Below are 57,186 nucleotides of genomic sequence, written 5' to 3' on the forward strand. Positions count from 1 at the left end.
CATGAATACAACGACGAGCGGCCGCACAGCACGCTGGGCAATCGGACGCCGAAGCAGTTTGCTGATGGCTTATTAACCGCAGACTCCAGTTCAGTTCCGTACTAATTTGGGTAGCAGGTCAGGTACACGCTAGCCCAACTATTGGAATACGTGTACCAAATAGTGTACCTAAAAGCCGGGATGTCCATAGGAAACTCTAGGCCCCGCTGGACACATCACAGAGCCTATCATAGGAGAAAACTGGAATTTTAGAAGTGCCTGGAACGAACTGGATAGCAAACTATTTTCCGATGCAGAAACGGCCGAAAATGACGCCCAGCAGGTCGTCGGAGGAGAAGGCGCCGGTGATGCTGGAGAGCTGGGCCTGGGCCAGGCGGAGCTCTTCGGCGAACAGGTCCAGCGACTGGTCGCTGACGGCGGCGTGCTCGCCGGCCAGGGCCAGGTGCTTGCCGGCCGACTTGAGCGCGATCAGGTGCCGCTCGCGCGCCAGGTAGAGCGATTCGCCGGTCTGCTGCCAGCCGGCGATGCGCAGCAGCTCGGCGCGCAGCAGGTCGATGCCGATGTGCTCGTGCGCCGACAGGTAGACGTGGGTGGCGTCTTCCATTGCGTCCACGCCGGGCTTGTGGCCGGACAGGTCGATCTTGTTCCAGATGCGCAGCACCGGCACGCCGGCCGGGAAGTTGGCGACGATGGCTTCATCGGCGCGCGAGGGGCCGTGGTCGGCGTCCAGCAGGTGCAGGATGACGTCGGCCTTTTCCACTTCGCCCCAGGTGCGCTCGATGCCGATGCGCTCGACCACGTCCACGTCCTCGTCCTTGCGGCGGATGCCGGCGGTGTCGATGATGTTGAGCGGGATGCCTTCGATCTGGATGGTTTCGCTGACCTTGTCGCGCGTGGTGCCGGCGATGGGCGTGACGATGGCCACGTCCGAGCCGGCCAGCGCGTTCAGCAGCGAGGATTTGCCGACGTTCGGCTGCCCCACCAGCACCACGTTCAGGCCTTCGCGCAGCAGCGCGCCCTGCGCGGCCTGGCGGAACACGGTGTCCAGCGCTTCCACGATGCCGCTCAGCTGGCCGCGCGCGTCGGATTTTTCCAGGAAGTCGATTTCTTCTTCCGGGAAGTCCAGCGTGGCTTCGACCAGCATGCGCAGGTTCGTCACGCGCTCGACCAAGGCGTGGATGGTCTTGGAGAACGCGCCGGACAGCGACTGCGAGGCGGACTTGGCGGCCGCTTCGGTGGAGGCGTCGATCAGGTCGGCCACGGCTTCGGCTTGCGCCAGGTCCAGCTTGTCGTTCAGGTAGGCGCGGCGGGTGAATTCGCCCGGCTCGGCCAGGCGCAGGCCGAAGGCCTGGCCCGCTTCCAGCACGCGCGCCAGCAGCATTTGCAGCACCACGGGGCCGCCGTGGCCCTGCAGCTCGAGCACATCCTCGCCGGTGTAGGAGTTCGGTCCCTTGAAGTGGATGGCGATGCCCTGGTCGATGACGGTGCCGTCGGCCTGCTTGAAGGGGATGTAGGTGGCGTGGCGCGGCTGCAACGTGGCGGCGCCGAACAGGGCTTCGATCAAGCCTTTCAGGTTCTTGCCGGAGGCGCGTACCACGCCGATGCCGCCGCGGCCGGGGGCGGTGGCGATGGCGGCGATGGGGGAAGTGTCGAGTTTCATGGGGCTATTCTATTAAAAAAGGCCCGTGCAGGGCACGGGCCTTTGGTACAGCTTGCACAACCGGCCGGATTACTTGGCTTCGGCGGGCGCGTATTTCTTCGTGATGACCCACTGCTGGCCGATGGACAGCACGTTGTTCACTACCCAGTACAGCACCAGGCCGGACGGGAAGAAGAAGAACATGACCGAGAAGGCCAGTGGCATCCACAGCATCATTTTCGCTTGCATCGGGTCGGCTGGAGCCGGGTTCAGCTTGGTGGTGATGTACATGGAGATCGCGTACAGCACCGGCAGGATGAACCATGGGTCCGGCTGGGTCAGGTCGGTGATCCAGCCCACCCACGGCGCGCCGCGCATTTCAACCGAGGCGTTCAGCACCCAGTACAGGGCGATGAAGACCGGCATCTGCACCAGGATCGGCAGGCAGCCGCCCAGCGGATTGATTTTTTCGGTCTTGTACAGCTCCATCATGGCCTGGTTCATCTTCTGCGGATCGCCCTTGTGGCGTTCGCGGATGGCGGTCATCTTCGGCGTGACCACCTTCATGCGCGCCATGCTGCGGTAGCCGGCGGCCGACAGCGGGAAGAACAGCAGCTTGATCAGGATGGTGAAGACGATGATGGTCCAGCCCCAGTTGTGCAGGATGGCGTACAGCTGCTCCATGACCCAGTACATCGGCTTGGCCAGGATGGTCAGCATGCCGTAGTCTTTCACCAGGTCCAGGCCCGGCGCGACTTTTTCCAGCGCCTTCTCGTCCTGCGGACCGGAGTACAGCTTGGCGTTGTTGGAGATGGTGGCGCCCGGCGCCAGCGTGCCCAGCGGCTGCAGCACGCCGATGGCGTAGGTGTTGTGCGCGATCTTCTTGGTGAAGATGTCGCGCGCCAGCTTGTCCTGCGGCACGAAGGCGGAGACGAAGAAGTGCTGCGAAATGGCGACCCAGCCGCTGTCGGCTTTCTCGGCGTGGCCCACGTCCAGCTTCACGTTCGGGTTTTCCTTCTGCTTGGCGTCGTGCTTTTCGATGCCTTCGAAGGTCAGCTTCTTGTACTTGTCGGCCGGGGTGTACATGGTGGGGCCGGTGAAGCTGCTGTTGAACCAGGTGTCGCCTTCAGGGGCGTTGCCGTCATGTACCAGCTGCAGGTACAGCTGCGGCTCCACCGGCGCGGCGCCGGTGTTGGTGACGTCGTGGCGCAGGTCGATGGTGTAGTCGCCGCGCTTGAAGGTGAACGTTTTCACCAGCTTGACGCCGCCCTGCTCCGCTTCCAGCACCAGTTGCACCTGGTTGCCTTCGGCCAACGCGCGCACGCCCGGCTTGGCGGTGAAGCCGGTGGTGTGGTTAGGCAGGCCGGCTGCGCCAACCAGGCCGGTCTGCGCCAGGTAGGTGTTCTTGTCGCCCTTCTGGAACAATACCTGGTTCTTCTTGGCGTCGATCTTGTCGTGGTGCTTGAGCAGTTCCAGGCGCACCAGCTCGCCACCCAGGGTGTCGATGTCGGCTTTCACCACGTCGGTGGTGATGGTGATGATTTCGCGCTTGAACGGCGCGGCGTCGGCGGCGCCGGGCGTGCCAGGTGCGGCTGCGGCGGCGATGGCGGTGGCAGCGGCGGTGGCGGCGGCCGGCACGCCGGACTTGGCGGCGGCTGCGGTGGCCGCAGGCGGCGTCGGCGAGAACATCGACGGCTTGCCGGTCGAGACCATCCAGTTATTCCACAGGATGACCAGCGAGACGGCGAACACGATCCACAAAATGGTACGTTTATTGATATCCATTACGGTATTTATCAGGTGTGGTTGCAACCGCAAGCGGTCGAGGAATTCTTGGCTGGGACGGGATCGAGCCCGCCCGCATTCCAGGGATGGCAGCGGCACACGCGGCGCGCCGCCAGCCAGCTGCCGCGCCCGGCGCCGTGGACGCGGATGGCTTCCAGGGCGTAGTTCGAGCAGCTGGGATAGAAACGGCAGCGCGGCCCCAGCATGGGGCTGATGGCCAGCTGGTAAAAGCGCAGCAGCAGGGTGAGCAGCTTGCTGGCCGCCGTGTTCATCAGCTTGATCATTTTGCGGGCCGCGGCTTGTTTTGCGACGCGAACAGGCGCGTGAGCTCCTGCCGCAGTTCCGCCTTGAGCTTGGCCGTGGTGGCCGGGCCGTCCTTGCTGTTGACCGGGCGGGACAGGCGCACCACGCAGTCGATAGGAGGCAGGCCGGTCACGCGGAACAGTTCGCGGGTGACGCGTTTGATGGTGTTGCGCGTGACGGCGCGCGGCGCAAAACGCTTGGCCACCACGACGCCCAGCCGCGCATGCGGCAACTGGTTGGGTCGGGTGTACAGGACGAAGTGCGCGCTTTTTTGCGCGGGGCGCAAACGAAAAACGGATGAAAATTCATCCGTTTTAACGATGCGCCGAGCGCGTGCGAAGTCGTGTGAACCTTCGCCTGTCGAGCCGTTTGAAGGACAGCTTTCCACGCGATCAGCTAACAAGCGTGTGGCTTATACAGCCAGACGCTTGCGGCCCTTGCCGCGGCGTGCGTTCAGAACTGCGCGGCCGCCACGGGTAGCCATACGTGCGCGGAAGCCGTGGGTACGCTTACGGCGTACGACGGAAGGTTGGTAAGTACGTTTCATGTTGGTCTCGCTGAAAAAGCAAAAAAATACGGAATCGAGGCGCTAGGCTTCGTCAATTATTGGTGCCAATGACATTTCGCGCACTTATGCCGTCCGGCACAAGCTGGGTCCATCTCATCGCCCGCTTCAATCCACGCTTACTCCATATTGTGGTTTAAACACGGCATACGGGCGGGGAACCCTGAATTATCGGCATTTCGGTCCCCGTTGTCAACATGCGGTCAACATGCGGCCGACATATCGACCACTCTTTCGCCGCCGCGCCGCGCCGCCGAGTTGCAAATTTTCGCGTCGTGCCTGTGGATAACTTTCGACTTCGCGGGTAGAATAGCGCGTTACGCGTGGCGATTCGAACGCTCGTGCGCACCCTTACAGATAGAAGATTCATGGATAATTTCTGGCAGACCTGTTCCGCTCAACTGGAGCTGGAGCTGACGCCGCAACAATTCAGTGCCTGGATTAAGCCGCTGGTGCCCCTCGACTACGAGGATGGCAAGCTGCGCGTTGCTGCGCCCAACCGCTTCAAGCTCGATTGGGTGAAGTCCCAGTTCGCCAGCCGCATCACCGCCCTCGCCTGCCAGTACTGGGAAGCGCCGACCGAAGTGCAGTTCGTGCTGGACCCGCGCCTGAACGCGGCGAAGAAGCCGGTGGCCTCGAGCGCCGGCATCATCCACAGCAGCGCGCCGTCGGTGCCGGACATGAGCGCCCAGCGCGCCAGCGACCAGGCCGCCGTGAGCCCGGGCTCGCCCGAGTACAACATCGGCAATTCGCCGCGCCGCGAGCAAAGCCGCGTCAACACCGACCTGACCTTCGACAGTTTTGTTACCGGTAAGGCCAACCAGCTGGCGCGCGCCGCCGCCATCCAGGTGGCCAACAACCCGGGCGTTTCCTACAATCCGCTGTTCTTCTACGGCGGCGTAGGCCTGGGCAAGACCCACTTGATCCACGCCATCGGCAACCAGGTGATGGCCGACCAGCCGGGCGCGCGCATCCGCTACATCCACGCGGAACAGTACGTTCGCGACGTAGTGACCGCTTACCAACGCAAGGGTTTCGACGACTTCAAGCATTACTACCACTCGCTGGACATGCTGCTGATCGATGATATTCAGTTCTTTGGCGGCAAGAGCCGTACCCAAGAGGAATTCTTCTACGCGTTTGAAGCGCTGATCGCGGCCAAGAAGCAGATCATCATCACCTCGGATACCTATCCGAAAGAGATTACCGGCATGGACGACCGCCTGATCTCGCGCTTCGACTCCGGCCTGACGGTGGCGATCGAGCCGCCGGAGCTGGAAATGCGGGTGGCGATCCTGCTGAAAAAGGCCAAGCAGGAAGGTGTGACCTTCTCCGACGACGTGGCCTTCTTCGTGGCCAAGCACCTGCGCTCCAACGTGCGCGAGCTGGAAGGCGCGCTGCGCAAGATCCTGGCGTACTCGCGTTTCCACGGCAAGGACATCACGATCGACATCGTGAAGGAAGCGCTGAAAGACTTGCTGTCGGTGCAGAACCGCCAGATTTCGGTGGAAAACATCCAGAAAACGGTGGCGGACTTCTTCAACATCAAGGTGGCGGACATGTATTCCAAGCGACGCCCCGCGAACATCGCCCGCCCGCGCCAGATTGCAATGTACCTGGCCAAGGAACTGACGCAGAAGAGTTTGCCTGAAATCGGCGAGCTGTTCGGCGGCCGCGACCACACCACCGTGCTGCACGCGGTGCGCAAGATCGCCCTGGACCGCACCAAGAATCCCGAGTGCAACCACGAGTTGCACGTGCTGGAGCAGACCCTGAAAGGTTGAACCAAACCGGGGCCCGGGCCCCGGTTTGAAAACCGCGGGTTTGCCCTTATCATGGGCAAGCTCAGCAACAAATTTGTTGATATAAACGTATCGTTACTTTACATATTGAGGATAAATATGCAATTGGTCAAAACCACCCGAGATACGCTACTTCGGCCACTGCAGATCGTGAGCGGTATTGTCGAGCGTCGGCACACTATGCCGATTCTGGCCAATATCCTCATCCGCAAAGATGGCGAAAGCGTCTCCTTCCTGTCGACCGACACGGAAGTACAGATCACGACCAACGCCGCCATCGGTTCCGGCAGCGACGTGACCGGCACCACCGTGGCCGCCCGCAAGCTGCTGGACATCCTGCGCGCGCTGCCGGAATCCGGCGACGTGACCATGACCCTGCTGAACAAGCGCCTGACCGTGCAAACCGGCAAGTCGCGCTTTGCCCTGCAAACCCTGGCCGCCGAAGAATTCCCGACCGTGCAGGAAGCCGAAAGCTACAACGCGTCCTTCACGCTGCCGCAAAAAACGCTGAAGCACCTGTTCAACATGGTGCACTTCTCGATGGCGCAGCAGGACATCCGCTACTACCTGAACGGCCTGCTGCTGGTTCTGGACGGCAAAAACGTGATCGCCGTGGCCACCGACGGCCACCGCCTGGCCTTCTGCCAGGTGGAAACCGAGCAAGCGTTCGAGCGCCAGGAAGTGATTATCCCGCGCAAGACCATCATTGAACTGCAGCGCCTGCTGGAAGAAAACGACGAGCCGGTGCAACTGGACATCGCCGCCAACCAGGTGAAACTGACCTTTGCCGACATCGAACTGATTTCGAAGCTGGTGGAAGGCAAGTTCCCCGACTACACGCGCGTGATCCCGAAGGGCTACACCAACGACTTCACCATCGGCCGCGACGAGCTGCTGCGCTCCCTGCAGCGCGCCGCCATTATGACCAGCGACAAGTTCAAGGGCGTGCGCTGCATCATCACCCCGGGCAGCCTGAAGATCAGCTCCACCAATGCCGACCAGGAAGAGGCAGTGGAAGAGCTGGAGATCGACTACGGCGGCGTGAGCGTGGACATCGGCTTCAACGTGACCTACCTGCTGGACGTGCTGAACAACCTGAAGTGCGACCAGATCAACATCGCGCTGGGCGATTCGAACTCGTCCGCCCTGATCTCCATCCCTGACAACGCCGACTTCAAATACGTTGTGATGCCGATGCGTATTTAAGGAGCGGCACGCACCACGTAGGGCGGGCGAGCACAGCGTGCATAACCCGCCAACCGCAGCACCGAGTCAACAAGATTACAGAGAAAGCAGTCCATGTCCGAGAGCCAAAACGAACAACCGATCCAGGCAGCCAAGGTGGAAGAATACGGCGCCGCATCCATTCAGATCCTGGAAGGCCTGGAAGCCGTACGCAAGCGTCCCGGCATGTACATTGGCGACACCTCGGACGGCACCGGCCTGCACCACCTGGTGTTCGAAGTGCTGGACAACTCCATCGACGAATCGCTGGCCGGCCACTGCACGGAAATCCACGTCACCATCCACTCGGACAACTCGATCTCGATCACCGACAACGGCCGCGGCGTACCGACCGGCCTGAAGATGGACGACAAGCACGACCCGAAACGCTCGGCCGCTGAAATCGTGATGACCGAGCTGCACGCCGGCGGCAAGTTCGACCAGAACTCGTACAAGGTATCCGGCGGCCTGCACGGCGTGGGCGTATCCTGCGTGAACGCGCTGTCCAAGCTGCTGAAGCTGACCATCCGCCGCGACGGCAAAGTGCACTACATGGAATTCGTGCGCGGCGTGCCGCAAAACCGCGAAATCGAACAGAAGGACGGCTTTGCCGTGTCCCCGATCAAGGTGATCGGCGAGACCGACAAGCGCGGCACCGACGTGCACTTCTGGGCCGACGAAGAGATTTTCACGCACGTGGAATTCCACTACGAGATCCTGGCCAAGCGCATCCGCGAACTGTCCTTCCTGAACAACGGCGTGAACATCAAGCTGACCGACCAGCGCACCGGCAAGGAAGACGTGTTCGCGTTCGAAGGCGGCACGCGCGGCTTCGTTGAGTACATCAACAAAGCCAAGACCACGCTGCACCCGACCATTTTCCAGGCCACCGGCGAGCGCCAGTCGGACCAGAACACCACCATCTCGGTGGACGTCTCCATGCAATGGAACGACGCCTACAACGAGCAGGTGCTGTGCTTCACCAACAACATTCCGCAGCGCGACGGCGGCACCCACCTGACCGGCCTGCGCGCCGCGATGACGCGCGTGATTAACAAATACATCGACGAGAACGACTTCGCCAAGAAAGCGAAAGTGGAAATCTCCGGCGACGACATGCGCGAAGGCCTGACCTGCGTGCTGAGCGTGAAGGTGCCGGAGCCGAAGTTCTCGTCGCAGACCAAGGACAAGCTGGTGTCGTCCGAAGTGCGCGGCCCGGTTGAAGAAATCGTGGCCAAGACGCTGACCGACTTCCTGATGGAAAAGCCGAACGACGCCAAGATCATCTGCGGCAAGATCGTGGAAGCGGCGCGCGCGCGCGAAGCGGCCCGCAAGGCCCGCGACCTGACCCGCCGCAAAGGCGTGATGGACGGCCTGGGCCTGTCCGCCAAGCTGGCCGACTGCCAGGAAAAAGACCCGGCGCTGTGCGAACTGTACATCGTCGAGGGTGACTCCGCAGGCGGCTCCGCCAAGCAGGGCCGCGACCGCAAGTTCCAGGCTATCCTGCCACTGCGCGGTAAGGTGCTGAACGTGGAAAAGGCGCGCTTCGAGAAGATGCTGTCGTCCGAGCAGATCACCACGCTGATCGCCACCTTGGGCACCTCCATCGGCCCGGACGAATTCAACGCCGACAAGCTGCGCTACCACCGCATCATCATCATGACCGACGCGGACGTCGACGGCGCCCACATCCGCACCCTGCTGCTGACGCTGTTCTACCGCCAGATGCCGCAGCTGGTGGAACGCGGCCACATCTACATCGCCCAGCCGCCGCTGTACAAGGTGAAGGCCGGCCGCGACGAGCGCTACCTGAAGGACGACGTGGAAGAAGCCAGCTACATGATGACCGTAGCGCTGAACACCGCCGCCCTGACCCCGCGCGACGGCGCCGAGATCATCCAGGGCGAAGCGCTGGCTGAACTGGCGCGCCAGTACAACACCGCCAACGCCATCATGATGCGTTTGACCCGCGTGATCGACCGCGCCGCGCTGACCGCCATCATGACCGGTGTAACGCTGAACATGGAAACGCAGGCGCAGGCGGAAGCCTCGGCCAAGGCCATGGCGGACCGCATCGGCGACCCGGCCGTGACCGTGACGGTGGTGTCGGACGAGCTGAGCGAGAAACACGCGCTGCGCATCGAGCGCATGCACCACGGTAACGTGAAGGTGTGCTCGATCGACGCGGACTTCGTGCAGAGCGCGGATTACGCCACGCTGGCCAACGCGGCCGCCACGTTTGAAGGCTTGATCGGCGAAGGCGCGGTGATCCGCCGCGGCGAAGGCGAGCGTACCAAGGATTCGGCCGTGGTGGACTTCCACCACGCGATGCAGTGGCTGCGCGATGAAGCGGAACGCGTGGTGTCCAAGCAGCGTTACAAAGGTTTGGGTGAGATGAACCCGGATCAGCTGTGGGAGACCACCATGGATCCGAAGGTGCGCCGTTTGCTGAAGGTGCAGATTGAGGACGCCATCGCAGCGGATCAGATCTTCACCACGCTGATGGGGGATGATGTGGAGCCACGCAGGAATTTCATTGAGACCAATGCGCTGCGGGCGGGGAATATCGACGTGTAAATATTGATCCGATAGTCGGGGTATTCTCCAGCTGTGCCACAAAGCTCCCTTTTTGGGAGCTTTTTTTTTACTATGCTGTTAATAACTGAAATACGAGTTATGATTGTTACCATAGATCATTTATATCCCAGTTCTTTGGGTCTTTTCCTCAGGTGGCCAGTTGATACATCCCTTTGTCCGCGGACGCGAATACATTCGAACAGACTTGCTTGATTTTATCGGCAGCAAGCAGGCCCAGTCAGGAGTTCTCTGGGGCAGCGAAGAGCCGGGCTGCTTAATTTGTACATCAGGTGGGCGCCACGGGCGAAAAGCTGGGTACTCGGACGAGCCTCTCGGCGACGGGACGTGGTGGTATTTTGGTCAAGGCCAAACTGGAGATCAAGATCTTAAAAACTCGGCGAACGCGAAACTTGCCTCCGAAGAGCGCTCGGTCTTATTGTTCACCAGCAGAGAACCGACTTCCAAAGAGCTAGCAACTGGCAGCGGGTATGGAAAGCGTTTCTCTTTCCAGGGCTGTTTTAACGTTTCGGGACATGAGTTCATCACGCCTACGTCTGGGCCAAGAGCGAATGATAGACTGATAAAGTTTAGACTAATTCCCGCCGATGGCGATGCAGATTTTGAGAGTATGAGATCCGAAGACTTTAAGGGAGACATCCTTTTAACACTTCGTAATGAACTAATTCACAAAAACGATGCTTCGACAAAGATGACAGCTTTGCGAGAATACCGTAAGCGAAGTGAAAAAGTGCACACGTATGCACTATTACGTGCGAAAGAAATTTGCGAAGGTTGCCGCGCACCCGCCCCCTTTCTCGCAAAAAATGGTCGCGGTTTTTTAGAGGTTCATCATATGACAAGGCTTGCTGATGATGGGCCAGATGCCCCGCAGAATGTTGCGGCACTATGTCCGAATTGCCATAGACGGGCTCATTGTTCGCAAGACAGAGTTCAATTCAACAGAACACTAATGGATTATATTGCAGACTTAGAGCTGGCAATAAACGATCAATACGCTTCCAGTTAGGCGAAAAAAACAAACAAGATATGGTAGGAATGTCAATGTCTAGAAAAGTTCATTTCAATACGCACGCGGATCTTAAAAACATCATTGGCCAAGACCTAATTAACGATGATAATATTGCAATTGTCGAGTTGGTAAAAAATAGCATAGATGCAGGCGCCCAACAAGTTCATATAGAATTCCGCGAATCCGAAATTATCATTGAGGATGATGGTTCCGGAATGTCCGCCGAAGATCTTGAGAAAAAATGGCTGAATATAGCTTACTCAGAAAAGAAGGACATAGCCTCCAACACAAGAGCCCTAGCAGGGAACAAAGGTGTGGGTCGCTTCGCCTGCGATAGGTTGGGTGAGAAGTTAGACATGTATACTAGAAAAAGCGACCTGCCTTTAGAACATCTCGCCGTTGATTGGACGCACTTTGAGAATAAAAAGGAACTGACCGCTACTATCCAAAAAGTTGACATCGCTCTAAAACAGTCCTCTGATGCTGAAGTAAAAGAAACTACCGGTCGATCGCCACCCAAAATAGGAACGACTTTAATTATTTCTAGGCTTCGGCAGAGCTGGACCCGTGAAAAGCTCATGCTTCTAAAACGAAGCCTAGAACGATTCATGAACCCGATCGCTGTCTTTGATAAAGACAGTGTAGAAGTAACAATGACCGCAAAGTCTGAGCTTATTCGCGATGCTGTTGATAAGAAACATAATAAAATTAACGGAAGAATTGAAAATCAGATTTTTTCAAAGTTAAAATTTAAAACGACATATATAGAATCAAAAATTGATTCCGATGGAAAAACAATTACAACCCAGCTATTTCATGACGGCGATCAAGTCTACAAATTGGTGGAAAAAAATGAAGATTTCAGACTTCTTAAGAATATAAATGTAACCATCCATTACATGAACCCTTACAAGAAAGCATATTTCAAACGCCAAACAGGTTTAAATTTAGTTGATTTTGGTTCAATATTTCTTTTTATTAATGGCTATCGCGTCCCCCCCTATGGCGATCGGGATAATGATTGGTTGCACTTAGATAATAGAAAAAACCAAGGTACTGCCAGGTTCTTAGGCAATAGGGAGTTGCTCGGCCTGATTGACGTCACGGACAGAGACCGATCATTTCGAATTGTTTCCAATCGTGAGGGCGTAGCCAAAGATGATCGCTTTACGCAGCTTTACAGACATCCAGATGGATTCTTCTTCCATATCTTATCGAAGTTTGAACGGTTCGTAGTGGATGGATTAGAATGGGATTCAGTTCCTGAAAGCATTCGTAAAAAGCTACGTAGTGGCGTTATACCGGGTGATGAAGATATGCCCGAGACAGAGGTTTATAGTGAGTCCGGCGACTTAAAACGAAGACGTGTGGCTTTGAGTCTCTTACGTATTGTTGGCGCCTCAGCAGACAATACGCTCGAATTAGATATAGATCCAGAAGTCCTTAATGCTCTCGCAAAAGAAAAAGAAGAGACTGTGAATGCGCTCTTAGAAAAATTCGATACATTCACAGGTGCAATGGGACACGACCTAAAACTGGCGCTCCACAGCGTTCAGAACGAATTTCGACGCCAACGGGAATCTTTATCGAGGGCAAAGAAAGAAATTGCTAGAAAAGATGTTCAAGTTACGAGATTGAAAGATGTCGCCCGAGGAATAGCTCAGCAAAAAGATGCTCTACAAAGCCAGATAAGGACGCAACAGACCGAACTACATTTTGCCCGGCTTTCTGCGGGCACCGATCAAGAACAATTGATGTTGCTACATCACCAATCGGGTATCTACGCAAATACAGCGAAGAATTTTCTTGATCTGGCGATCTCGCAATTACGAAAAGGAGCCGATGCAGAGAAAATTATCGAGGCAGTTGAGAAAGCTCTGCTCGGCACTAGGAAAATTATAGCCGTTACCAATTTTGCAACCAAGGCCAATTTCAGATTGAAGACCGAGACCATGACAGCGGATATTGCGTCTTTCATAAAAGAATATATGCAAAACGTTGCTGGAGATTCTTCAGCTCAGAACCTAAAAGTAAGCGTGACACAAGATTCAGATGAGCCATTTATTATGCGATTCAAGCCTATCGACGTCGCAATCGTATTTGATAACTTGGCTAGCAATAGCACTCGCGCAAGAGCCAAAAAATTCGATTTGGAAATTATTCGCCCATCCGAAAACGAACTGATTGTAAGAGTATCTGATGACGGACCAGGAATTAGTGCTGAAATCCAACCGCCGGAAACTGTCTTCGACCGCGGCGTCACCACTACAAACGGTTCGGGTCTTGGACTATATCATGTTAAACAAACTGTAAAACAATTGAACGGCGACATAAGCTTAGGCGAAAGCAACGCGAAAGGTTTTTGCATTATCATGAGGTTGCTCAAATGAATCTTGATTACAGAATATTATGGGTAGAGGACGATGAGAGTTTCATCGAGAGTCAAGCGCAAACGCTGGATAAGTTGAAGTCCCACATACAAAACGAAGGTTTTGACATAACTTTTGATTTTAGGACTGCTCCAAGTGACATAAACATCGTTTCAGTCGGTGACGATTTTGACCTTATCGTCATAGATTATAATTTAACGGAAGACGGTGAAAACGGCGATGACGTAATCAAAGCGGTTCGAGACCATAATTTTTTGACGGAAGTAATTTTTTACTCGGGCAAAGCATCCGGTACTCTTCGACAGAAGGCTGCGGAAAAGCAGCTAGATGGGGTATTTTTCTCAACGAAGGACGCGGATGCCCTATTCGCAAAAATTCTTGGTGTATTCGAGTTAACCGTTCGAAAGGTTGTGGATGTCAACAATATGCGAGGTATTGTAATGGCTGCGATTGCCGACATCGACCATCAGCTGCATGATATATTAAAGATTCTGCATGAAAAGCTGGAGGATGCAGATAAAGTTGAGCATAGAAAAAAACTCTATGGAAAGATGTTACCGAGCCTGACCAGTATAAAACGACTAACTGATAACGATCAGCACGAAGCACTTACAGCACTTGCAACCGCATTGGACGCACTGAAGACTTTGGAGCCCAAGGACTTTCTGAGCCTGGTTGGGCAGCGTAGCTTTGACAGCTACAAGCGCGTAGCTGCTGTAGAAAGCTTTTGCAAGAACGGAGGCCCTTTAGACGGGTTTAAGGAGAAAATCGAAAAGATTAAAGAATTACTTAAATGGAGAAATGCGCTTGCTCATCAGAAGCCATCGTTCAAGGAAAATATTGCCTATTTTGAACTGGATGAAGGAAACTTCGTAGCGTTTGATACAGAAAATGGACGCACTTTGCGACAATCGCTTCGAGAGCATCGCCTTCACCTTGTTGACGCACACGCGACTATTTCGAAAAATAGCACATGAATCGCCGCTAGCTATTCACCAAGCTAGCTTGATCTCGAGCGCCAACACTGCGCTTGAGATTACTCTTTGAAGAGCGCTATCATCTTTTTATTTTTGCGCGACTGCACTCGGCTTTTACGCTTCTTCGCAAGAGAATTGATGCGCTTTATAAGTAATTCTCCAATTGCCTCAGCTAGCAATGGCGGAACAGCATTCCCTACCTGAGTATACCGTGGACATTCGAACTTTCTTAGTTTACCGCCAGTCGTATATTTTCCTTTAAAAGAGAACCAGTCTGGGAAAGACTGCAGTCGGGCATTTTCGCGAACAGTAAGTATACGTGGTTCTGTATAATGAATAATATCATCGGGCAGCGTGGTTATAGTTGGTGACGGCGAATTCCTGGCCAAGACCGATGTGGAATGCTTTTTTGTTCCCACTTCTTTCCTTTGTGAGACCGAAAGCGATGTTCCGGGTATACAGACCGATTGCACTTTTCTAAAATATTCAATAGTCGTAGCTTTATGATTTGGAAGCCGCCGGCTATCCGGCGGATTTGCCAGCATACCTTGTCGCATTAATCTTTGATATGGATTGAAGGAAATATCGGCATCATAAGCTGCTTCCTTAAATCCTGAAACATCGGAATCAGTGCACTTTATAAGTTCGCGCCCCCCTACTTCGAGATCGGAAATGGCATTGGATGCGGTGACGTAGATATCTGTCGGCAGCCCTTTTTTCTTTCTAAAGGAGAACGCTTTACTTTTAAGTCTTGCAAAAAGATTTGGGACCGATGACATTTTTCCATCGGCAGGCAATTCACACAGCATAATCAAGCGATATCTGTTCTGCGGCACCCCAAATTCTGCGCAATTTACGATACCGTATGACACTTTGTAGCCTTGGGCAGTAAGCCTTTGCGAAATATAAGCTGCATATGACCCGTCCTTTGCACCGTCCATCAAAGCGTCCAAACCGATTTCGTTTTCGAATTCCATATCAAAACCGGAAACGTTCTCGATTACAATGAATTTCGGGTTCAGCAGGCCTACGAGCGAAAGATACTGCTCAGTCATCTTGTTTCGGGGATCGGCCGGGTCGCGTTTTCCCGCGGTGGAGAAGCCCTGGCAAGGTGGACCGCCTACCATAAGGTCGACTTGTCCTGCCAATTCACCGACTTCATCCGAAAAATCGGCAAGTAGCTCTTCACAAGTCATGGCTTTTTTAGGTAGCCAACTTGGCCAATCAAACTTAAAGTTGCCGTTGTCCACTAAATTATGCTTGAGGGTATCAAATGCAAGTGGACTTTTCTCTACTGCAAACAGGCCCCTACAACCGGCCTGAGAGAGTCCTAACGACAATCCTCCGCAACCGGCGAACACATCCACAAAGCGCAGCGTTTTCTTTTTTTGCATTATTTCCAAATATTTTATAGTCACGTTGCCAGCAGGCCATCCTCAATTTTGCCATGTTTCAAGAAAACGCACCAGGAACGAAATTTAGGCCTATCAGACAATAGTCGTAAGTAGGCAGAGCGAGCGGGGCAATGTAGACACTACTTTCAGCATTTGGCAGCACTCCAGCTATAGCAAACCCGATCGGAGGCCACTGCTAACTGAGCAAGAAGTACGTGGGCCTGTGATAGGCTCTAGTGCCATTCACGATGTCCCGAGCTGGGCAATCCCAATGGCTTTCAGATCAATTTGAGCAGGCAAGGAAGGGGGATGTTTTGACTGACACAACTTCGAACCGCTTCGAAAGGATTGCGGGTTGAGAACGGAGTTCCCTATGCAGCGTGATAGCTGGCGGTTGAGCAATGCGTTGTTGCTCTCCTTGCTTTTTCACGCGCTTCTGTTGAGCGTGACATTTGGGGGGCAGACGTTTGGGTTTCCTGGTCTGAGCTTGCCTTGGAAGGAGCGGCGGCTGGAGGCTAGTGATCTGAGCGTTGTGCTGATGCCGGTGCGGCCTGCCGAGCCCACATTAGTGCCACTGCCTGAGGCTCCCTTGTTGGCTGGAGTGGGTGATGGGGCGTCTGCTGCCGGTGTGGTGGCGCCGCCGGCACCTGCACCCTCGCCGGTGGTGGAGGCTGCGCCTTCGGAGCCGCAGGCGGTGGGGATGACGGCTTGGACGCGGCCTGAGGTGAATCTGCCTATTGCGCCGGATGCGCCGCAGACCAGGGCGCCTGCTGCTTCGCTGGAGAGAAACCTGCCTGTTCTGGGGAGTGATGTGCCGGCGCCCGATGCTGGGGGCAAGCAGGTGGAGCAGGAGCAGTTGAGGGCGGACACTATGCGGCAGGCGGAGTTGGCGGCGGCTGCGCAGCGGGAGGCGGTTCGGCAGGATGCGGCACGCGCTGAGCAGGCGGCCAGGAGCGAGGCGGCGCGGGTAGAGGCGGCGCGCCAGGAGCTGACGCGGCAAGAGTCGGCGCGCAGGGAGGCGCAACTGGCGCAGGCAAGGCAGGACGAAAACGCGCGGTTGGAACGGGAGCGGGCCGAGGCTGTACGGGTGGAGGCTGGGCGTCAGGAGCTTGTTCGGCAAGAGGCGTTGCGGCGGGATGCGTTGCAGCAGGAGCAGGCAAGGCTGGATGAGAAGGCACGGATGGATGCTGCTCGGCAGGAGCGGGATCGGGTCGAGGCGGCGCGGATGGAGGCTGGGCGTCAAGAGCTTGCGCGGCAGGAGTCGCTGCGGAGGGAGGCGTTGAGGCAGGAGCAGGTCAAGCAGGAAGAGAAAGTGCGGCTGGCACAGGAGCAGGTGGAAGCCGCTCGCCAAAACGCGATTAGGCAGGAGGCGGCGCGGCAGGAGCTGGCATGGCAGGAAGAGAAGGCGCGCCAGGAGGTTGCTCGGCAAGAGGCCGCGAGACAAGAGGCATCCAGGCAGGAGGCGGCGCGACAGGACGCCATACGGCAGGAGGCGGCGACACAGGAAGCAGCGCGCCAAGCGGCGGCAAGGCAGGAGATGGCCCGGCAGGAGGCTTCGAAGCAGGAAGCGGCCCGGCAAGAGGCAGTAAAGCAGGAATTGGCGCGGCAGGAAGCGGCAAAGCAGGCGGCGGCGCGGCAGGAGGCGGCGAAGCAGGAATTGGCGCGGCAGGAGGCGGCAAGGCAGGAAGCTGCGCGGCAGGAGGCTGCGCGGCAAGAGGCAGGCCGGCAGGCGGCGGCGGCGCGGCAAGATGCGGCAAGGCAGGAGGAAGCTGCGCGACAGGATGCCGCGAGGCAGGAAGCCGCGAAGCAGGACGCGGCGCGGCAGGCGGCGGCGAAACAGGATCAGGCGCAGCGCGACAAGGCGGAGCGGGAGGCGCAACGCGAGGAACGGTTGCGCGCGATCGGCAAGCAGCTCGACGCGGAGGCGGCCCAGCGCGACGCGCAGAACCACCCTTCCCGCTCGCTGCTGCCGACGGCAAGCGGCCTTCGCCGCGGCTGGCTTTACGGCCGCGCCGACCCGAATGCCGACCTGGTTCTGTATGCGGAGGCCATGGCCAAGAAGATCGAGCTGAACATGACTTTCGACATGGTGCGCGATGTAGTGAAGCAGCCTCACACGCAGCCGACGGTAACAGTGGCGGTGCGCGCAGACGGTTCGGTGGAGAAGGTGACGTTCGTCGTCTCCAGCGGCGTGCCCGCTATCGACGAGGCGATACGGCGAGTGGTGGCCAGCCAGGCGCCCTATGGCGCGTTCCCGCCCACGGTGGCGCGCCAGTACGACGTGATCGAAATCCGCCGCACCTGGGTGTTCGACACGGCCATCCGGCTGCAGTGACAACGGGGAAGCCCGCCGCAGTCCAGGCCCGGCGCATGCGGTGCCTGGCCTAGTGATGGGTGGGCGTGGCGCGTTCCGGGTCTTGCTGCTTTTCCTTGAGCCAGGCTTTCAGCTTGGCTATGTCGCGGAAATCGGCGACGTCGCAGGCGATGTTTTCCAGCTGGTGTTCGAGCAGGTTTTTCTGCATGTGCACGCATTGGCGGGCGATGTATTCGGTGAATTGCGTGGTGCCGGGCAGGTTTAGCTTCACCATCAGGGAAAACTGGATGCCGGCCGTGTCGAACTCCAGGTCCGCCAGGTGGTCTTCGAGTATCCCGATGTTCTGCTCCAGTTGCTTGCGGGTGAGGTGCGCTGATCCGGGGCGCTTGGTCTGATCCAGTTCCATCTCCAGCACACGCAGCGCAATCGGGTCGGCGTTGATGTAGCCGGCGTCCGCCTGCTCGAGCAGCGCCGGCTGCTCCTGCGGCGGCATGGTGAGGATGGCGCCGACCAGTTTGGCGTGGAGTTCTTCTGCCTGCGCCTGGTCTTCTTCCTCGTTCCACGAGCAGGATATCGGGTAGGTGTCGGCCAAGAGCATGTCGCCGATTTCGCGTAACACAGGTCCGAAGCGTTTGCAGTCCACGCCATATTCGCTGCCGCTGTAGCGGTCGTAGAACTGCTGGATTTCGCTGTCGTCGCTGGTGCTCAGCATGCGATCGGCCAGTGTGCAGATGGATTCGGCTATTGCGACGCGCTCGGGGTCGTTCAGCGTACTGTGGCTGTAGGCTTGGTCGAACACCTGGATCAGTTGACGGGCGTAGACGCCGAACTGCTGCTCCAGGGGATCGAGGGTGCACCGGCCCAGTTCGCGCAGCCGCGCGGCGCTGGCTTCCCAGCGGGCGTGTTTGCGGCGGGCTTCCGCCACTATGGCGAGCAGGGATTCGAATTCCTGGCGGGCGCGGGCGAGCTTGGCGCCGCGTTTGGTGCTGGCGGTGGACATGGTCGAAGGCCTCGTTGGGGCTGGCGGGCAGACCGTGCGGCGTGGCCGGTTTGCCAGAGATGGAACTGGCATTCTGAACGGGAGGGAACACGGCCGTATTGATGTGCCGCAAAGGCTGGGCAATTCGCCGGGGATGCTGCTGCCCGGTGGGGCTGACTTGTTACGCGGCTGTACGCTCGATTCGGAGCTGAAGTCCGAGCGCATTGAACAGTGTGACCATTGCTTCGAAGTTGGGTTGGCCATTTCGCAGCAACGAGCTGGCTAGTGCTTCGCCGTTGATGCCGGCATCTTTAGCTATCCGTATTAATCCGGCCGAGCGTGCGATGTCACTCAACGCCCGAGCGATGAATCCGGCATCACCGCCGTTTTCGGCAAAACACGCAGCAAGGTACAAAGTGATGTCCTCGCTCGTCTGCAGGTACTTGGCGCCATCCCATTCTTGCAATTGACTCTTCACGCTAGTCCCCGAATGTCATGCAGCATTTTTCCCTGTCTTTGAGGTTCGTCAGCCATTCGTCGAAGACGGAGGTTGTCAGGATGCGCATTACACCATTCCATTTTAGGTGGAAGTTCGGAAGCAGGTAGTTTTCTCGCTTCAAGGGCTTAGCAGATAGCTGGCGTCTCCGCGGTCGCAGGCCGACGGGGAGCTGAGCAGGAAGGCGTTGACGCCGAGGCGGGCGCCGCCTTCCTGCTCGCTGGGGTGGAGGCTGAAGCCACAGGCGTCGGCGCCGCGCAGCAGCAGGCGGATTTCGAAGGCGATGCCGACGGTGCAGAACATGGCGAGCATCGCTTGCAGGGCGGCGGCGCCGGGGCCGTGGGGCAGGAAGCGCTCGAAGTCTTCCCTGCCGAGCGGGCCGATGCGGATGCGGGCGAGCGTGTCGCAGCGGTTGAGGCGTTCGCCGAGCAGCACGCCTTCGCGCAGGCTGCAGTGGCTGCGGCCGAGCTGCGCTTGCTGCGGCGCGGGCAGCGCTTCCCATATGCCGATTAGCGGCTCCACTTTGCAGGGCACACCGAAGTATTGGGTGAGCATGCCTGTCATCACGTCGTGCGAGACGGTGCGGCTGCGGATCTGGATGGCGTAACGGGCGAAGGTTTCGCGGCCGATGATGCCGTCTTGCGGCGGCTGCGCGCCGGAGAGCAGCAGCAGCTTGGCGAGGTAGCCGTCGCCGCCGCCCTCGTCCTGCATGCATTCGGGGCGGTGCGTGGCCCAGGCCTGGCAGAACATGGCGAGCGCGCGGTGGGAGAGCATGTCGAGGAAGGCGCGCGGGGCGTCGTCGTCTTCGCGCTGTTCGTGCGCGGCGATGCGCTCGGTGTAGTGGTGCGGCAGCGTGCCGCTGCTGCCCAGCAGGCCCATGAAGGCGGGCGTGATCTCGAGGTGGCCGCCGGTGTGTTCCAGGCTACCGATTTCGCCCGGCGGGAAGGCCAGTGAGAGGCGATTGCGGTAGCGTAGCTGCGGCGCGTGCGGAGGCAGCTCTGGCTGCGGCTCGGACTGCACGTCGGGCTCAGGCGCGCTGCGCAGCCACTGCTCCAGCAGGCGCACGGCCTGGAAGAAGTCGAAGCGCTGCGGCTCGGCCAGCAGCGCAGCGATCAAGCCAGCGCCAGGCTGCCGTTGCGGGGTGCGCATCGCAGCAGCTCCTTTCCGCTTGCGTGCGAGACGATGGTGAGCTGGGTGTAGCTGTTGAGGTGCGCGTAGAGGCTAAGCAGGCTGTCGAGCATCTGGGCGAAGAGGTGGATGCCGGTGCCGGCGTAGGCGTCTTCGTCGAGCGTGACGCGGATGTCCACGCCGTGCAGGCATGCGATGCCGGCGCCGCGCCGCAGCCAGGCGGTGCCCAGCGTGTGCGCGAGGCCGGTGATGCCGTCGATCTGGCGCTGCGAGACGGCGTTGCCGGGCAAGGCGTACAGGCGCAGCATGGCGCTGAAGGCGGGCAGGCCTTGCTGCGTGAGCGTGCGGTGGTTGAGAGACAGGTGCGACACCAGCCCCCATTGCGCACCGCGCGCGGAGCTGAGGCGCTGCGACGGCGTGGGCTTGCGCAGCAGCCGTATCGGTATGCTGCCGGCGCTGGCTTCGGTGGCCAGGTCGCCGCCGGCCAGGCCGCCTTGCAGTTCCTGCGGCAGGTTGCGGTTGGTGCAGGTGATGCCGATGGAGGCGATGCCGGCTTCGGACTTGAGCGGGTCGAAGTCGCGGTCGATCAGGGACAGCGAGTATTCGTGGGCCACGCGGCCGCTGGCCAATTCTTCGTCGCGCCGCGCAATCCAGTAGCGCCCTTTGCGGCTGGGGGATTCGCCGTGGCGCAGCGAGTAGTAGGGCACGAATTCGGTGGCGATGCTGTCCTTGGCGCCGGAGCGCTGCAGCAGGTGCACAGAGTCCACGCTGTAGATCTCGCAGGCTTTGGCGGGCAGCGCGTCCGGCAGCAGCGGGTAGCTGCTCTGGGTGTGGGTGACCTGGATGGGGGTGGCGATATGCCGGAACAGGTTGACGATGGGCGTGCAGGACAGCAGCAGGTTGTCGCGCGTGAGGGTGCGCAGGATGCGGGCGGCGCTGGAGTCGCCGCGCACACCGTTGAGCGGCAGGTGCAGCGTGACGTTGGCGCAGCCGGGGGCGGCGTGGCGCAGCAGCTCGGCCAGGTCGATGTCGATGAAGTCGAATTTTTCGGGGTAGGCGAAGTATTCGCTGAGCAGGCGGTAGGCGGGCTGCTCGGCGGATTCGAAGGGCAGCAGCGCATCGGCGTCGTCGAAGCCGGCCGGGCGCAGGGGCACGCGCTCCAGCATGCGCCACTGCCCTTCCGTTTCGATGCAGGCGCAGGCGGCGCGCATGAAGAGCGTGTCGCGCAGGGTGGCGCGCAGCGAGGCTTCGCCGTCGAGGTACACGCGCAGCATGGGCAGGCGCAGTTCGGCCAGGCTGCGGTTGGCGGCGGTGCAGGCGATGCCGATGCGGATGGAGGCGGTGATGTCGGGCGGCAGCTGCAGCGACGAGGGGGCGTGGATGCAGGTGTCGAAGCGGGCGGCGCTGATCTGCACCGGGGCCACGGCCACGTCGTAGGCGGTGCGGAACTTGCAGCCGGGGGCGGTGCTGCCGAGGGATCTAAGCGCGGTGCCGCGCGGGATGGTGGCGCTGGTGTCGGCACTGCCGGCTTCCGCGCTGTTGTCGAAGCGGGCGATGGAGCAGGACGGGATGGGGCGCAGGTAGTGCGGGTAGAGCACGCCGAGCAGGGCTTCGGCGAAGCCGGCGTAGTCGTCGTCGAGGCGCTTGGCGGTGCGGGCGTTGAGCAGGGCGACGGACTGGATCAGGCGTTCCACGTGGGGGTCGGCGCAGGTTTCGCCGTTCATCAGCAGGCTGCCGGCGAGCTTGGGATAGCGCTCGGCGAATTCGTGGCTGGCGCGGCGCAGCATGCCCAGTTCGCGTTCAAAGTACGGCAGCAGTTTTTCCATCGTCATGTCCTCGCGTTGGTGGTTCGACGATGTTGTCACAGGAGGGGGCGCGGGGCTTTGATACTGAGCAATCTGCAACGATGGTTTACCGCCAGCTACCACGCGCCGCACCGCGCGCGCCAGCGATACGCTAATTGTGCTTCACCCCCAAACCACAGGAGCTCCTATCATGCTAGCCAAACGTTTGCTGCCTTTACTTCTGTTGTCCGCCTTCGCCCTGCCCGGCATCGCGCAGGCGCAGTACCAATACAAGCCGGTCAGCCTGGCCTCCGGCATCATCTCGCTGTACGGCGCGGAATATGGTTCCGCCACCACGATCAACAACAACGGCATGGTAGGCGTGGTCTACCGGATCGAGGATAGCTGGTTTGACCAGGCGTACACCTGGAAGAACGGACAGTTCTCCTTTATCCCGCGCATCCATGGCAAGCTCTACAACCACTTCATCACCGGCATCAACGACGCCGGAAACATGGCGGTGAACTTCAATGTCTACGACACCACCACCGGTGAGGGCCATTTCTTCACGCACAACGACTATCTCAAGGTACCGGATCTGGTGTATCAGGCCAGCACCAGGGTCATGGCCATCAACAACAACAACGTGGTGGTGGGCGACGGCGGCATGGGCTTTAACGACTGGTCGAATCCACCGCCGCGCCATGCCGTCATCTACCAGAACGGAATCACGACCGACCTTGGCACGCTGGGCGGCAAGGACAGTTACGCCCTGGGCGTCAACGATGCCGGCACGGTTGTCGGCGGCTCGCACACCGCTGCGGGGGTGATGCGCGCGTTTACCTACGATGCCGGCGGCATGCAGGAAATAGGGACGCTTGGCGGGTCTTACAGCATGGCGTATGACATCAACGAGCACGGCGATATCGTCGGCGTTTCCGAGACTGCGGACGGCGTGCGGCACGTGTTCCTGTACTCTAACGGCACCATGCAGGATCTGGGCGTATGGAACGACTACCAATGGGGCGAACCGGATATCAACGATTCGGGGCAGGTAGTGGCTGTCCTCAAAATCAACGGCGTGGCAACGCCTGTTCTGTACCACAACGGCACCACCACGGTGCTCAGCACGATGATCGATCCGGCGGAGGGAGTGGACCTGTTGCGCGTGGACGCAATCAACGACCATGGGCAGATCGCCGCCACCGCGTGCGGGCCGGGCGGCCCGTACAACGACGGTTGCTGGGGGATGCTCCTCAATCCTGTGAACCCGGTGCCTGAACCGGCTACCTGGGGCATGCTGGGGGCGGGGCTGGCGGTGGTGGCTTACTGCGGCAGGCGCCGCAGTAAGCACGGTGCATCAGCCTAGGGTATCGGCCCAGATATTGCGGGCCCAGCTCATGGCGTATTCGCCTTCGAGCGCGTTGGCGGCGCTGGAGAGGCCGCCGGAGCCGGGCACGACGAGCAGCGTTTTTTTCTCCGCGTCGTAGGCGTGCACCGAGGCGACGTGGATCACGTCCTTGTCGGAGACGAAGCTGTAGCAGGTGTTGGTGAGCATGGGCTTGGGTTCCGGCGCGCGGCCGTTCAGCAGGTCCACCACGGCGGCGGCGCAGACCTTGGCGTGCTGGTTGGCCATGTGGGCGGACTTGGGCATCAGCGGCGCGGCCAGGATGGCGTCGCCGAGGACGTGGATGTTTTTCGCCTGCGTGGATTCGAAGGTGACGAAGTCCACCGTGCACCAGCGCCCGCTGGCGTTGGCCAGGCCGCTCTGCACGGCGATGGCGCCGGCGCGCTGGGGCGGGATCACGTTCAGCACGTCGGCCTGCACGCGGTCGTCCAGCTCGGAGATGGCGGCGCGGCCGCCGGCGTCGATGTCCACCGTCTTGAAGCCGCGCCGGTATTCGACGATGCTGCCGTAGCGCTCCTGCCATATTTTCTTGAACAGCGCGCCCTTGGACACCACGTCGTCATTCCCGTCCAGTATCAGCACTTTGGATTTGGGCTTGCGCTGGCTGAAGTAGTGGGCGACCTGGCAGGCGCGCTCGTAGGGGCCGGGCGGGCAGCGGTATGGCGCGGCGGGGATGGTCATGGCGTAGACGCCGCCGTCCGGCATGGCTTCGAGCTGGGCGCGCAGGGCGGTGGTTTGCGCGCCGGCTTTCCAGGCGTGCAGGATGCGGTCCTGGGCGCCTGGCTTTTGCATGCCGGGCAGCTGGTCCCACAGGAATTCGATGCCGGGGGAGACGATCAGGCGGTCATAGGCGATGGTCTGGCCGCTGGCGAGGGTGACGGTGCGTTTTTCGGCGGCGATGGATTGCACGCTGTCGCGCAGGATACGCACGCCGTGGCGGGCCAGGGCGTCGTAGCTGATGGTGACGTCGGCCAGCTGCTTCGAGCCGCCCAGCACGAGGTTGGAGAGCGGGCAGGAGATGAAGCTGGCGTTGGGCTCGATCAGGGTGACGTCGATGCCGCCGCCGCTCCACAGGCGCACGTATTTGGCTGCGGTGGCGCCGCCGTAGCCGCCGCCCACAACCACGACTTGCGGTTTGGCGCTGCCGCCGATGGTGGCGCAGCCGGTGCTGGCGAGCGCCAGGCTGGCGCCGGAGGCTTGCAGGAACAGGCGGCGTTTCATGGGCGGGCTCCTTGGGTGCTGGCTGCCGTGGCGGCGCTGGGGGCGGGCTGGGCGGCGAAGAAGGCCGCCAGTTGGGCTAGCTGTTCGTCGGTATAGCCTTTGGCGAGCTGGGTCATGACGGTGGCGGGACGGGCGCCGGCCTTGAACGCCTGCAGGGAGGCGAGCAGCGCTTCCCTGGACTGGCCGGCCAGCGCGGGCAGGCTGTTGCCTGCGGTGGCGCCGTTGGTGCCGTGGCAGCCGGTGCAGGTGGCGGCGAGGCGGGCGCCGGGGGCGATGGTCTCGGCGGCTTGAGCGAAGCCCGGGGCGGAGAGGAAGCAAGCAAGGAAGACCGGGAACGCAGCGGCGGTGAGGCGGTGTCGTATCAGTTGCATGGCAGCTCCTTGTTATGGGCGTACGCCCGGGGTTTCCAGCGCCATGCCTCTGGCGCGGAGGGAAAGATAGGCTTCAAGGTCGACCAGGTCCTGCGCGCCGTAGGCCGGCACTTCGGCGCGCACGCCGCTCATGCAGTTGCGCAGGCGGCGCTGCAGGGAGCCCATGGCTTGCCATTCAAGGCGGTAGATGGGATAGGCGTTGGCGTGGCCTTGCGGGATGGTGGCGCCGGCCAGCTTGCGGCCCCAGTTGTCGTCGTGGCACTGGGCACAGGACAGGTTGAGCTGGCCGATGCGTTGGCGGTAGAGCTGCCGGCCCTTGGCGGCAGCGGCGCTGGTGCCGGGGTCCTGCGGCGGGTTCACGGGCATGCCGCGCGATTGCATGGCGACGTAGCTTTCGAGGCTGAGCAGGTCGTCGCTTTCGGGCTTGAGGGGGGCGGCTTGCTGGGCGCCCTGGCGGCACATGTCGATGCGCTGGCTCAGGGTGATGACGCGCTTGCTGGCCTTGTCGAAGGCGGGGAAACGGGCGGCGACGCCGCGCATGCTTTGTTTGGCGTCGCCGTGGCAGCTGGCGCAGGAGCGGTCGGACTTGCCGGCCTTGGCGTTCCACAGCGTTTCGCCGCCGCTGATCCAGAGCATGGCGGGGTTTTGCGTGTCGTCGCGCTGCATGGCCTGGGTGGAGGCGCCCATGAATTCGGCGCCGGATTTGCGGGTGTCCGGCGGGGCGGCGCCGGCCGGGGCAACGGCAGCGGCAGCCGCTACGAGGGCGGCGGCAGCGGCGGCTATCGCCACGGCGGCGCCGGCGGCCCGTTTCATGCTGCGCTCACCGTGATGGGCATCTTCTCGGTCTGCGCAAAGCCATTGTCTCCCTGCCAGCTGAATTCGAGCGTGCCGCTTTCGGTGGCGACGGTGAAGAAGGCGATGTAGGGGTTGGCGGAAATGGCGGGGTGCAGCTCGGCGCTGAACACGGTTTCGCCGTTGTAGCGGCAGGTGAAGCTGGTGAGGATGTCGCGCGGGACCAGCTTGCCGCCGGCATCCGGGCGGTAGCCGCTTTCCATCGGGTGGCCGATCAGGGCGCGGATTTCGATGACTTCGCCTTTGCGCGCGGTGGCTGGCATGTGGATCAGGGCGCGCGCCATTACATGGCCTCCCCTTCTATGCAGGCGGCCAGCGCGACGATGACGTCCGCCGTCTGCTGCCAGTAGCTGCCGTCCTTCATGCGCGCCACCGCCACCAGCTTTTGCGAGGTGGCGAGGCGGATGCGGGTGGAGACTTCGGCTTTGCCGCTGCGCGCGCCCAGTGTGAAGCGGGCAATGTCGGTTTCCGGGTTGCGCTCGTTGAAGATGGCGATGCCGGTGACGTGGTCCGCTGCGGTCATGGGGCTGTCCACGGTGATGGTGACGGGGACGGCGTTGCCGTTGTCGATCAGCTTGGCGATGTTGAAGGTGACTTTGCCGGTTTGCGGGACGGCGCCGCCGGTGTAGGCGGCAATGGCGGCGCGCAGTGCTTCGGGCGTGGCGGACGCGGGGCGCACCAGCGCCAGCAGCGGCAACGCAGCACCGGCTTGCAGCAGCTTGCGACGGTTGGCGTTGGCGCTCATCGCGCGGGCTCCGCGCGCAGGGTTTGCAGGTAGGCGATCACGTCTTCAATCTGTTGGGCGGTGAGGATGGTTTTTCCTTGGTGGGCGGCGCTCACGCGGGTCAGGCCTTCGGTCTTGTAGTAGGAGGGCATGATGGTGGCCGGGTTGATGCTGGCGGCGTCCACCATGCGCTGGCGCAGCTGGGCAGCGGTGGAGCGGTCGCCCGCGCCGTCCAGCGGGGGAGCCAGGTTGCCCTGGAAGCGTTCCTCAGGGATGGGGCCCGTGTGGCACAGCAGGCACAGGCCCACCTGGCGGTTGGCGACGATGGCGCGGCCGCGCGCCGCATCGCCAGCGGCGGCGCCCGGCAAGGGAGCGGAAAAGTCGGCAGCCCGGGCGGCGCCCACGCCGCAGGCCAGCGCAGCCAGCCACGCAAGCGACAGCGCGGCGGCGCGGATTGCGGTGACGGGCGGCGTGGTGGCCATGGGGTGCGGGGCCTGCCGGGTCAGGTTTTCTTCAGGCTGTGGTTCTTCAGCGGCAGGTCCCGCACGCGCTTGCCGGTGGCGGCGAAGATGGCGTTCAGCACCGCCGGCGCCGCCACCGCAATGGTCGGCTCGCCCACCCCGCCCCAGAAACCGCCGGACGGCATGACGATGGTTTCCACCTTCGGCATCTCATCCATCTTCAGCGGCACGTAGGTGTCGAAGTTGGTCTGTTCCACGCGGCCGTCCTTCAGCGTGCATTCGCCGTACAGCGCGGCGGACAGGCCATACACGAACGAACCTTCCACCTGCGCTTCGATCTGCTGCGGATTCACGGCGTGGCCCGAATCCGTTGCGGCGACGATGCGGTGGATCTTCAGCTTGCCGTTTTTATTGACCGATACCTCGGCACATGCGGCCACGTAGCTGCCGAAGCCCATGGTTTGCGCCAGTCCCCGGAACACGCCCTTGGGCGCGGGCTTGCCCCACCCTGCCTTCTCGGCCACCGCGTTCAGCACGGCCAGGTTCTTGGGGTTGTTCGCCATCAGCTTGCGGCGCAGCGCCAGCGGGTCCTGCCTGGTGGCGTGCGCCACTTCGTCCAGGAAGCACTCGAGGTAGATGGTGTTCTGGTTCAGGTTCACACCGCGCCAGAAGCCGGCAGGCACCGGCGGATTGCGCATGGCGTGGTCGATCAGCAGGTTCGGGAAGGTGTAGCCGATGGACGCTTCCGGCCCCGGCGCGTTCAGGCCCTGGAATACGGCGGGGTCCTTGCCGTCCTTGATGGCCATGCCGACCGACACCAGGATGGACTGGCCGGAAATGCGCATGTGCAGGCCGGTGATGTTGCCCTTCTCGTCCAGGCCCGCCGTCAGCTTGCACTGCGTGACGGGATGGTAGCGGCCGTGCTGCATGTCTTCCTCGCGGCTCCACAGCAGCTTCACCGGCGTGCCGGGCAGCTCTTTCGCAATCGCCACCGCCTGGCGCACCCAGTCGTGCACCGCGCCACGGCGGCCGAAACCGCCGCCCAGGTGCAGCTTGTACACGTCGCACTTGGCGGCCGGCAGGCCGGACGCTTCGGACGTGGCGGCCAGCGCCGCTTCGCCGTTCTGCGTCGGGGTCCACACTTCGCAGCGCTCCGGCGTCCACTTGGCGGTGGCGTTCATCACTTCCATGGTGGCGTGGTTCTGGAAGGGATAGGAATACACTGCCTCCACCTTGCGCTTGGCGGAGGCGATGGCTGCGCGCGCGTCGCCATTACTGTTGCCGACCACGGCGTCCGGCGCGTCCAGGCCTTCCTTCAGCATGGCGGCGATGTCGGCGCTGGAGAGCTTGGCGTTCGGTCCTTCGTCCCACACGATGGGCAGCGCGTCGAGCGCGGTGCGGGCGCGCCACCAGGTGTCCGCCACCACGGCCACGGCGCTGTCGCCCACTTGCACCACCTTTTTCACGCCGGGGCGCTTCTCGATGGCGGCGGCGTCGAAGCTTTTCACCTTGCCGCCGAAGACGGGGCAGTCCTTGATGGCGGCGTTCAGCATGCCGGGCAGCTTCAGGTCCATGCCGTAGATTTGCGCGCCGGTGGTCTTGTCCACCGTGTCCAGCCGCGCCAGGCGCTTGCCGGCCAGTTTCCAGTCTTTCGGGTCTTTCAGTTTCACGTCGGCGGGCGCGGTCAGCTTGCCGGCCGCCTCGGCCACCTTGCCGTAGCTGACCTTGCGGCCGCTGGCCGCGTGCGTGATGACGCTGTTGGCTGCGGTACATTCCGCCGCCGGCACCTGCCACGCATCCGCAGCGGCCTGCACCAGCATCATGCGCGCGGTGGCGCCGCCTTTGCGCACGTATTCATGCGACTCGCGCACGCCCCGGCTGCCGCCGGTGGAGAAGCTGCCCCACACGCGCTTGCGCGCCAGGTTCTGGCCGGGGGTTGGGTATTCGGTGGTGACTTTGCTCCAGTCGGCGTCCAGTTCCTCGGCCACCAGCTGCGCCAGGCCGGTCAGCGTGCCCTGCCCCATTTCGGAACGGGCGATGCGGATGACGATGGTGTCGTCCGGCTTGACCACCACCCAGGCGTTCACCTCGGGGGGAATACCTTCCTGCGCGGCGGCGTCGAAGGGGATCGAGAACGGCACCATCAGCCCGCCCAGGGCCAGCGCGGAGCCTTTCAGGAAGCTGCGACGGGAGACGGACGCGCTACGGTCGTGGGCGCGGCTCATGCTTTGCTCCCGGCGTGGTCGCCCACATGCGTAATGGCCAGGCCGGCCGATTTCGGGTCCGCCCCCTTGGCGACCACCTTGATCGCCGCGCGCACGCGGTTGTAGGTGCCACATCGACAGATGTTGGTCATGGCCGCGTCGATGTCGGCGTCGGTGGCTTTCGGTTTTTGCTTGAGCAGCGCGGCGGCGGCCATGATCATGCCGGACTGGCAGAAACCGCATTGCGGCACATCCAGCGCGGCCCAGGCTTTCTGCACCGGGTGCGAGCCGTCCTTGGACAGCCCTTCGATGGTGACGATCTTCTGTTTGGCGTTGAGCGCCGATACCGGCATGACGCAGCTGCGGGTGGCTTCACCATCGATATGCACGGTGCAGGCGCCGCATTGCGCCACGCCGCAGCCGTACTTCGTTCCCGTCATCCCCAGCTGCTCGCGCAGCACCCATAGCAGCGGCGTGTCGTCCTCCGCCTCGAATTCGCGTACTGATCCGTTGACGTTGAGCTGCGCCATGCTTTCTCCTCAGGGGGTGGGTTGACGGGATTTCAAGCGTGCCTATCTTACACCCCCTTTTTCCTCCTTGCAGAGCGGAGATTTGTATCAGCGGATCATGATGTCAAACGATCCCAGCCGTGGCGCACGGCAGCCTTGAATTTGTCCCAGGCCGACTGCGGATACTGGCTCTCCCAGCTGCTGCGCAGCGCAGGTTCGGCTTCGTCCCAGGAGCGGCCCCGGTTGGAATCGGCGCCGGCCATGCTGGAACCGTAGCGGTAGGCTGGAGCGTACTCGTCGTAGGTGCCGCCGGTGCCGGCGTAGTTGCTGGTCCAGTGGTTGCGGTAGTAGTCGTCGTCCCGGTCGACCAGGTCGTCCGCGCGCAACGGCTGCACCAGCAATTGCTCCTCGCGCAGGCTCAGGTTTTCAGTGAGCGGCGTTTCCGTTACGCGCTGATAGATGCGCACGCCGCCACGCTGCACGCCGCGCCGGCCCGCCGTTTGCCCCGCCTGGCCGCCGGGGATGGCCTGCCCGCCGGTGTCGGCGAACTGCTGCGATGCACCACCCGCCTGTCCTTGCAGCGAACCGGCGCCCACGCCCGAGGCGTTGCCCAGGCCGGAGCCGCTTTCCATGCTGGACGTGCTGCCCATGCTTGCCGTGCTGCCCACGCCGGACATGCCGCCGATGGTTGGCGTGGCGCCCAGGTCGGTCGCTCCGCCCACCGCTGCCGTGGCGCCCAGGCCTGTCGAACCGCCCAGGTCCAGCGTGCCGCCTGTGCCTGGTGCGCCCATGCTGGACGACGTGCCGCCCTGCGCGCTTTGCTGTGCGCCGAGGTACTGGCCGCCGGTTGCGCCTGCACCCGCCATCCGGCCGCCGCTCCAGCCGGCCGAGCTCCACTCGTTCTTGCGCTCATCGATATCGAACGGGCCATAGGCTTCAATGATGTCGGCTGCGCGTTCCATTTCTTCCAAGCTGCCGGCCTGCACCGTCAGCACATGGTGGCCGCGGTTGACGGCTTCCGTATAAGTCTCGGTGTCCTCATCGTCGCCGAACAGGTTGCTGAAGAAGCGCTTGATGCTGCTGCCGATCGAGCCGTCGTCGCGGCTCGGCTCGGCCGATGATGCCGGCGGCGCGGTGCTGCCTGCACTGCTGTCCGCGTCCGCCTGGCTGAGTTGCACTACCAGGTCGCGGAAGCCGCCCGCAAGCACGGCGTCGCGCGCTTGCTCTGCATCCCGCCGGTTGTCAAATACTGCCGCAAGTGTATGGGTCATGGCTCATTACCTTTCCTGTGTAGTTGGTCGCCGCAGCGTTCCAGAACTTGGAGCCGTTGTATGCGATGGCATTGGAGATTCCAGTCTATGCCGCGCTTGCTGCAGGGAGCGCCACCTTGCCGATTCGAAAAAGGGCTGCTTGCGGATGGTTTGACTTACATCAAAGTTTTCGTTGACCCCTATCAATACACTGCCGTCATTACTTAACGACAAAGCAGAGAGGAAGTCATGAAGCACCCTGTAGCAGCAATGATCATTGGTCTCGCAACCCTGGCCGCAGGCCACGCCACGGCGGCGGAAGCCAGTCCCTGGCTGGTGCGCGTGCGCGCACTGCACCTGGACCCGGCCGACAAGTCGGACCCGGTGGGCGGCGCCGGCGCGGCCAACCGCCTCACCATCGACAGCAAGACCTTCCCCGAGTTCGACGTGTCCTATTTCTTCACGCCGAACCTGGCGGCCGAGCTGGTGCTGACCTATCCGCAGAAACACGACGTGCTGCTGGACGGGAAAAGCATCGGCACCATGAAGCACTTGCCGCCCACGCTGCTGGCCCAGTACCACTTCCGGCCGGACGCGCAGTTCCGGCCTTACGTGGGCGCGGGCCTGAACTACACCACCATGTCCAAGGTGCATATCCTGAACGGCAACGCGGGCCTGGAGCACAAGAGCTTCGGCCTGGCGCTGCAGGCGGGCGCGGACTTCGCGCTGGACCGGAACTGGTCGCTCAATGTGGATGTGAAGAAGGTGCAGATCCGCAGCGACGTCAATAGCGCGGGCGCCATCATCAGCAAGGTGAAGGTGGATCCACTGCTGCTGGCGGTGGGCGTCGGTTATCGGTTCTAGACATCAGAAACGGCCGGCCAGCAGCTCCATGCGAAGCTCGCTGGCGAAGGCCAGGCGCTGCGGGGCCAGCGCGTAGCGGCCCACTTGCAACGCGGCGCCTTGCGACTCCAGCGTGACCAGGTCGCCGCCGCGCTCCGGCGGCGTGATCTGCGTGCGGCCGGGCTGGAACGTGGTCTGCACCGTTTTTCCGGCGGATACGCTCACCACCAGCAGGCAGCCGCTGGTCAGCACCACGTGTTCGTAGTCGGAGGCATGGCGGGCGTAGCACAGGAAGGCCAGCGTCACGGCGGCCAGCTCCACGCCGGTGAAGCACAGCACCTGCCATACGCCGTGCAGGAGGAACAGCGTGGCCACGGCCAGCGACAGCACGCACAGCACCGCCCACGCCACCGCCGTCTGGCGCGGCGTCAGCGAGCAATTGCGCCGCCATAGCCATTCGCGCTTGTCAAGGTCACGCCGCACGCCGCCCCCTCCTTTCCGCCTATTTTACGACTGCCGCGCAGCCCGCGTGCCGCAGTGCGTTGTTACTCCGCGACAACATGCAGTTTTCCGGGGCCGGAGGGGCAAGATTTTGCGCCGCCAGCCCGCCGTTTTAAGGACAATGGGAGACCAGCATTATCCAATAACGATCCACGCAATTATCCACGTATTAATCCACGTAACAATGGGGACACCATGGCACTCTCAAACTTGAAAATTGGCGCCCGGCTGGGCGTAGGGTTCGCGATCGTGCTCGCGCTGCTGACGGCGATGCTGATCCTGGGCCTGAGTTCCCTGTCGCGCATCGGCAGCCGCACGCAGGACATCGTGGCCGACAAGAACGTGAAGATGGCCGCCGCCAACGTCCTGGTGGACAACGTGCGCAGCATCTCGCTGGCGCTGACCACCATGATCGTGGTGCCCGGCACGCCGGAGATGAACGCCGAACTGGCCAAGATCGCCGAGGCGCGCAAGAGGTACGGCGCCGCCAGGGAAACCATGATGAAGCTGCTGTCCGACGACAAGGAACGGCAGCTGATGGCGGCGGTGGACGAGGCGCTGAAATCCGGCGCCGCCAAGAACAATGAGCTGGTGCGGCTGCGCAAGGACGGCGAAATCCAGGACGCGACCGAGTTCCTGCTCAAGGAAACCGGCCCTGCGCTGGCCGCCGTGCTGACGGCGCTGGACGCATTCGTCGACTACGAGGCCAAGCTGGCCAGCGACGCGGCGGTCGACGTGGAACAGGTCTACCGCAGCTCGCAGATCCTGCTGCTGGTGCTGGGCATTGCCGGCATCGCCGTCGGCGCCGGCGTGGCGTGGTTCATCACGCGCTCCATCACCGGGCCGCTGAACAAGGCGGTGGACCTGGCCGAGACGGTGGCCTCGGGCGACCTGTCCTCGCACATCGAGGCCGGCAGCGGCGACGAAACCGGCCGCCTGCTGAACGCGCTGCGGGCCATGAACGACAGCCTGCTCAACGTGGTGAGCCAGGTGCGCACCGGCACCGATGCGATCAGCACCGCGTCCAGCGAAATCGCGGCGGGCAACCTGGACCTGTCCTCGCGCACCGAGCACCAGGCCAGCTCGCTGGAGGAAACCGCGTCGTCGATGGAGGAACTGACTTCCACCGTGAAGCAGAACGCGGACAACGCGCGCCAGGCGAATACGCTGGCCAAGTCGGCTTCCGAAGTGGCGAGCCGGGGCGGCAACATCGTGGCGCAGGTGGTGGACACCATGGGCACCATCAATGATTCGTCGCGCAAGATCGTGGACATTATCGCGGTGATCGACGGGATTGCGTTCCAGACCAACATCCTGGCGCTGAACGCGGCGGTGGAAGCGGCGCGCGCGGGCGAACAGGGACGCGGGTTCGCGGTGGTGGCGTCCGAGGTGCGCAACCTGGCGCAGCGTTCGGCGGCGGCGGCCAAGGAGATCAAGGAGCTGATCAACGCGTCGGTGGCCAATGTGGACACCGGCTCGCGCCTGGTGAACGACGCCGGGCAGACCATGGGCGATATCGTCACCAGCATCCAGCGCGTGACGGACATCATGGGCGAGATCACGTCGGCCAGCCAGGAACAGACGCTGGGCATCGAACAGATCAACGCGGCGATTGCGCAGATGGACGAGGTGACGCAGCAGAATGCGGCCCTGGTGGAGGAGGCCGCGGCGGCGTCGCAGAGCATGCAGGAGCAGGCAGGGAACCTGGCGACGGTGGTGGGGTTCTTCAAGACGGGGACGCATGCCGGGGTCCCGGCACCGGCGCCGCGCCGCAGGGCGCCGGTGCCTGCACCGGCTCCGGCAAAGCCAGGCGCGCCGGCACGCGCCGTGGCCGCGCGCCCGGCCGCCAAGCCGGCGCAGCGCCTGGCGCCGAGCCAGCCGGCGGACGAGTGGGAAGAGTTCTGAGCTTGCGCGGGTACGGGGCTTGGGGCTGTAGGGCGGGCTAGGCGGTCACGCCGTTACCCGCCGAACGTGGCAGGGTAAGCGTGAAAACGGAGCCGTCGCCCGGCGCGCTGGCCACCGTCAAGGTGCCCTGGTGCGCTTCGGCGAGCTGGCGCGAGATGTACAGCCCCAGCCCCAGGCCCGCGCTCACGCCGGTGTCCAGCCCGCGCTCGAACGGTTCGAAGATCCTCGCCTGGGTCTCCTCGCTGATGCCCTCGCCGCCGTCCCGCACGGATATCCGGACCTCCCGCTGGTCCGCCTCCAGTTTCACTTCCACCGGATTGCCGCAGCCGTAGCGCAGCGCATTGGTCAGCAGGTTGACGATCACCTGCTCCAGCCGGAACTCGTCCCAACAGCCGCTCACCTCGCGCTCCGCGATCAGGCTGATCTCGCAGCCGGTCTCCTGCGCCTGGCGCGACAAATCCGCCACGATCCTTTGCAGCAGCCCGGACAACTCGGTGGCCGCAGGCCGTATCGACAGCTTGCCGCTGCGGATGCGCGACACGTCCAGCATGTCGTCGATCAGCCGTATCATGCTCTGGATCTGGCGGTCGTCGCGCGCCACCATCTTCTTCCACACCTCGGGGTTGAAGGCTTCCTGCAGGCCGCGCTCGATCTGCAGCTTGCGCAGCTGTGTTTCCAGGAACAGGGTATTGAGCGGCGTGCGCAGCTCGTGCGCCACCATGGACATGAATTCGTCGCGCATGCGCAAGGCGCGCTGCAGGTCCTCCTGCGCCGCATGCAATTCCTGCAGCGTGGCTTCCTGCTCGGCGCGCGCCTTCTCCAGCGCTTCCAGCTGCTGCTGCGTTTCCTGCCGCTGCCGGTGCAGCGCCACGAACACGTTCACCTTGCTCTTCACCATGTCGCCGTCCAGCGGCTTGTAGAGGAAGTCCACCGCGCCGGCTTCATAGCCCTTGAAGGCGTAGTTCAACTCCTTGCCGGCCGCGCTGACGAAAACGATGGGGATGTGGCGCGTTTTCTCGGTGCCGCGCATCAGCTCCGCCAGTTCGAAGCCGTCCATGCCGGGCATCTGCACGTCCAGGATGGCCAACGCGAAGTCGTGCTCCAGCAGCAGCGCCAATGCTTCCTCGCCGGAGGCGGCCTGGTACACCACGCGCTCCTCGTCGCGCAGCAAGGCGTGCAGCGCGCGCAGGTTCTCCGGCAGATCGTCCACGATCAGCAGCTTGGTCCGTTCCAGCATCAGCTCCTCTCCAATCCAGTTTCCAGCAGCGCCAGCAAAGCGCGGATGTCCCGCAGCGGCAATATCAGGTCCGGCGCGCGCAGCCCGATGGCTGCGCGCGGCATCACGTCCACTTGCGCCTCGGCCGGGTCCTGCACCACGGTGAGGCCGCCCGCCTCGCCGATGGCGGCCAGGCCCGCCGCGCCGTCGTGGTTGGCGCCGGTAAGCAGGATGCCCACCAGCGCGGAACCGTACACGTCCGCCGCCGACGCCATGATGAAATCGATCGCGGGCCGCGAGAAATTGTGCGGCGGCTCGCAGCTCAGCGAAAAGCAGCGCTCCGATTCTACCGACAAGTGATAGCCGGGCGGCGCAAAGTACACCGTGCCCGCCGCCACCGGCTGCTTGTCCTCCGCTTCCCGCACCGCCATCGCCATGCGCTGGGCGAACACCTCGGCCAGCTGGCTGGCGCGGCCCGGCATCATGTGCACCACCACCACGATGGGCAGCGGCGCACCGGCCGGCAGGCCGGGCAGGATCTCCAGCAGCGCCGCCACGCCGCCGGCCGAGGCGCCTATCACCACGGCTTCGAAGGCGCGGCCTTGCAGCAGGCCGCTGAAGGAAGTACTCACGACAGCTTCCTGAACAGGCGCTCGCGCTTCACCACCGCTTCGAAACGCGGGCCGTAGGCGGAGAAGTCGATGCTCTCCTTGCTGCCCAGCCCGAGGAAGCCGCGATGGCACAGCGATTCGTGGAACAGGCCGACAGCGCGCTCCTGCAGCTTCTTCTTGAAGTAGATCATCACGTTGCGGCAGCTGATGAAATGGGTTTCGGCGAACACGCTGTCGGTGGCAAGGCTGTGGTCGGCGAAGGTGACGTTTTCCATCAGCGAGCGGTCGAACAGCGCGGCGTTGTAGGCGGCCGTGTAATAGTCCGAGAAGGCGCGCTTGCCGCCTGCGGCCTGGTAGTTGGCGGTGTACTCGCGCATGCTGTCTAAAGCGAATACGCCCTTCTTGGCCTTCTCCAGCGACTGCGGATTGATGTCGGTGGCGTAGATGATGCTGCGCTCGAGCAGGCCTTCCTCCTTCAGCAGGATGGCCATGGAATAGACTTCCTCGCCGGTGCTGCAGCCGGCCACCCAGATTTTCAGCGACGGGTAGGTGGACAGCACCGGCGCCACGTGCTCGCGCAGCGCGGCGTAGTAAGCCGGGTCGCGGAACATTTCCGTGACAGGGATGGTGAGGTATTGCAGCAGCTGCGTGAAGGCGGCCGGGTCGTGCAGCACGCGCGACTGCAGCACGGAGACGGTGTCGCACTTCATCTCGCCCATGGCGTGCAGCACGCGGCGCTTCTGCGAGGCGCCGGTGTAGTCGCGGAAGTCGTAGCTGTACTTCTGATAGATGGCTTCCATCAGCATGGTCAGCTCGATGTCGATGCTGCTGCGGGGATGTTCATCGTGGCTCATGGCTGCATCCACACCCGCAGCAGCGAGTACAAGCGGGACAGGTCGATGGGCTTGGCCAGGTAGTCGTTGGCGCCGGCGGCCAGGCACTGTTCCTGGTCGTCCTTCATGGCCTTGGCGGTGATGGCGATGATGGGCAGGCGCGCATAGCGGCCCTGGGCGTCGGCGCGGATGCGGCGCGTAGCTTCCAGGCCGTCCATCACCGGCATCATCACGTCCATCAGCACCAGGTCGATCTCGGGCACCGCGTTCAGCTTCTCGATCGCTTCCGCGCCGTTGCGGCCGATTTCCACCGTGGCGCCCTTCTGCTCCAGCGCGCTGGTGAGGGCGAAGATGTTGCGCACGTCGTCGTCCACCAGCAGGATGCGGCGGCCCTCGAACACGCGGTCGCGGCTGCGCACCGTCTTCAGCATGCTCTGGCGCTCGCTGGACAGCTGCGACTCCACCTTGTGCAGGAACAGCGTCACTTCGTCCAGCAGCCGCTCGGGAGAACGGGCGCCCTTGATGATGATGGAGCGCGAGTATTTATGCAGGTCCGCTTCCTCGGCGCGCGTGAGGTTGCGGCCGGTGTACACGATCACCGGCGGGAAGGACGCGATCTCCTCCTGCGCCATGCGCTGCAGCAGCTCGTTGCCCTGCATGTCCGGCAGCTTCAGGTCGATGATCATGCAGTCGAAGATGGTGGTGCGCAGCAGCGCCAGCGCTTCTTCGCCCGATTCCACGGCAGTGATGTCGATGTCGTCGTCCGAGATCAGCGCCACCACGCTGTCGCGCTGGCGGGCGTCGTCTTCCACCAGCAGCAGGCGCTTGATCTTCTGCGTAAATTTGTCTTCCAGCTTGCGGAACACGTCCTCCAGCTGGCCGCGCGTGGCCGGCTTGAGCGCAAAGCCGATGGCGCCCATGTGCAACGCCGCTTCCGCGTTTTCGGAGGCGGACACCACGTGCACCGGGATGTGGCGGGTATTCGGATTGTCCTTCAGCAGCTGCAGCACGGACAGGCCGGAACGGTCGGGCAGGCGGATGTCGAGCAGGATGGCGTCGGGGCGGTGCTGTTCGGCCAGCCGCAGGCCTTCGTCGGCGGCGAAAGCCACCACGCAGCGGTAGCCCATGTCGTGCGCCAGGTCGTACAGGATGCGGGCGAACGCGGGTTCGTCTTCCACCACCAGCACCAGGCGCTCGGGCGGCGGCGCCAGATCGCGGTCGTCGTCAAAGGGGCGCGGGGCGGGCGCGGCGTGGTTGGTTGGCGCCGGCTCCGATGCGGCTGCAGGCGCAGGCGCGGCTGCCGGTGCCGCCCTCGAGGCGGCTGCAGCGGCGGATGCCTGCGGCATGGGCGGCGCCAGCACGGCGGCGCCGTGCGCGGGCGCGGCCCATTGCGCGGGCAGGATGAGCGTAAAGGTGCTGCCCTTGCCCAGCTGGCTGCTCAGCTCTATGCTGCCGCCCAGCAGCCGCGCCAGGTCGCGCGAGATGGACAGCCCCAGGCCGGTGCCGCCGTAGCGGCGGCTGGTGGTGCCGTCGGCCTGCTGGAAGGCGCCGAAGATGGTCTCGTGCTGGTCGGCGCGGATGCCGATGCCGGAATCGCTGACGGCGAAACTGAGCTGGCCCGCCGCGTCGGCCGACACGCGCAGCGCGATGCGCCCCGCTTCGGTGAACTTGATGGCGTTCGACAGCAGGTTTTTCAAAATCTGCTCCAGGCGCTGGCGGTCGGTGTAGACCGTGTCCGGCAGGCCCGGCGCAAGCTCCACCGTGAACTGCAAGTGCTTCTGCTGCGCCAGCGGTTCGAACACATGGCCCAGGCCGCGCACCACCTGCTGCACGTTCAACTCCTCGGGCGCCAGCTCCAGCTTGCCCGCCTCCACCTTGGAGATGTCGAGGATGTCGTTGATCAGGTTGAGCAGGTCGTTGCCGGCCGAGTAAATGGTCTGCGCGAAGCGCACCTGTTCCTCGTTCAGGTTGCCCTGCCCGTTCTCCGACAGCAGCTTGGCCAAAATCAGCGAACTATTGAGCGGCGTGCGCAGCTCGTGCGACATATTGGCCAGGAACTGGGACTTGTACTGGCTGGCCCGTTCCAGGTCCAGCGCGCGCTCCTCCAGCTGCTGCTGGGCCTCGCCCAGGGCCTCGTTCTTCTGGTCCAGCACCAGCGCCTGTTCGGACAACTGCTCGTTGGTCTGTTCCAGCTCCGCCTTCTGGTTCTCCAGGCTGGCCTGCGATTCCTCCAGCACGCGCGACTGCTCCTCCAGTTCCTCGTTGGCGGTGCGCAGCTCCTCCTGCTGCACCTGCAGTTCCTCGTTCAGCTGCTGCGTTTCCGCCAGCACTTCGGCGATGCGCTGGCGCGCCAGCGTGGCTTCGATGGCGGTGCCGATATTGCTGCTGACCAGCTTGATGAAGTCCAGCTGGCGTGGCGTCACCGGCGCCAGGAAGCCCAGCTCCACCACGCCGTTGACCGCGCCGTCGCTGTCGACCGGTGCCAGCAGCAGGTGGCGCGGCGGCGCGGCGCCCATGCCGCTGCTGATCTTCACGTAATCGTCCGGCAGATTGTCGAGCTGGATCACGCGGCGCTGCTGCACCGCCTGCCACGGCAAGCCCTGGCCGGCCGCCAGCACGGCGCCGTACTGCTCGTCCTCCTGCCCGTAGCCGTACGACGCGGCGCGGCGCAGGCTGCCGTCCGGCTCGCGCACATACAGCGCGGCCGCCGCCACGCCCATGTAGTGCGACAGGAACTGCAGCAGCGCGGACGACAGCTGCGGCAGCGCCATCTGGCCTATGCCCTGCTCGGCGAGCTGGGTCTGCCCGGCGCGCAGCCAGGCCTGTTCCTGCAGGCGTTCGGCATGCCCGGCCTGTTCCTGCAGGGCCGCGCCATAAATATCGGACAGTTTGCGCATGTCGCGCCGTCCGAGCATGGCCAGCAGGCCGCTGACCACAAGGCTGACCAGCACGAAGGCGATGACGGCGATGCCGGTGACGGACCTGGCGTCGGCGCGGCGCTCGGCCAGCAGGCGCTGCTCGCTGGCGACGAACAGCTGGAACAGATTGCGCACTTCGTCGAATTCCAGCTTGCCGCGCCCGGCCCTGATCGGCTCCAGGTAGTCTGCTCCCTTGCGGCGGCGCTCGATCACGTCCTGCGCGAAGCCGTCCCACTGCCGCTGCTGGGCCGCGATGTTGCGCACGCGGCCCGCCTGCACCGGATCGTCGGCCACCATCTCGCGCAGCGTGGCCAGCGCGGTGTCCATCTTCGGCTTGGCCAGCTTGTAGGAGGCGAGGAAGCTCTCGTCGCCGGTGAGCGCGAAGCCGCGCATGCCGGATTCCTGGTCCACCATCAGCTTGGCGATTTCGTTGGCGTTGCCGATCACGCGCTCGGTGTGCTCCACCCAGGTGAGAACGCTCAGCAGGTAGACCAGGATGGCGGCGAACACGCCCACGTTGACCACGCCGGCCACCAGCGGCATGGTGATGTTGCGCGCGAGGATGCGGCGGAAACTGGTGTCGTCTTGCGCGGAGGTTCCATTCATGATGCGGTCGTTCCCGGTTGCATAGGAATACACGAGTGTAGCCGATCATCATGCGATTTCATTGCTCTATTGCCAATAGTGCGGCAGCGCATGGGCACCGCTATAATAGGTCCATGCCCACAGAAAGACATGCCGCCATGCGCAAGATCCTGTTCGCCATGCTCCCCTTGCTGCTGACTGGCTGCGCCAGAGACAGCGCAACCTACTATACGGACAGCACCGGCAACCACACGCTGTCGCTGCGGCGCCAGCAGGACTACTTCTGGAACGATAACGCGCGCATGATCCTGGTGGCGACGCGCATGCCGGATTGTCAGCGCCAGATTCCGCTGGGCGAGATGATCGTCGATGAGGTGGACGTGGAAGTGTTCTCGTCGCCCGACAATTTCTGGAGCCTGCGCTCGGGCGACCAGGTGTGGCAGGTGGAGACCCAAAGCTGCGCGCTGGTCAGCGAGACCGGACCGGCCACCGGCGCCAAGGTGGGCGAATTCAAGGTGGTGGACGGCAAGCTGGTGTTCGAGCCGGCTGCCGCTCCTGCCGCACCGGCTCCTGCTGCGCCGCCGGCCCCGGCAAACTAATCCACGTCGATCACCAGCTTGCCGCGCGCCGCGCCGCCGGACAAGGCGGCATGGGCGGCATTGACGTCGGCCAGCGCGTAGCGCGCCGGGTCGAGCTGCACGCGCAGCTTGCCCGCATCCACCAGCTTTGCCGCCTCGCGCAGGATGGCGCCGTGCTGCGCGCGGCCCTTGCCCGACAATAGCGGCAGCAAGGTGAACACGCCCGAGTAGGTCGCCGCGCGGAAGGACAGCGGCGCCAGCGCATGCGTGCCCCAGCCCAGGCAGCTCACCACGTGGCCGCCATACAGCCGCGCCGCCGCGAAGGAAGCGTCCAGCGTGGCGCCGCCCACCGTGTCGTACACGATGTCGAAGCCCTCTCCGTCCGTGTATTGCTGCACGTAGCCGGCCACCGGTTCGGTGCGGTAGTCGATGAAGGTGGCGCCGAAACCCTCGATCGCCGCGCGCTGGCCGGCGCTGCCGGTGGCGAACACCTCGGCGCCGAAGGCGCGCGCGAGCTGCAGCGCCACGTGGCCCACGCCGCCGGCCCCGCCGTGCACCAGCACCTTCTGGCCGGCGCTCACCCGCGCGCGGTCCACCAGCCCTTCCCAGGCGGTGATGAACACCAGCGGCAGCGCGGCCGCTTCGCGCAGCGAGGCGGTGAGCGGCTTGTGCGCCAGCAGGTCCGCATCCACCGCCGCGTACTGCGCCAGCGAACCTTGCACGCCGCCCACCCCGCCTGTCATGCCGAACACTTCGTCGCCCGGCTGGAAGCCGCTCACGCCCGCGCCCACCGCCTGCACCACGCCGGCCATGTCGATGCCCAGCACGGCGGGCAAAGGCATCTTCGCGTGCCCGGCCTGGCCGGAGGCGATTTTCAGGTCGAGCGGATTGACGCCGCTGGCGGCGATGCGCACCAGCACCTGGCCGGCGGCTGGCGCCGGCACGGGAATGTTTTCCAGCGCCAGCGGCGCGCCTGCCTGTTTCGAGATCATTGCTTGCATGATGTGCTCCTGTGGTTGATGAAACCAGTGTAGAGAGGCGAGGCGCAGAGAAAAACGGGGCGGCGGCCGATGCAGTATTTCGAAATCGTGGACAATCGGGTGTGGAACCCAACAACAGGAGCGGACATGGACCGGCTGGATGCGCTGAAAGTGTTTTGCACGGTGGTGGAAACCGGAGGCTTCAGCCGCACGGCCGACAAGCTGGGCATCTCCACCTCCTCCGTCACCAACCAGATCGCCGCGCTGGAGGCGCACTTCGGCGTCAAGCTGCTGAACCGCACCACGCGCAGCATGTCGCTCACCGGCGAGGGCCGGCAATGCCACGCCTATGCGCTGCGCCTGCTGGGCGAGATGGGCGAGCTGGAAGACAGCCTGCAGGAATCGGCGCAGCAGCCGCGCGGCGTGCTGCGGGTGGACATGCCAGGCATCCTGGCGCGGCTTTACGTGGCGCCGGCGCTGCCGCGTTTTATGGAACGCTACCCGGACATTACCCTGAAGATGACTGCCGGCGACCGCATGATCGACATGGTGGAGGAAGGCGTGGACGTGCTGCTGCGCATCGGCGAGCTGCCGGATTCGCAGCTGGTGGCGCGCACGCTGTGCCGCACGCAGTACATCACGTGCGCCTCGCCGGCCTTCATCGCGCGCCACGGCGTGCCGCAGGCGCCGGAGCAGCTGGGCGATTTCCCCTGTCTGAATTTCCTGTACCCGAAGTCACGCCAGGTGCGCGCGTGGCGCTTCCAGCATGAGGGCGAGGCGTTCAGTTTCACGCCGCAGGGCAAGCTGGCGATGGACCACGTGGAAGCGCTGACCGCAGCAGCGGTGGCCGGCGCCGGCATCGTGCAGCACATGTCGGTATCGCTGCGGGAGCCGCTGCGCAGCGGCGCGCTGGTGCCGCTGCTGCAGGACTGGCAGGCGGCGGGGCCGGACGTCTCCGTGCTGTATCAGCAGAAGCACCAGCGCGCCGCCAAGGTGAAGGCCTTTGTGGACTTCGTGGCCGAGCTGTTCGGGCCTGAAGCTCCGCCTTAGCGTATCAGCGCCACGCCGGTTTCGTGCGCATGCAAACGGAAGCGGCACACCAGCGACGCCAGGTTGGCCGCCTGCTCCTGCATGGCGCCCGCCGCCGCCGCTGCCTGCTCCACCAGCGCCGCGTTCTGCTGCGTGACCGAATCCATCTCGGTGATGGCCTGGTTCACGTGGCCGATGCCGGTGCTTTGCTCGCCGGTGGCGGCCGTGATGGCGCCCATGATGTGGGTGACCTTGGCCACGCTGCCCACCACTTCGTCCATGGTGGCGCCGGCCTTGGCCACCAGCGCGCTGCCGGCCTCGATGCTGCCCACCGAATCGTTGATCAGTTCCTTGATCTCCTTGGCCGCCGAGGCGGAGCGCTGCGCCAGGTTGCGCACTTCGCTCGCCACCACCGCGAAGCCGCGTCCCTGCTCGCCCGCGCGCGCCGCTTCCACCGCCGCGTTCAAGGCCAGGATATTGGTCTGGAAGGCGATGCCGTCGATCACGCTGATGATGTCCACGATGCGGGTGGCCGAGTGGTTGATGGTGTCCATGGTCTGCACCACCTGCGACACCACCGTGCCGCCCTGCTGCGCCACCTGCGAGGCGGCCTTGGCCAGCTTGTTGGCCTCGGCCGCGTTGTCGGCGTTGTGGCTGACGGTGGTGGTGAGCTGCTCCATCGAGGCGGCGGTTTCCTCCAGCGAGCTGGCCTGCGACTCGGTGCGGGCCGACAGGTCCATATTGCCGCTGGCGATTTCGGACGAGGCGGTGGCGATGGTGTCGGCGCTGCGGCGGATCTCGCCGATGGTGGCAGCCAGGCTGGCCTGCATCGCCTTCATGCCATGCAGCACGCTGCTGGTGTCGCGCGGGCTGGTGTGCACGGTGCCGCTTAGGTCGCCACCCGCGATGCGCGAGGCCACTTCGGCCGCGTACTCCGGCTCGCCGCCGATGGTGTGGCGCAGGCTGCGGTTGATGTAGCTGACGATGGCGGCCAGCAGCGCGCACACCAGCAGCAGCACGCCGCCGGACTTGAGCAGGCCGGCCTGGAAGGCGTCGTCGATGTCGTCCGTGTAGACGCCGGTGATCAGGGTCCATTCCCACGGCTTGTACGCGATGACGTGGCTGAGCTTGGGCGAGGCTTCCTTGGCGCCGGGCCGCGGCCACCAGTATTTGACGAAGCCGGCGCCGGCCGGGCTGTTGGCCACGGCCACGATGTCGCGGTACAGATAGGTGCCCTTGGGGTCCCTGAAGTCCATCATGTTCTTGCCGTCGTTTTCCGGCTTGATGGGATGCATGACCGTGACGCCGGCATTGCTGGTGATGGAAAGATAGCCATCTTTGCCATAGCGCATGCTCTTGATGACGGCCATGGCCTGTTTCTGGGCTTCTTCCTTGCTCATGGCGCCGGACTGGGCCTTGTCGCCGTACATTTTCAGCACGCTGATGCCGAGGTCGTCGAGGTTGGCCAGGTCGGCCATGCGCTCTTCGATGCGCACGTTGCGCAGGTGGATGGCGTCGTACAGGAAGACGGCGGTGATGCAGAAGAGACTGCAGATCAAGGGGATCCACAGTTTCTGGCGGAAGGAAAGATTGGTCACTGCTGTCTCCACGGAATGTTCTTGTAAGTCAAGAATACTCCGAATGGAGGTAGGAAAACCACTTAATCGAAGCGCGACCCCGGCCTCGCGGGCCGGGGTGTTGCGCAAATCAAACCACGCCTCTTTATTGAGCAGCGGCGCTGCGTTTTGCCGAGGCCGTCAGAGTGGCGGCGGGACGCTGCACGCGGGCGTCGAAGAACGATGGGTAGTTCACTTCGTTGATGTCCAGCTCGCCGTTCGCGCGGGCGGCGATCACGTCCGCCTTCACTTGTTCACGGGTCAGCGTGGAAGCGGTGGCGGCCAGCGGCGGGTAGTTCACCTCGGTCAGCTCCAGTTCGCCGGCGTTGCGGGCGCGGATGACTTCGGCTTTCACCGCTTCGCGGCTCACTTCGGCTTTCTGCGCCGCCAGGCTGGGGAAGTTCAGGTTGGCTGGTTCGGCGAAAGCGGCGCCGGCAGCGAAGATCAGGGATACGGAAGCGATGATTTGTTTGGCATTCATGATGTTCTCCTAGAGAGGTGAATTGCGTTTCGATGGAGTCATCTTATGATTTAATTTGACGATAAAAAAGCGCAATTATCGGTTCAAAATCATCCGCTTTTCCGATGCTTTCCCATTTCAGGCTTTTTCGCTGTCCAGGTGGGCATAGGCGTACTCGCCGTAGCGCTTGCCGGCCACCGCTTCCGGCGGCACGGCCGAGGCCAGCGCGGCCAGGTCGGCTGCGGACAAGGCCAGCGTATTGGCGCCCAGCGCTTCCTGCAGGCGCTGGCGGCTGCGGGCGCCCACCAGCGGCACGATGTCCGCGCCCTGCGCCAGCACCCAGGCGATGGCCACCTGCGCCACCGACGCGTCCAGCCCGGCAGCGATGGCGCGCACGCGCTCCACCAGCGCCAGGTTGCGGTGCAGGTTGTCGCCCTGGAAGCGCGGGCTGGCCAGGTTGCGGAAGTCCTGCTCGCCAGCGCGCTGCGCGCTCCAGTGGCCGCTGATCAGGCCGCGCGACAGCACGCCGTAAGCCGTGATGCCGATGCCCAGCTCGCGGCAGGTCTGCAGGATGCCGTTCTCGATGCCGCGCGAGATCATCGAATATTCGATCTGCAGGTCCGCAATCGGGTGCACGGCGTGCGCGCGGCGCAAGGTTTCCGGGCCCACCTCGGACAGGCCGATGTGCTTCACATGGCCGGCCTTCACCAGGTCGGCGATGGCGCCGACGGTGTCCTCGATGGGCACCTTGTGGTCCAGCCGGGCCGGGCGGTAAATATCGATGTGGCCGATGCCCAGCCGCTGCAGCGAATAGGCGGCCGAAGTCTTCACGGCGGCCGGGCTGTTGTCGATGCCGAGCCAGTTGCCGGCGGGGTCGCGCTGGGCGCCGAACTTCACGCTCACCAGAGCCGCGTCGCGGTTGCGCCCTGCCAGCGCCTCGCGCAGCAGCAGCTCGTTGTGGCCCATGGCGTAGAAGTCACCGGTGTCGAGCAGGGTGACGCCGGCGTCCAGCGCGGCGTGGATGGTGGCGATGCTTTCGGCGCGGTCGGCCGGGCCGTACAGGTCGGACATGCCCATCAGGCCGAGGCCGATTTGCGCGGCGAGAGGGCCGGTGCTGCCGAGTTTGCGTTGTTGCATGGTGTTCTCCGGTAAGTTGAGTGCAGCCATTGTGCTATTCTCGGATTGACTAATAAATATCGAGATCCGTACAACTTTATTCGGCCGGGATTAACAATGGACCAGTTCCGCACCATGCAGATCTTCAAGGCCGTGGCCGACAGCAAAAGCTTCACGCAGGCCGCCGAGCAGCTGGATTTGCCGCGCCCCACGGTCACCAACGCGGTGCAGGCCATCGAGCAACAGCTCGGCGTGCGGCTGCTGCAGCGCACCACGCGCAAGGTGAGCCTGACGGTGGAAGGCGCGATCTACCTGGAGCGCTGCAGCACGCTGCTGAACGAGCTGGAAGACCTGAACGGGCTGTTCCTGGCCGACGGACGCAAACCCAGCGGCACCATCCGGGTGGACCTGCCGGAGCGGGTGGCGCACCGCACCGTGATTCCCGCCCTGCCCGCCTTCCTGGCGCAATACCCGGACATCGACGTGCGGCTGGCCTCGAACGACCGGCTGGCCGACCTGGTGGGCGAAGGGATCGACTGCGCCGTGCGCGGCGGCGTGCTGCGCGACTCCAGCCTGATCGCCAGGCCGCTGGGACAGATGGAACAGATCAACGTGGCCGCGCCGGCCTACCTGGCGGCCCACGGCAGGCCGCAGACGCCGGCCGACCTGGGTCGGCACCTGGCCGTGAATTATTTTTCCAGCTACACCGGGCGCGACCTGCCGTGGGAATACCTCGGCGCGGACGGCCGGCCGCACACGGTGACGATGCGCAGCCGGATCTCGGTGAGCAGCTCGGAAGCCTACCTGGGCGCCTGCCGCGCAGGGCTGGGGCTGATCCAGATGCCGCGCGCCGGGCTGGAACAACTGCTGGCGGCGGGCGAACTGGAGGAAGTGCTGCCCGGCTGGCGGCCTGCGCCGATGCCGGTGTCCATCGTCTACTCGCACAACCGGCATTTGTCACCCCGCGTGCGCGTATTCGTGGACTGGTTGTCGAATGTGATGCAACTGGCCCGGATATGACACAATGCTGGAATTAAGTTTTCCGCAACTGTTCCGATGAAAAAAATGTCCAGCCTGGCGCTCGCGCTATTGTGCGGCACGGCTGCCGCAGCGGCAGCCCGCGCCGCCGCGCCGCCGCCTGCGCCAGCGTCAGCATCTGCGCCGGCTACCGCCCCGGCCCCGGCGCCGCCCCCGGCTGCGGCGGCCGCCGCGCACAAGATCGACGGCGCCCGCCTGCTGCAGCACATCAAGGCGCTGGCCTCGGACGAGTTCGAGGGGCGCGCCCCGGCCACGCGGGGCGAGGCCGTCACCCTCGCCTATCTGCAGGACGAGTTCAAAAAGCTCGGCCTGGCGCCCGGCAACCCGGACGGCAGCTATCTGCAGAAAGTGCCGCTGGTGTACGTGCAGCCGTCGCCCACGCTGGTCTACACGGCCGCCGGCAAGCCGGTGCCGCTGAACTTCCCGGCCGACTACGTGGCCTGGACCCCGCGCGTGGAACGCAAGGTGAACCTGGCCAATTCCGAGCTGGTGTTCGTCGGCTACGGCGTGCAGGCGCCGGAGTACAAATGGGACGACTACAAGGGCATGGACCTGCGCGGCAAGACGCTGCTCATGCTGATCAACGACCCGCCGCTGCCGGACCCGAAACGGCCGTCGCGGCTGGACCCGGCGCAGTTCGGCGGCGCGGTCACCAGCTATTACGGCCGCTGGAGCTACAAGTTCGAAACCGCCGCGCGGCTGGGCGCGGCCGGCGCGCTGATCGTGCACGAAACGCGGCAGGCCGGCTACCCCTACGACGTGGTGCGCAACAGCTGGGGCCGCGGCAGCTACGGCCTGAAGTACAGCAAGGGCGAGCACCCCGGCTACCCCGGCGTGGCCGGCTGGCTGCAGCTGGACCGCGCGCGGGAACTGCTGCGCGCCGCCGGGCAGGACTTCGACGCGCTGAAGAAAGCCGCGCTGTCGCGCGACTTCCGGCCGGTGCCGCTGGGCGCCAGCGTGACCGCCAGCGTGGCCAACGCGTGGAACGAGATGCCGTCCAATAACGTGGTGGCGAAGATCGAGGGGTCCGATCCCAAGCTGAAGGACGAGGTGGTGGTCTACAGCGCGCACTGGGACCATTTCGGCATCGACGAATCGCTGCCCGGACCGCGCACCAAGCAGATTTTCCACGGCGCGCAGGACAACGCGTCCGGCGTGGCGGCACTGCTGGAAATGGCGCGCGCGTTCAAGGCGCTGCCGCAGGCGCCCAGGCGCAGCGTGCTGTTCCTGCTCACCACGGGCGAGGAGCGGGGCTTGCTGGGCGCGCAGTACTACGCGCGGTATCCGCTCTATCCGGCCGCGAAGACCGTGCTCAACATCAACGTGGACGGCCTGAACCTGTGGGGCAAAACGCGCGACGTCGAGCTCACCGGCCACGGCAAGTCGACGGCCGACGAGCTGGTTGTGGCGGTGGCCAAGTCGCAAGGGCGGGTGGTGCGGCCGGAAGGCAATCCCGAGATGGGCGCCTTCTACCGCGGCGACCAGCTGGAGTTCGCCAAGATCGGGGTGCCGGTGGTGTACACGCACGGCGGGCGCGAGTTCATCGGCAAGCCGCCCGGCTACGCCGCCGGCACGCTGGACGCCTACACCGCGCACGACTACCACAAGGTCACGGACGTGGTGCATCCCAACTGGGACCTGAGCGGCGCGGTGCAGGACATCGAACTGCTGTTCCAGGTCGGCCTGCGCGCCGCGCAGGATGCCGCCACGCCGCAATGGAAGTCCGGCGCCGAATTCCGCGCCGCGCGCGACCCCGCCCCCGCTCCCGCTCCCGCCGCCAAATAACACGCGCACGAAGAAGCAGCCTGAGCCGCATTCGGGGTCTGACGGGGACGCCGAGTCCCCGAATGCGGCTCAGGCTGCTTAGTTTGGAGGCGGTCTAGAGGTTGGCGGTGAGCAGGCGCTGCAGGGCGCCGGCGTGGGGGCCGGGGACGGTGAGCATGGCCAGCTTGCCGGCCAGCCGCTGCAGTTGCGTGCGGTTGCGCTGCTGGTAGGCGTCGCTGGCAGCGGAGATGTCGCGCGCGATCTCTTGCGCGCCCGCTTCGATGCGCGGCTGGTCTTGCGGCGTCATGTCGATCACGCTGACCAGGTAGGTGGCGCCCCATTGCAGCCGGGTGGCGCTGCCCACGGACGCGTTCCAGGCCCGCTCGTACCAGTCCAGCGTGGCCGGGATGTCGCCCCGCCGGCGCGCCGCCGCAGCCAGGCTGAGCATGAAGTAGTAGGGCGAGTGGGAGCCGGCCAGCTCGGCTTGCAGCAGGGCCTCGGCTTCGTCGCCGAAACCGGCGTCGTTCAGGGCGCTCACGGCGGTGTTGACCAGCGTGTGGCGCGCGTAGGGGTCGCGCACTTCGGCCAGCGCGGCGGCCACGGTGCTGCGCACCAGCTCGGCCACCCCGTCGCCGGGGCCGCCCAGGCGCACCAGGCGCATCTGCAGCCGCACCGCCGTCAGGCGGTCGGCCAGCGAGAGCCAGCTGTCGGCGGCGAATTCGCGCGCGGCCTTGTCCAGCGCCTGCACCAGCTCGGCCTGCCGCGCGCCGGACCATTTGATCAGGTTCACCCCGCTGTTGACCAGGATGTCCATGTTGGCGCGCGCCAGGCGCGTGTCGCCGAACACGCGCAGCAGGCGGTCGGCGGCGGCGGCGATGACGGCGGCGGCCTGCGCGGCGCTGGCCGAGGCGTTGCCGGCCGGCGCGTCGCCGGCGATGCGGCCGGCAGCGGCCACTTGCGCGTGCAGGTGCAGCCGCGCCGCCGCGTCGGCGCAGGCGTCGACCGGCGGGCAGGCCGCTGCCAGCCGGGCCAGCACGGCAGGCTGCTCGGCGGCCGGCAACAGCTGGCCTTCGTCGGTGTCCCAGGAATACAGGCTCAGCAGTGCCCACTCCTGGTCCGCCAGCGGCCGCGTGTTGCCCAGCGCGGCCTGCAGCGATTCGGCGGCGGTGTGGCCGGCGTTCAGGGCCAGGTCCAGCGCGTCGAGGAACAGTTCGCCGTCCAGCTCGCACGGCAGGCGGGTGATTTCGCGGCCGTCGGCGCTGTACAGCACCAGGGTCGGGTAGCTGCGCAGCTTGTACTGCGCGGCCAGCGCCTGCGCGCCGGGGGCGTCGCCGTCCAGCCAGAACGGCAGCAGGCCGCGCATGCGCTGCGCGAAGGCGGGCTGGCTGAAGATGTCAGCCTTGACCCGGTTGCACGGCGGGCACCAGCCGGCGCCCCAGTACAGGAACAAGGGACGGCCGACCGAGGCCGCCAGTCCGAAGGCGGCACCCAGATCGCCGCTTTGCCATTCGATCGCGGTCGCCATGATGTTCAGGGCTCGCGGGCCAGGGCCAGGAATTCGGTGCGCAGCGCCAGGTTGGGCTGCAGCTCGCCCAGCATGGACGAGGTGATGGTCTCCTCGCCCGGGGTGCGGATGCCGCGGCTTTCCATGCACAGGTGGCGGCAGCGCACCACCACGCCCACCGCTTTCGGCTCCAGCGCGTCCATCAGCGCGTTGGCGATCTGCTGCGTCATGCGCTCCTGCACCTGCAGGCGCTTGGAGAAGCAGTCGACCAGCCGGGTCAGCTTGGACAGGCCGACGATTTTGCCGTTAGGCACGTAACCGATGGTGGCCTTGCCGAAGAACGGCGCCAGGTGGTGCTCGCAATGGCTGTAGACGGGGATGCCGCGCACCACGATCAGCTCGTTGTACTGTTCGGCGCCGTCCTCGAACACCTTGAGCAGCTCGACCGGGTCCTGGGCGTAGCCGGAAGTCCAGTGCTTCCACGCCTTCGATACGCGGTGCGGGGTTTCGTGCAGGCCGGGACGGTCGGGGTCTTCGCCCAGGCTTTCCAGCAGGCGGCGCCAGTCGTTTTCCGAAAATGCTGCTTCTTTAGTCATGATGTAGCCATAAAAATTGCGATTGGCGTCAGTATATAGAAAATGCGGACCGCGCATCGGCGGGCGCTAGCGCCGCGGCGGCCGGTGCGCGTTCACCAGCTCGGCGGCAATCGAGATGGTGTGGGCGAAATCGGGCCAGGCGTCGGCGGCGCCGAACCAGCGCGCGTCGGCGATTTCGGCCGGATCGGTGCGGATCTCGCCGTCCAGGTAGTCGGCGGTGTAGGCCAGCATCAGCGAATGCGGGAAGGGCCAGGACTGGCTGCCGAAGTAGCGCAGGTTGTGCACCCGCAGGCCCACTTCCTCGTACACCTCGCGGTGCACCGCCTCCTCGGCCGATTCGCCGGCCTCCAGGAAGCCGGCCAGCGCCGTGTAGCGCCCGGCCGGGGCGTTGGCGTGCTGCGCCAGCAGCACCGAGCCGCCGCGCCGTATCAGCACCATCATGGCGGGCGAGATGCGCGGGTAGGCGCTCATGCCGCAGGCCGGGCACTGGAAGCAGCGCTCGCCCGGCAACTGCCGCATGGGCGTGGCGCAGGCGCCGCAGTAGCGGTGGGTGCGGGCCCATTCGGCCAGCTGCACGGCGCGCCCGGCCACGCCGAGGAAGCCGTCCGGCACGGCGCCGAACAAGGCGCGCAGGCCGATGAAGGCGTGGCCGGGCGGCAACGGAAAATCCGCGCCGGCGGCGGCGTGCAGCGCCTGGCAGTAGCGCGCGCCCCACAGGCCCAGCGGCTGCGCCGGCGCCGGCGCGGGTGGCAACGCGGACAAGAAAGCGGCCAGCAGCGCCGGCTCGGGCAGGCTGAAATCGGCTTCGCGCAGCAGGATCTTGTCGCCCCGGCACACAAAAGTCCAAGGCTCGGACTGGCCGTGCGGGGCCAGCAGCGGGGAAAAATCGGCGGGTGTGTGCAGCATGTTCGGGCGGTCCGGTAACGGCGTCCGGCCGATGATACACGCACCGCCGCGCCACGGTTAAACAACAGTGGGAAAACACCTGCTTTCTTATTGCTTAAGCGGCGCGCCATCTGCGGTATAGTGGCCGAATTATGGGGCGGGCCCGCCCCGCTTTTGGTTTAGAATAGTTGCCTCTAGAAAATTAATTCCACGATGATGACAACAACGCAGGAGACCAGCGCGGCGGCGCTGCTTGCCCAGCTGGAAGACTACCTGGCGCGCCAGGCGCTGGACGAAGCTTATGAACTGTCGGCGCGCCTGGCCATGGCCGGCGCCCTGCCCATCGTGCAGCTGTTCACCATGGCGGCGGCGGAAACCGAACAGGGCCGCTCCTCGCGCTCGGTGGCCCTGTTCCGCACCTGGCTGGAACACACCGAGTCGCCGGCCGCCTACGCGGTGCTGTACAACATGGCGGTGACCTTGTCTGGGCTGGGCGACGACACCGCCGCCGAGGACGCCTACCGGCGCGCCATCCTGCTCAACCCGCGCTTCATCGAGGCGCACATGAACCTGGGCACCCTGCTGGAGCGGCGCGGCCTGCAGGCCGACGCCCTGAGCATGTGGAACGTGGTGACCGCGCTGGCCAGCGCCGACGTGCCGGCCGACCGGCCGTTCCGGATCCAGGCGCTGAACAACCTGGGCCGCGTGCTGGAAATGCGCAAGGACTTGCCGCTGGCCGAACAGATGCTGATGCAAAGCCTGGCGCTGGACCCGCAGCAGCCCAAGGTGCTGACCCACGTGATCCACCTGCGCCAGAAGCAGTGCAGCTGGCCGATCTACGCGCCGATCGCCGGCATCACCCACGCCGAGATGGTGGAGACCACCTCCGCGCTGGCCATGCTGAGCGCTTCGGACGACCCGCAGGAACAGCTGGGCGCGGCGCAGCGCTTCGTGGCCGAGAAGGTGATGCCGCCGGCCGAGCCGATGGCGCCGGCCGAGGGCTACGCGCACCACCGCATCCGCATCGGCTACCTGTCGTCCGACCTGTGCTCGCACGCGGTGGCCATCCTGACGGCCGAGCTGTACGAGCTGCACGACCGCCAGCACTTCGAGGTATACGCCTTCTCCTGGACCAAGGAAGACAACTCGCCGCTGCGCGCGCGCGTGGTCAAGGCCATGGACCACTACATCCGCATCGACACCATGACGGACGAGGAGGCTGCGCAGTGCATCCGCGCGCACGAGATCGACTTGCTGATCGACCTGCACGGCCTGACCCTGGGCACCCGTCCCAACATCCTGTCCTACCGTCCGGCGCCGGTGCAGCTGACCTACCTGGGCTTCCCCGGCACCACCGCCCTGCCCTGCATCGACTACGTGATCGCCGACCGCTTCGTGCTGCCGGAAACGCTGGCGCCGTTCATGAGCGAGCGGCCGCTGTACCTGCCCGAGTGCTTCCAGATCAACGACCGCCAGCGCGCCATCGGCCCGCGCCCGCAGCGCGCCGAGCTCGGCCTGCCGGACGACGCCTTCGTGTTCTGTTCGTTCAACAACAATTTCAAGATCACCGAGCCGGTGTTCGCGGCCTGGATGCGCATCCTGCAGCGCACCCCGGGCAGCGTGCTGTGGCTGGTGTCCGACCATGACGTGGTGCGCCAGAACCTGCGCGCCAGCGCGGCCCGCCTGGGCGTGGCGCCCGAGCGCCTGCACTTCGCCGAGCGGGCCATGCCGGCCGCCTACCTGGCGCGCTACGGCGTGGCCGACCTGTTCCTGGACACGCTGCCGTTCAACGCCGGCACCACCGCCAGCGACGCGCTGTGGGCCGGCCTGCCGCTGCTGACCTGCTCCGGCAACACCTTCTGCGCGCGCATGGCCGGCAGCCTGCTGCACGCGATCGGCCTGCCCGAGCTGATTACCCATTCCCTGCAGGAATACGAAGACCTGGCGGTGGCGCTGGCGCAGCAGCCCGCGCGCATCGCCGCCATGAAACAGCATCTGCAAACGCACCGCGACAGCTCCATCCTGTTCGACAGCCCGCGCTTCGTGCGCCAACTGGAAACCGCGCTGCGCTCGGTGGTCAAGACGCCCGCCCTGCCAGCCCCCACGCCCTCCGTTCCGAAAGAAAAGACCATGATATTGCCGGCCCAAACCCCGATTGAACATCCAGAACGCGTGATCAACTTCATGGTGCGCACCGTGTGGGGCCTGACCGACCCGGCCCGCTTCTACCAGCTGATGGAAGAGGCCAAGTCGCTGTGCGTGCCGGGCACCTATCTGGGCGACAATATCTTCACCTGGGGCAAGAGCAATTCGCCGTTCTCGGACGAGAACTTCGTGCGCGCCTGGGAATCGAACACCCAGAACGACGCCGACCGCGCCATCGCCTGGCGGCGCTACATCCTGGCCTGCTCGGCCTACCATTGCGCGCAGGTGGAGGGCGACTTCGTCGAGTGCGGCGTGTACCGCGGCACCGGCATCAAGACCGTGATCGACTACTTCGGCAAGGACAACTTCGACAAGACCTTCTGGGGCTACGACACCTACGACTACAACCCGGTCGAGCACCACACCTTCGCCGGCCAGGAAGAAGGCATGTTCGACGAGATCCAGGCGCGCTTCGCCGGCTACGATAACGTGCGCCTGGTCAAAGGCCTGCTGCCGCAGTCGCTGGAAGGCAATTCGCCGGACAAGATCGCCATGCTGCACATCGACCTGAACAGCGCCGAGTTCGAAATCGCCGTGCTCGACGCGCTGTTCGACCGCGTCACCCCGGGCGGCATGGTGATCCTGGACGACTACGAGTGGTCCGGCCAGTACCGCCTGCAAAAGATCGCCGAGGACGCCTGGTTCGAAGCCCGCAAGTACCGCGTGTTCCCGCTGCCGACCGGGCAGGGCCTGGTAATCAAACGCTGATCCATGGCGCACATCCTGCTCGTCATGTCGTCGTACGACGTGGCTGCCGCCGCCGACATCGCGGCCACCCTGGGCGACGACTACAGCACCTGGTATTTCGACCCCACGCTGCTCGACACCATGGCCGCCGGCCCGCTGCGGCGGGCCGAACTGGTGCTGCCGGATTCCCTGCCCGACTACCCCGCCATCGAAGCGGAGGCGCACGCGCTGGCCGCCGCGCTGGAACGCGCGCTGATGGAGGAGATGGCGCCCATGCTGGGCGACGTGTCGCTGCGCGGCTGGCAGGCGCTGAACCTGTACTATTTCTTCATCAGCTACCTGTGGTATAGCCAGCTGTGGGACGCGCTGCAGGCGCGCTGCGCCGGCCACACGCTGTACCTGCCGGTAAACGACAACCCGGCCTGCTTCTACTGGCCGTCGTTCCTGCCGGCGCAGCTGCTGATGGAGCGCCTGCCGGGCTGGGGCGTGGCCTTCCACGCCACCCACTACGGCGGCCGCGCCGACGAATCGGACGTGATCCCGGACCTGCAGGACAAGTCCGAGCGCTACGACGTGCTGACCCACCTGCCGACCTGCTTCTACGACGCGCCCTACTTCGCGGCCGAGATCAAGGCGGCCGGCAAGCGCAGCATCAATATCGAGCCGAAGTACTGGGGCGTGCCGCTGCAGCCGGACCGCCAGCTGAAGATGCTGCGCATCGACCACGGCCGGCTGGCCACGCTGGGCCTGGTGTCCATGGCGCCGCACGGCGAGCGCCTGCTGCACAGCCTGCACAAGCTGCTCACGCCCTACCTGGGCAGCCACGAATACCGCGCGCGCCAGGCGCTGCAGCTGGCCAAGCTGTACCAGTCGCAGCTGGTCATGCTGCAGCTGCTGGAACGTTATTTCGGTCCCGACCGGCCGGGCCGGATGCTGCTGTCGGACCACGACGCCGGCTTCCACGGCCCCTTGCTCAGCTATGCGCAGCGCCACGGCATCCCGGTGCTGCAGCTGCCGCACGCCAAGGTCAGCATCAGCAGCGCCTTCCAGTCCGACCAGCTGACCGCGCTGACCCACCCGATGCAGGGCTTGCCCATGCTGCGCGGCGACGGCCGCCAGTTGCGCCGGCATGCGCTGGCCTATCCGGAAACCTGCAGCGGCGACAGTTCCACCCGGCCGCTGCGCCGCGTGGGCCTGCTGCTGAGCGGGATTTCACTGAACGGGGTGCTCAGCACGCGCCCGGCCGCCTACCTGGCCGGCATTGCGGCCATCGCCGGCTGGTGCCGCGCGCACGGCATCGAGCTGAGCATCCGCAACCGTCCCGGCCAGACCTTGCTGCACCTGATCGAGGAGCAGGCCGGCATTCCGCGCGCGGTGCAGCAGGCCGGCATCGCCGGCACGCTGGCGCAGTTTGTACAGGGGATGGATTTGTGCCTGATGTACGACGCGCCGACCAGCGCCGCCATCGAGTGCCTGCGGCACCAGGTGCCGGTGTTGAACCCGCTGCCGGAACCGCTCAGCCAGGCTGAAACGCTGTGGGCCGACGCGCGCCTGATGCCGCGCGACGACTTGAGCGGCACGCTGGCGCGGCTGGACCTGTTCCGGCTGGACGAGGACGCGTTCAACCAGTTCCGCCGCCGCCAGTTCGCCGACTACCTGGCGGCCGGCGCGGAAGCGCACGCGCTGCGGCGCTTCCTGTAAGCCGGCGCCTTGGCGCCTTAGCGCGCGAAGGCCGGCAGCGGCGTGTTGGCGTGCAGCACGCCCTGCGCCTGCAGGTGGCGCGCGAAGGCCAGCAGCAGGTAGTCGTTGTAGCGGCGGGCGAAGGCCTGCGCGCCGAACGGCAGGCCCAGCGGGCCGGTGAACAGCGGCAGGTTGATGCTGGGCACGCCGCACAGGCTCCAGATCAGGCTGTTGTCCGGACGGTCCACC

Annotated in this window: 48 protein-coding genes (1 of these 48 only partly in view); 16 read left to right on the forward strand and 32 right to left on the reverse strand. The window is 64.0% G+C overall.

Annotation, left to right across the window (positions count from 1 at the left end; genetic code table 11):
- Positions 1–280: 280 nt before the first annotated feature.
- The 5 genes from mnmE to rpmH all read right to left on the reverse strand — a co-directional run bounded on the left by mnmE (position 281) and on the right by rpmH (position 4,274).
- Complete coding sequence (gene mnmE, locus AC56DV_RS00945; protein WP_496312439.1) at positions 281–1,660, reverse strand: tRNA uridine-5-carboxymethylaminomethyl(34) synthesis GTPase MnmE; 1,380 nt, start codon at positions 1,658–1,660, stop codon at positions 281–283.
- Between the two features lie 69 nt (positions 1,661–1,729).
- Entirely contained in the window at positions 1,730–3,424 is a 1,695-nt protein-coding gene (yidC, locus tag AC56DV_RS00950; RefSeq protein ID WP_496312440.1) for a membrane protein insertase YidC, read from the reverse strand.
- A gap of 11 nt (positions 3,425–3,435) precedes the next feature.
- Positions 3,436–3,708 (reverse strand): membrane protein insertion efficiency factor YidD, encoded by a 273-nt coding sequence (gene yidD, locus AC56DV_RS00955; RefSeq protein ID WP_496312441.1) that lies wholly within the window; start codon positions 3,706–3,708, stop codon positions 3,436–3,438.
- On the reverse strand, positions 3,705–4,115 hold the full coding sequence (gene rnpA, locus AC56DV_RS00960) for a ribonuclease P protein component (protein WP_496312499.1): 411 nt from the start codon (positions 4,113–4,115) through the stop codon (positions 3,705–3,707). The genes yidD and rnpA overlap by 4 nt, the downstream gene beginning before the upstream one ends.
- A 24-nt stretch (positions 4,116–4,139) precedes the next feature.
- Positions 4,140–4,274: a 50S ribosomal protein L34 gene (rpmH, locus tag AC56DV_RS00965; RefSeq protein ID WP_082551811.1), complete on the reverse strand. Its 135-nt coding sequence runs from the start codon at positions 4,272–4,274 to the stop codon at positions 4,140–4,142.
- 386 nt (positions 4,275–4,660) lie between these two features.
- Here rpmH and dnaA point away from each other — a divergent pair, with 386 nt between their 5' ends.
- From dnaA to AC56DV_RS00995, 6 genes are all read left to right on the forward strand, one after another.
- On the forward strand, positions 4,661–6,076 hold the full coding sequence (gene dnaA, locus AC56DV_RS00970; RefSeq protein WP_496312442.1) for a chromosomal replication initiator protein DnaA: 1,416 nt from the start codon (positions 4,661–4,663) through the stop codon (positions 6,074–6,076).
- Between the two features lie 117 nt (positions 6,077–6,193).
- Positions 6,194–7,300, forward strand: coding sequence for a DNA polymerase III subunit beta (dnaN, locus tag AC56DV_RS00975; RefSeq protein ID WP_496312443.1), 1,107 nt, complete (start codon positions 6,194–6,196; stop codon positions 7,298–7,300).
- A 93-nt stretch (positions 7,301–7,393) separates the two neighbouring features.
- The gene (gene gyrB, locus AC56DV_RS00980) at positions 7,394–9,895 is read left to right on the forward strand and encodes a DNA topoisomerase (ATP-hydrolyzing) subunit B (RefSeq protein ID WP_496312444.1); all 2,502 of its coding nucleotides are present in this window, start codon (positions 7,394–7,396) and stop codon (positions 9,893–9,895) included.
- Between the two features lie 205 nt (positions 9,896–10,100).
- The gene (locus AC56DV_RS00985; protein WP_496312445.1) at positions 10,101–10,922 is read left to right on the forward strand and encodes an HNH endonuclease; all 822 of its coding nucleotides are present in this window, start codon (positions 10,101–10,103) and stop codon (positions 10,920–10,922) included.
- A gap of 35 nt (positions 10,923–10,957) precedes the next feature.
- Entirely contained in the window at positions 10,958–13,315 is a 2,358-nt protein-coding gene (locus AC56DV_RS00990) for an ATP-binding protein (RefSeq protein ID WP_496312446.1), read from the forward strand.
- Positions 13,312–14,292 carry a response regulator gene (locus AC56DV_RS00995; RefSeq protein WP_496312447.1) on the forward strand — a complete coding sequence of 327 codons (981 nt, stop codon included), beginning with the start codon at positions 13,312–13,314 and terminating at the stop codon, positions 14,290–14,292. Before AC56DV_RS00990 ends, AC56DV_RS00995 begins: the two co-directional genes overlap by 4 nt.
- A 59-nt stretch (positions 14,293–14,351) precedes the next feature.
- On the opposite strand, the gene AC56DV_RS01000 is transcribed toward AC56DV_RS00995, so the two are convergent.
- Positions 14,352–15,686 carry a DNA cytosine methyltransferase gene (locus tag AC56DV_RS01000; protein ID WP_496312448.1) on the reverse strand — a complete coding sequence of 445 codons (1,335 nt, stop codon included), beginning with the start codon at positions 15,684–15,686 and terminating at the stop codon, positions 14,352–14,354.
- A gap of 373 nt (positions 15,687–16,059) precedes the next feature.
- On the opposite strand from AC56DV_RS01000, the gene AC56DV_RS01005 reads away from it, so the two are divergent.
- Positions 16,060–18,021: a histone H1-like repetitive region-containing protein gene (locus AC56DV_RS01005; RefSeq protein WP_496312449.1), complete on the forward strand. Its 1,962-nt coding sequence runs from the start codon at positions 16,060–16,062 to the stop codon at positions 18,019–18,021.
- A gap of 49 nt (positions 18,022–18,070) precedes the next feature.
- Here the strand turns inward: AC56DV_RS01005 and AC56DV_RS01010 are convergent, their stop codons facing one another.
- The 4 genes from AC56DV_RS01010 to tssF form a co-directional block, all read right to left on the reverse strand.
- Entirely contained in the window at positions 18,071–19,000 is a 930-nt protein-coding gene (locus tag AC56DV_RS01010; RefSeq protein ID WP_496312450.1) for a hypothetical protein, read from the reverse strand.
- A 160-nt stretch (positions 19,001–19,160) separates the two neighbouring features.
- Positions 19,161–19,457, reverse strand: coding sequence for an addiction module antidote protein (locus AC56DV_RS01015; protein WP_496312451.1), 297 nt, complete (start codon positions 19,455–19,457; stop codon positions 19,161–19,163).
- A 138-nt stretch (positions 19,458–19,595) separates the two neighbouring features.
- Positions 19,596–20,624 carry a type VI secretion system baseplate subunit TssG gene (gene tssG, locus AC56DV_RS01020; RefSeq protein ID WP_496312452.1) on the reverse strand — a complete coding sequence of 343 codons (1,029 nt, stop codon included), beginning with the start codon at positions 20,622–20,624 and terminating at the stop codon, positions 19,596–19,598.
- Entirely contained in the window at positions 20,588–22,429 is a 1,842-nt protein-coding gene (tssF, locus tag AC56DV_RS01025) for a type VI secretion system baseplate subunit TssF (protein ID WP_496312453.1), read from the reverse strand. The genes tssG and tssF overlap by 37 nt, the downstream gene beginning before the upstream one ends.
- A 169-nt stretch (positions 22,430–22,598) precedes the next feature.
- Between tssF and AC56DV_RS01030 the strand changes: the two genes are divergently transcribed.
- Positions 22,599–23,756 (forward strand): PEP-CTERM sorting domain-containing protein, encoded by a 1,158-nt coding sequence (locus AC56DV_RS01030; RefSeq protein WP_496312454.1) that lies wholly within the window; start codon positions 22,599–22,601, stop codon positions 23,754–23,756.
- Here AC56DV_RS01030 and AC56DV_RS01035 read toward each other — a convergent pair.
- The 9 genes from AC56DV_RS01035 to AC56DV_RS01075 form a co-directional block, all read right to left on the reverse strand.
- On the reverse strand, positions 23,748–25,016 hold the full coding sequence (locus tag AC56DV_RS01035; protein WP_496312455.1) for an FCSD flavin-binding domain-containing protein: 1,269 nt from the start codon (positions 25,014–25,016) through the stop codon (positions 23,748–23,750). The two genes, AC56DV_RS01030 and AC56DV_RS01035, sit on opposite strands and share 9 nt — an antisense overlap.
- Positions 25,013–25,387 (reverse strand): c-type cytochrome, encoded by a 375-nt coding sequence (locus AC56DV_RS01040; protein ID WP_496312456.1) that lies wholly within the window; start codon positions 25,385–25,387, stop codon positions 25,013–25,015. Before AC56DV_RS01040 ends, AC56DV_RS01035 begins: the two co-directional genes overlap by 4 nt.
- Before the next feature lie 12 nt (positions 25,388–25,399).
- Positions 25,400–26,200 carry a sulfur oxidation c-type cytochrome SoxA gene (soxA, locus tag AC56DV_RS01045; RefSeq protein ID WP_496312457.1) on the reverse strand — a complete coding sequence of 267 codons (801 nt, stop codon included), beginning with the start codon at positions 26,198–26,200 and terminating at the stop codon, positions 25,400–25,402.
- Complete coding sequence (soxZ, locus tag AC56DV_RS01050; RefSeq protein ID WP_496312458.1) at positions 26,197–26,523, reverse strand: thiosulfate oxidation carrier complex protein SoxZ; 327 nt, start codon at positions 26,521–26,523, stop codon at positions 26,197–26,199. Before soxZ ends, soxA begins: the two co-directional genes overlap by 4 nt.
- Complete coding sequence (locus AC56DV_RS01055) at positions 26,523–26,984, reverse strand: SoxY-related AACIE arm protein (protein ID WP_496312459.1); 462 nt, start codon at positions 26,982–26,984, stop codon at positions 26,523–26,525. Before AC56DV_RS01055 ends, soxZ begins: the two co-directional genes overlap by 1 nt.
- A complete protein-coding gene (gene soxX, locus AC56DV_RS01060; protein WP_496312460.1) occupies positions 26,981–27,445 on the reverse strand; it encodes a sulfur oxidation c-type cytochrome SoxX in 465 nt (154 codons plus the stop codon). Before soxX ends, AC56DV_RS01055 begins: the two co-directional genes overlap by 4 nt.
- A gap of 20 nt (positions 27,446–27,465) precedes the next feature.
- Positions 27,466–29,649 carry a xanthine dehydrogenase family protein molybdopterin-binding subunit gene (locus tag AC56DV_RS01065; protein WP_496312461.1) on the reverse strand — a complete coding sequence of 728 codons (2,184 nt, stop codon included), beginning with the start codon at positions 29,647–29,649 and terminating at the stop codon, positions 27,466–27,468.
- Positions 29,646–30,158, reverse strand: a complete 513-nt coding sequence (locus AC56DV_RS01070) for a (2Fe-2S)-binding protein (protein ID WP_496312462.1) — start codon at positions 30,156–30,158, stop codon at positions 29,646–29,648. The genes AC56DV_RS01065 and AC56DV_RS01070 overlap by 4 nt, the downstream gene beginning before the upstream one ends.
- Before the next feature lie 95 nt (positions 30,159–30,253).
- On the reverse strand, positions 30,254–31,408 hold the full coding sequence (locus AC56DV_RS01075) for a hypothetical protein (protein WP_496312463.1): 1,155 nt from the start codon (positions 31,406–31,408) through the stop codon (positions 30,254–30,256).
- Positions 31,409–31,657: 249 nt separating this feature from the next.
- Between AC56DV_RS01075 and AC56DV_RS01080 the strand changes: the two genes are divergently transcribed.
- A complete protein-coding gene (locus AC56DV_RS01080) occupies positions 31,658–32,251 on the forward strand; it encodes an OmpW/AlkL family protein (protein WP_496312464.1) in 594 nt (197 codons plus the stop codon).
- Between the two features lie 3 nt (positions 32,252–32,254).
- Here AC56DV_RS01080 and AC56DV_RS01085 read toward each other — a convergent pair whose 3' ends face one another.
- A complete protein-coding gene (locus tag AC56DV_RS01085) occupies positions 32,255–32,713 on the reverse strand; it encodes a DUF2244 domain-containing protein (RefSeq protein WP_496312465.1) in 459 nt (152 codons plus the stop codon).
- Between the two features lie 213 nt (positions 32,714–32,926).
- On the opposite strand from AC56DV_RS01085, the gene AC56DV_RS01090 reads away from it, so the two are divergent.
- Entirely contained in the window at positions 32,927–34,636 is a 1,710-nt protein-coding gene (locus AC56DV_RS01090) for a methyl-accepting chemotaxis protein (protein ID WP_496312466.1), read from the forward strand.
- Positions 34,637–34,673: 37 nt separating this feature from the next.
- Here AC56DV_RS01090 and AC56DV_RS01095 read toward each other — a convergent pair whose 3' ends face one another.
- The 4 genes from AC56DV_RS01095 to AC56DV_RS01110 are packed head-to-tail and all read right to left on the reverse strand — an operon-like array spanning position 34,674 to position 40,820.
- On the reverse strand, positions 34,674–35,873 hold the full coding sequence (locus AC56DV_RS01095) for a hybrid sensor histidine kinase/response regulator (RefSeq protein WP_496312467.1): 1,200 nt from the start codon (positions 35,871–35,873) through the stop codon (positions 34,674–34,676).
- Positions 35,873–36,484 carry a chemotaxis protein CheB gene (locus AC56DV_RS01100; RefSeq protein ID WP_496312468.1) on the reverse strand — a complete coding sequence of 204 codons (612 nt, stop codon included), beginning with the start codon at positions 36,482–36,484 and terminating at the stop codon, positions 35,873–35,875. Before AC56DV_RS01100 ends, AC56DV_RS01095 begins: the two co-directional genes overlap by 1 nt.
- Positions 36,481–37,317 (reverse strand): CheR family methyltransferase, encoded by an 837-nt coding sequence (locus AC56DV_RS01105; protein ID WP_496312469.1) that lies wholly within the window; start codon positions 37,315–37,317, stop codon positions 36,481–36,483. Before AC56DV_RS01105 ends, AC56DV_RS01100 begins: the two co-directional genes overlap by 4 nt.
- A complete protein-coding gene (locus AC56DV_RS01110; RefSeq protein ID WP_496312470.1) occupies positions 37,314–40,820 on the reverse strand; it encodes a response regulator in 3,507 nt (1,168 codons plus the stop codon). Before AC56DV_RS01110 ends, AC56DV_RS01105 begins: the two co-directional genes overlap by 4 nt.
- 113 nt (positions 40,821–40,933) lie before the next feature.
- On the opposite strand from AC56DV_RS01110, the gene AC56DV_RS01115 reads away from it, so the two are divergent.
- Complete coding sequence (locus AC56DV_RS01115) at positions 40,934–41,398, forward strand: hypothetical protein (RefSeq protein ID WP_496312471.1); 465 nt, start codon at positions 40,934–40,936, stop codon at positions 41,396–41,398.
- On the opposite strand, the gene AC56DV_RS01120 is transcribed toward AC56DV_RS01115, so the two are convergent.
- Positions 41,395–42,378: a zinc-dependent alcohol dehydrogenase family protein gene (locus AC56DV_RS01120; RefSeq protein ID WP_496312472.1), complete on the reverse strand. Its 984-nt coding sequence runs from the start codon at positions 42,376–42,378 to the stop codon at positions 41,395–41,397. The two genes, AC56DV_RS01115 and AC56DV_RS01120, sit on opposite strands and share 4 nt — an antisense overlap.
- 126 nt (positions 42,379–42,504) lie before the next feature.
- Here AC56DV_RS01120 and AC56DV_RS01125 point away from each other — a divergent pair, with 126 nt between their 5' ends.
- Positions 42,505–43,407 (forward strand): LysR family transcriptional regulator, encoded by a 903-nt coding sequence (locus tag AC56DV_RS01125; protein WP_496312473.1) that lies wholly within the window; start codon positions 42,505–42,507, stop codon positions 43,405–43,407.
- On the opposite strand, the gene AC56DV_RS01130 is transcribed toward AC56DV_RS01125, so the two are convergent.
- The 3 genes from AC56DV_RS01130 to AC56DV_RS01140 form a co-directional block, all read right to left on the reverse strand.
- Positions 43,404–44,984: a methyl-accepting chemotaxis protein gene (locus tag AC56DV_RS01130; RefSeq protein WP_496312474.1), complete on the reverse strand. Its 1,581-nt coding sequence runs from the start codon at positions 44,982–44,984 to the stop codon at positions 43,404–43,406. The genes AC56DV_RS01125 and AC56DV_RS01130 overlap by 4 nt on opposite strands.
- Positions 44,985–45,108: 124 nt before the next feature.
- Positions 45,109–45,483 carry a DUF4148 domain-containing protein gene (locus AC56DV_RS01135; RefSeq protein WP_496312475.1) on the reverse strand — a complete coding sequence of 125 codons (375 nt, stop codon included), beginning with the start codon at positions 45,481–45,483 and terminating at the stop codon, positions 45,109–45,111.
- Positions 45,484–45,600: 117 nt separating this feature from the next.
- Positions 45,601–46,599, reverse strand: a complete 999-nt coding sequence (locus AC56DV_RS01140; RefSeq protein ID WP_496312476.1) for an aldo/keto reductase — start codon at positions 46,597–46,599, stop codon at positions 45,601–45,603.
- Between the two features lie 96 nt (positions 46,600–46,695).
- Between AC56DV_RS01140 and AC56DV_RS01145 the strand changes: the two genes are divergently transcribed.
- Entirely contained in the window at positions 46,696–47,598 is a 903-nt protein-coding gene (locus AC56DV_RS01145; RefSeq protein WP_496312477.1) for a LysR family transcriptional regulator, read from the forward strand.
- A 36-nt stretch (positions 47,599–47,634) separates the two neighbouring features.
- The gene (locus tag AC56DV_RS01150; protein ID WP_496312478.1) at positions 47,635–49,401 is read left to right on the forward strand and encodes a M20/M25/M40 family metallo-hydrolase; all 1,767 of its coding nucleotides are present in this window, start codon (positions 47,635–47,637) and stop codon (positions 49,399–49,401) included.
- Between the two features lie 94 nt (positions 49,402–49,495).
- Here AC56DV_RS01150 and AC56DV_RS01155 read toward each other — a convergent pair whose 3' ends face one another.
- From AC56DV_RS01155 to nudC, 3 genes are all read right to left on the reverse strand, one after another.
- A complete protein-coding gene (locus AC56DV_RS01155) occupies positions 49,496–50,905 on the reverse strand; it encodes a thioredoxin family protein (RefSeq protein WP_496312479.1) in 1,410 nt (469 codons plus the stop codon).
- Positions 50,906–50,910: 5 nt separating this feature from the next.
- A complete protein-coding gene (gene folE, locus AC56DV_RS01160; protein WP_496312480.1) occupies positions 50,911–51,480 on the reverse strand; it encodes a GTP cyclohydrolase I FolE in 570 nt (189 codons plus the stop codon).
- Between the two features lie 66 nt (positions 51,481–51,546).
- Entirely contained in the window at positions 51,547–52,386 is an 840-nt protein-coding gene (gene nudC, locus AC56DV_RS01165; RefSeq protein ID WP_496312481.1) for an NAD(+) diphosphatase, read from the reverse strand.
- A gap of 192 nt (positions 52,387–52,578) precedes the next feature.
- Between nudC and AC56DV_RS01170 the strand changes: the two genes are divergently transcribed.
- Together AC56DV_RS01170 and AC56DV_RS01175 are read left to right on the forward strand one after the other, a co-directional pair.
- On the forward strand, positions 52,579–55,278 hold the full coding sequence (locus AC56DV_RS01170; RefSeq protein ID WP_496312482.1) for an O-linked N-acetylglucosamine transferase family protein: 2,700 nt from the start codon (positions 52,579–52,581) through the stop codon (positions 55,276–55,278).
- 3 nt (positions 55,279–55,281) lie between these two features.
- A complete protein-coding gene (locus tag AC56DV_RS01175) occupies positions 55,282–56,958 on the forward strand; it encodes a hypothetical protein (protein WP_496312483.1) in 1,677 nt (558 codons plus the stop codon).
- Between the two features lie 17 nt (positions 56,959–56,975).
- Here the strand turns inward: AC56DV_RS01175 and AC56DV_RS01180 are convergent, their stop codons facing one another.
- Positions 56,976–57,186, reverse strand: partial view of an amidase gene (locus AC56DV_RS01180; protein ID WP_496312484.1) — the 3' portion only. It continues 1,166 nt past the right edge of the window; the window shows 211 of its 1,377 coding nt (coding positions 1,167–1,377); its start codon lies beyond the right edge, outside the window; the stop codon is at positions 56,976–56,978.

It is taken from the genome of Massilia sp. BGA-UO-ETr-WB1 (assembly GCF_059567845.1).

Bases quoted from the DNA above. Each gene is read 5' to 3' on its own strand.
- soxA (WP_496312457.1), bottom strand. From the start codon at position 26,200: ATGAAACGGGCCGCCGGCGCCGCCGTGGCGATAGCCGCCGCTGCCGCC.
- AC56DV_RS01140 (WP_496312476.1), bottom strand. From the start codon at position 46,599: ATGCAACAACGCAAACTCGGCAGCACCGGCCCTCTCGCCGCGCAAATC.
- AC56DV_RS01095 (WP_496312467.1), bottom strand. From the start codon at position 35,873: ATGCTGGAACGGACCAAGCTGCTGATCGTGGACGATCTGCCGGAGAAC.
- AC56DV_RS01145 (WP_496312477.1), top strand. From the start codon at position 46,696: ATGGACCAGTTCCGCACCATGCAGATCTTCAAGGCCGTGGCCGACAGC.
- AC56DV_RS01040 (WP_496312456.1), bottom strand. From the start codon at position 25,387: ATGCAACTGATACGACACCGCCTCACCGCCGCTGCGTTCCCGGTCTTC.
- AC56DV_RS01035 (WP_496312455.1), bottom strand. From the start codon at position 25,016: ATGAAACGCCGCCTGTTCCTGCAAGCCTCCGGCGCCAGCCTGGCGCTC.
- yidC (WP_496312440.1), bottom strand. From the start codon at position 3,424: ATGGATATCAATAAACGTACCATTTTGTGGATCGTGTTCGCCGTCTCG.
- AC56DV_RS01010 (WP_496312450.1), bottom strand. From the start codon at position 19,000: ATGTCCACCGCCAGCACCAAACGCGGCGCCAAGCTCGCCCGCGCCCGC.
- AC56DV_RS01110 (WP_496312470.1), bottom strand. From the start codon at position 40,820: ATGAATGGAACCTCCGCGCAAGACGACACCAGTTTCCGCCGCATCCTC.
- AC56DV_RS01170 (WP_496312482.1), top strand. From the start codon at position 52,579: ATGATGACAACAACGCAGGAGACCAGCGCGGCGGCGCTGCTTGCCCAG.
- dnaA (WP_496312442.1), top strand. From the start codon at position 4,661: ATGGATAATTTCTGGCAGACCTGTTCCGCTCAACTGGAGCTGGAGCTG.
- dnaN (WP_496312443.1), top strand. From the start codon at position 6,194: ATGCAATTGGTCAAAACCACCCGAGATACGCTACTTCGGCCACTGCAG.
- AC56DV_RS01075 (WP_496312463.1), bottom strand. From the start codon at position 31,408: ATGACCCATACACTTGCGGCAGTATTTGACAACCGGCGGGATGCAGAG.
- AC56DV_RS01125 (WP_496312473.1), top strand. From the start codon at position 42,505: ATGGACCGGCTGGATGCGCTGAAAGTGTTTTGCACGGTGGTGGAAACC.
- folE (WP_496312480.1), bottom strand. From the start codon at position 51,480: ATGACTAAAGAAGCAGCATTTTCGGAAAACGACTGGCGCCGCCTGCTG.
- soxZ (WP_496312458.1), bottom strand. From the start codon at position 26,523: ATGGCGCGCGCCCTGATCCACATGCCAGCCACCGCGCGCAAAGGCGAA.
- AC56DV_RS01080 (WP_496312464.1), top strand. From the start codon at position 31,658: ATGATCATTGGTCTCGCAACCCTGGCCGCAGGCCACGCCACGGCGGCG.
- nudC (WP_496312481.1), bottom strand. From the start codon at position 52,386: ATGCTGCACACACCCGCCGATTTTTCCCCGCTGCTGGCCCCGCACGGC.
- yidD (WP_496312441.1), bottom strand. From the start codon at position 3,708: ATGATCAAGCTGATGAACACGGCGGCCAGCAAGCTGCTCACCCTGCTG.
- tssF (WP_496312453.1), bottom strand. From the start codon at position 22,429: ATGGAAAAACTGCTGCCGTACTTTGAACGCGAACTGGGCATGCTGCGC.
- soxX (WP_496312460.1), bottom strand. From the start codon at position 27,445: ATGGCCACCACGCCGCCCGTCACCGCAATCCGCGCCGCCGCGCTGTCG.
- AC56DV_RS01005 (WP_496312449.1), top strand. From the start codon at position 16,060: ATGCAGCGTGATAGCTGGCGGTTGAGCAATGCGTTGTTGCTCTCCTTG.
- mnmE (WP_496312439.1), bottom strand. From the start codon at position 1,660: ATGAAACTCGACACTTCCCCCATCGCCGCCATCGCCACCGCCCCCGGC.
- AC56DV_RS01155 (WP_496312479.1), bottom strand. From the start codon at position 50,905: ATGGCGACCGCGATCGAATGGCAAAGCGGCGATCTGGGTGCCGCCTTC.
- AC56DV_RS01175 (WP_496312483.1), top strand. From the start codon at position 55,282: ATGGCGCACATCCTGCTCGTCATGTCGTCGTACGACGTGGCTGCCGCC.
- AC56DV_RS01105 (WP_496312469.1), bottom strand. From the start codon at position 37,317: ATGAGCCACGATGAACATCCCCGCAGCAGCATCGACATCGAGCTGACC.
- AC56DV_RS01055 (WP_496312459.1), bottom strand. From the start codon at position 26,984: ATGAGCGCCAACGCCAACCGTCGCAAGCTGCTGCAAGCCGGTGCTGCG.
- AC56DV_RS01065 (WP_496312461.1), bottom strand. From the start codon at position 29,649: ATGAGCCGCGCCCACGACCGTAGCGCGTCCGTCTCCCGTCGCAGCTTC.
- AC56DV_RS00990 (WP_496312446.1), top strand. From the start codon at position 10,958: ATGTCTAGAAAAGTTCATTTCAATACGCACGCGGATCTTAAAAACATC.
- AC56DV_RS01070 (WP_496312462.1), bottom strand. From the start codon at position 30,158: ATGGCGCAGCTCAACGTCAACGGATCAGTACGCGAATTCGAGGCGGAG.
- AC56DV_RS01135 (WP_496312475.1), bottom strand. From the start codon at position 45,483: ATGAATGCCAAACAAATCATCGCTTCCGTATCCCTGATCTTCGCTGCC.
- AC56DV_RS01000 (WP_496312448.1), bottom strand. From the start codon at position 15,686: ATGCAAAAAAAGAAAACGCTGCGCTTTGTGGATGTGTTCGCCGGTTGC.
- AC56DV_RS01150 (WP_496312478.1), top strand. From the start codon at position 47,635: ATGAAAAAAATGTCCAGCCTGGCGCTCGCGCTATTGTGCGGCACGGCT.
- AC56DV_RS01090 (WP_496312466.1), top strand. From the start codon at position 32,927: ATGGCACTCTCAAACTTGAAAATTGGCGCCCGGCTGGGCGTAGGGTTC.
- AC56DV_RS00995 (WP_496312447.1), top strand. From the start codon at position 13,312: ATGAATCTTGATTACAGAATATTATGGGTAGAGGACGATGAGAGTTTC.
- AC56DV_RS01030 (WP_496312454.1), top strand. From the start codon at position 22,599: ATGCTAGCCAAACGTTTGCTGCCTTTACTTCTGTTGTCCGCCTTCGCC.
- gyrB (WP_496312444.1), top strand. From the start codon at position 7,394: ATGTCCGAGAGCCAAAACGAACAACCGATCCAGGCAGCCAAGGTGGAA.
- tssG (WP_496312452.1), bottom strand. From the start codon at position 20,624: ATGCGCACCCCGCAACGGCAGCCTGGCGCTGGCTTGATCGCTGCGCTG.
- AC56DV_RS01115 (WP_496312471.1), top strand. From the start codon at position 40,934: ATGCCCACAGAAAGACATGCCGCCATGCGCAAGATCCTGTTCGCCATG.
- AC56DV_RS01120 (WP_496312472.1), bottom strand. From the start codon at position 42,378: ATGCAAGCAATGATCTCGAAACAGGCAGGCGCGCCGCTGGCGCTGGAA.
- rpmH (WP_082551811.1), bottom strand. From the start codon at position 4,274: ATGAAACGTACTTACCAACCTTCCGTCGTACGCCGTAAGCGTACCCAC.